Source organism: Tsukamurella sp. 8F, from assembly GCF_029167375.1.
GTDB lineage: Bacteria > Actinomycetota > Actinomycetes > Mycobacteriales > Mycobacteriaceae > Tsukamurella.
This window is the reverse complement of sequence record NZ_JARFTP010000015.1, coordinates 1-56,852: the sequence shown is the minus strand read 5'-3', so window position 1 is coordinate 56,852 and position 56,852 is coordinate 1. Positions and strand designations below refer to the sequence as shown.

The 56,852-nt window shown below is 68.8% G+C and carries 53 protein-coding genes, 4 tRNA genes, 1 other RNA gene and 1 pseudogene (1 of these 59 running past the window's edge); 26 read left to right on the top strand and 33 right to left on the bottom strand.

Annotation, left to right across the window (positions count from 1 at the left end):
- From P0W64_RS13240 to P0W64_RS13205, 8 genes are all read right to left on the bottom strand, one after another.
- Positions 1-576 carry the 5' end (the start) of a phosphoribosyltransferase family protein gene (locus tag P0W64_RS13240; RefSeq protein WP_275480590.1) on the bottom strand. It extends 603 nt beyond the left edge of the window, so the window shows 576 of its 1,179 coding nt (coding positions 1-576); it begins with the start codon at positions 574-576; its stop codon lies beyond the left edge, outside the window.
- Positions 577-644: 68 nt separating this feature from the next.
- Entirely contained in the window at positions 645-1,793 is a 1,149-nt protein-coding gene (locus tag P0W64_RS13235) for an HpcH/HpaI aldolase/citrate lyase family protein (protein ID WP_275480648.1), read from the bottom strand.
- 11 nt (positions 1,794-1,804) lie between these two features.
- Positions 1,805-3,001, bottom strand: coding sequence for a hypothetical protein (locus P0W64_RS13230; RefSeq protein WP_275480589.1), 1,197 nt, complete (start codon positions 2,999-3,001; stop codon positions 1,805-1,807).
- Between the two features lie 78 nt (positions 3,002-3,079).
- The gene (locus P0W64_RS13225; RefSeq protein WP_275480588.1) at positions 3,080-4,156 is read right to left on the bottom strand and encodes a DUF475 domain-containing protein; all 1,077 of its coding nucleotides are present in this window, start codon (positions 4,154-4,156) and stop codon (positions 3,080-3,082) included.
- A gap of 98 nt (positions 4,157-4,254) precedes the next feature.
- Positions 4,255-4,830: a TerD family protein gene (locus tag P0W64_RS13220; RefSeq protein WP_275480587.1), complete on the bottom strand. Its 576-nt coding sequence runs from the start codon at positions 4,828-4,830 to the stop codon at positions 4,255-4,257.
- Positions 4,831-5,067: 237 nt separating this feature from the next.
- Positions 5,068-6,621 (bottom strand): FAD-dependent oxidoreductase, encoded by a 1,554-nt coding sequence (locus P0W64_RS13215; protein WP_275480586.1) that lies wholly within the window; start codon positions 6,619-6,621, stop codon positions 5,068-5,070.
- Positions 6,618-7,475, bottom strand: coding sequence for an FAD:protein FMN transferase (locus P0W64_RS13210; RefSeq protein WP_275480585.1), 858 nt, complete (start codon positions 7,473-7,475; stop codon positions 6,618-6,620). Before P0W64_RS13210 ends, P0W64_RS13215 begins: the two co-directional genes overlap by 4 nt.
- Positions 7,476-7,477: 2 nt before the next feature.
- Positions 7,478-7,948: a calcium-binding protein gene (locus tag P0W64_RS13205; protein WP_275480584.1), complete on the bottom strand. Its 471-nt coding sequence runs from the start codon at positions 7,946-7,948 to the stop codon at positions 7,478-7,480.
- Positions 7,949-8,144: 196 nt separating this feature from the next.
- On the opposite strand from P0W64_RS13205, the gene P0W64_RS13200 reads away from it, so the two are divergent.
- Positions 8,145-8,855: a hypothetical protein gene (locus tag P0W64_RS13200; protein ID WP_275480583.1), complete on the top strand. Its 711-nt coding sequence runs from the start codon at positions 8,145-8,147 to the stop codon at positions 8,853-8,855.
- A 103-nt stretch (positions 8,856-8,958) separates the two neighbouring features.
- Here the strand turns inward: P0W64_RS13200 and P0W64_RS13195 are convergent, their stop codons facing one another.
- Positions 8,959-10,245 carry an MFS transporter gene (locus P0W64_RS13195; RefSeq protein ID WP_275480582.1) on the bottom strand — a complete coding sequence of 429 codons (1,287 nt, stop codon included), beginning with the start codon at positions 10,243-10,245 and terminating at the stop codon, positions 8,959-8,961.
- A 71-nt stretch (positions 10,246-10,316) separates the two neighbouring features.
- On the opposite strand from P0W64_RS13195, the gene P0W64_RS13190 reads away from it, so the two are divergent.
- From P0W64_RS13190 to P0W64_RS13175, 4 genes are read left to right on the top strand one after another with little or no spacing between them, the layout of a single operon-like run.
- On the top strand, positions 10,317-11,324 hold the full coding sequence (locus P0W64_RS13190) for a helix-turn-helix domain-containing protein (protein ID WP_275480581.1): 1,008 nt from the start codon (positions 10,317-10,319) through the stop codon (positions 11,322-11,324).
- Positions 11,325-11,362: 38 nt separating this feature from the next.
- A complete protein-coding gene (locus tag P0W64_RS13185; protein ID WP_275480580.1) occupies positions 11,363-11,884 on the top strand; it encodes a DUF779 domain-containing protein in 522 nt (173 codons plus the stop codon).
- A gap of 30 nt (positions 11,885-11,914) precedes the next feature.
- Positions 11,915-13,162 (top strand): acyltransferase, encoded by a 1,248-nt coding sequence (locus P0W64_RS13180; RefSeq protein ID WP_275480579.1) that lies wholly within the window; start codon positions 11,915-11,917, stop codon positions 13,160-13,162.
- Between the two features lie 10 nt (positions 13,163-13,172).
- Complete coding sequence (locus P0W64_RS13175; protein ID WP_275480578.1) at positions 13,173-14,279, top strand: hypothetical protein; 1,107 nt, start codon at positions 13,173-13,175, stop codon at positions 14,277-14,279.
- Here the strand turns inward: P0W64_RS13175 and P0W64_RS13170 are convergent.
- The 8 genes from P0W64_RS13170 to P0W64_RS13135 form a co-directional block, all read right to left on the bottom strand.
- On the bottom strand, positions 14,252-14,686 hold the full coding sequence (locus tag P0W64_RS13170) for a thioesterase family protein (protein ID WP_275480577.1): 435 nt from the start codon (positions 14,684-14,686) through the stop codon (positions 14,252-14,254). The genes P0W64_RS13175 and P0W64_RS13170 overlap by 28 nt on opposite strands.
- A complete protein-coding gene (gene hisC / locus P0W64_RS13165; protein ID WP_275480576.1) occupies positions 14,683-15,747 on the bottom strand; it encodes a histidinol-phosphate transaminase in 1,065 nt (354 codons plus the stop codon). The genes P0W64_RS13170 and hisC overlap by 4 nt, the downstream gene beginning before the upstream one ends.
- A 119-nt stretch (positions 15,748-15,866) precedes the next feature.
- Positions 15,867-17,876 carry a TerD family protein gene (locus P0W64_RS13160; protein ID WP_275480575.1) on the bottom strand — a complete coding sequence of 670 codons (2,010 nt, stop codon included), beginning with the start codon at positions 17,874-17,876 and terminating at the stop codon, positions 15,867-15,869.
- Between the two features lie 177 nt (positions 17,877-18,053).
- Positions 18,054-18,126 (bottom strand) — tRNA-Arg (locus P0W64_RS13155).
- 31 nt (positions 18,127-18,157) lie between these two features.
- A tRNA-Ser gene (locus P0W64_RS13150) sits at positions 18,158-18,249 on the bottom strand.
- 168 nt (positions 18,250-18,417) lie between these two features.
- Positions 18,418-18,735, bottom strand: coding sequence for a YchJ family metal-binding protein (locus P0W64_RS13145; protein WP_275480574.1), 318 nt, complete (start codon positions 18,733-18,735; stop codon positions 18,418-18,420).
- A 40-nt stretch (positions 18,736-18,775) separates the two neighbouring features.
- Entirely contained in the window at positions 18,776-20,299 is a 1,524-nt protein-coding gene (locus tag P0W64_RS13140; protein ID WP_275480573.1) for an aldehyde dehydrogenase family protein, read from the bottom strand.
- A 95-nt stretch (positions 20,300-20,394) separates the two neighbouring features.
- Positions 20,395-21,684: a GAF domain-containing protein gene (locus P0W64_RS13135; protein WP_275480572.1), complete on the bottom strand. Its 1,290-nt coding sequence runs from the start codon at positions 21,682-21,684 to the stop codon at positions 20,395-20,397.
- 73 nt (positions 21,685-21,757) lie between these two features.
- Here P0W64_RS13135 and P0W64_RS13130 point away from each other — a divergent pair, with 73 nt between their 5' ends.
- Positions 21,758-22,558, top strand: a complete 801-nt coding sequence (locus tag P0W64_RS13130; protein ID WP_275480571.1) for an ion transporter — start codon at positions 21,758-21,760, stop codon at positions 22,556-22,558.
- A 12-nt stretch (positions 22,559-22,570) separates the two neighbouring features.
- Here P0W64_RS13130 and P0W64_RS13125 read toward each other — a convergent pair whose 3' ends face one another.
- From P0W64_RS13125 to P0W64_RS13115, 3 genes are all read right to left on the bottom strand, one after another.
- On the bottom strand, positions 22,571-23,314 hold the full coding sequence (locus P0W64_RS13125; protein WP_275480570.1) for a DJ-1/PfpI family protein: 744 nt from the start codon (positions 23,312-23,314) through the stop codon (positions 22,571-22,573).
- Positions 23,315-23,335: 21 nt separating this feature from the next.
- Complete coding sequence (locus P0W64_RS13120) at positions 23,336-24,304, bottom strand: GlxA family transcriptional regulator (protein WP_275480569.1); 969 nt, start codon at positions 24,302-24,304, stop codon at positions 23,336-23,338.
- 67 nt (positions 24,305-24,371) lie between these two features.
- On the bottom strand, positions 24,372-26,378 hold the full coding sequence (locus P0W64_RS13115) for a CocE/NonD family hydrolase (RefSeq protein WP_275480568.1): 2,007 nt from the start codon (positions 26,376-26,378) through the stop codon (positions 24,372-24,374).
- Positions 26,379-26,685: 307 nt separating this feature from the next.
- Between P0W64_RS13115 and P0W64_RS13110 the strand changes: the two genes are divergently transcribed.
- The 3 genes from P0W64_RS13110 (at position 26,686) to P0W64_RS13100 (ending at position 28,295) form a co-directional block, all read left to right on the top strand.
- Positions 26,686-27,132, top strand: a complete 447-nt coding sequence (locus P0W64_RS13110) for a hypothetical protein (RefSeq protein WP_275480567.1) — start codon at positions 26,686-26,688, stop codon at positions 27,130-27,132.
- A 1-nt stretch (position 27,133) separates the two neighbouring features.
- A complete protein-coding gene (locus tag P0W64_RS13105) occupies positions 27,134-27,550 on the top strand; it encodes a RidA family protein (protein ID WP_275480566.1) in 417 nt (138 codons plus the stop codon).
- Between the two features lie 124 nt (positions 27,551-27,674).
- A complete protein-coding gene (locus P0W64_RS13100) occupies positions 27,675-28,295 on the top strand; it encodes a putative glycolipid-binding domain-containing protein (protein WP_343232857.1) in 621 nt (206 codons plus the stop codon).
- A gap of 10 nt (positions 28,296-28,305) precedes the next feature.
- On the opposite strand, the gene P0W64_RS13095 is transcribed toward P0W64_RS13100, so the two are convergent.
- The gene (locus tag P0W64_RS13095; RefSeq protein ID WP_275480565.1) at positions 28,306-29,256 is read right to left on the bottom strand and encodes a prephenate dehydrogenase; all 951 of its coding nucleotides are present in this window, start codon (positions 29,254-29,256) and stop codon (positions 28,306-28,308) included.
- A 54-nt stretch (positions 29,257-29,310) separates the two neighbouring features.
- Between P0W64_RS13095 and P0W64_RS13090 the strand changes: the two genes are divergently transcribed.
- The 3 genes from P0W64_RS13090 (at position 29,311) to P0W64_RS13080 (ending at position 30,434) form a co-directional block, all read left to right on the top strand.
- Positions 29,311-29,838 (top strand): tRNA adenosine deaminase-associated protein, encoded by a 528-nt coding sequence (locus tag P0W64_RS13090; protein ID WP_275480564.1) that lies wholly within the window; start codon positions 29,311-29,313, stop codon positions 29,836-29,838.
- A 26-nt stretch (positions 29,839-29,864) separates the two neighbouring features.
- A complete protein-coding gene (locus tag P0W64_RS13085; RefSeq protein ID WP_275480646.1) occupies positions 29,865-30,299 on the top strand; it encodes a nucleoside deaminase in 435 nt (144 codons plus the stop codon).
- A gap of 47 nt (positions 30,300-30,346) precedes the next feature.
- Positions 30,347-30,434, top strand: a tRNA-Ser gene (locus tag P0W64_RS13080).
- Here the strand turns inward: P0W64_RS13080 and P0W64_RS13075 are convergent.
- Positions 30,416-31,126 carry a DUF2306 domain-containing protein gene (locus P0W64_RS13075; RefSeq protein WP_275480563.1) on the bottom strand — a complete coding sequence of 237 codons (711 nt, stop codon included), beginning with the start codon at positions 31,124-31,126 and terminating at the stop codon, positions 30,416-30,418. The two genes, P0W64_RS13080 and P0W64_RS13075, sit on opposite strands and share 19 nt — an antisense overlap.
- A 114-nt stretch (positions 31,127-31,240) precedes the next feature.
- The gene (locus P0W64_RS13070; protein WP_275480562.1) at positions 31,241-31,675 is read right to left on the bottom strand and encodes a hypothetical protein; all 435 of its coding nucleotides are present in this window, start codon (positions 31,673-31,675) and stop codon (positions 31,241-31,243) included.
- Positions 31,676-31,911: 236 nt separating this feature from the next.
- On the opposite strand from P0W64_RS13070, the pseudogene P0W64_RS13065 reads away from it, so the two are divergent.
- Both P0W64_RS13065 and tgt read left to right on the top strand, forming a co-directional pair.
- Positions 31,912-34,230 (top strand): annotated as a pseudogene (locus P0W64_RS13065) (MMPL family transporter); the annotation flags it as partial.
- A gap of 492 nt (positions 34,231-34,722) precedes the next feature.
- Positions 34,723-35,982, top strand: coding sequence for a tRNA guanosine(34) transglycosylase Tgt (gene tgt / locus P0W64_RS13060; protein ID WP_275480645.1), 1,260 nt, complete (start codon positions 34,723-34,725; stop codon positions 35,980-35,982).
- Here the strand turns inward: tgt and gluQRS are convergent.
- A complete protein-coding gene (gene gluQRS / locus P0W64_RS13055) occupies positions 35,979-36,830 on the bottom strand; it encodes a tRNA glutamyl-Q(34) synthetase GluQRS (protein ID WP_275480644.1) in 852 nt (283 codons plus the stop codon). The genes tgt and gluQRS overlap by 4 nt on opposite strands.
- Before the next feature lie 74 nt (positions 36,831-36,904).
- Between gluQRS and P0W64_RS13050 the strand changes: the two genes are divergently transcribed.
- From P0W64_RS13050 to P0W64_RS13040, 3 genes are all read left to right on the top strand, one after another.
- On the top strand, positions 36,905-37,930 hold the full coding sequence (locus P0W64_RS13050; RefSeq protein WP_275480561.1) for an ATP-dependent DNA ligase: 1,026 nt from the start codon (positions 36,905-36,907) through the stop codon (positions 37,928-37,930).
- The gene (locus P0W64_RS13045) at positions 37,930-39,024 is read left to right on the top strand and encodes a DNA polymerase domain-containing protein (protein ID WP_275480560.1); all 1,095 of its coding nucleotides are present in this window, start codon (positions 37,930-37,932) and stop codon (positions 39,022-39,024) included. The genes P0W64_RS13050 and P0W64_RS13045 overlap by 1 nt, the downstream gene beginning before the upstream one ends.
- 121 nt (positions 39,025-39,145) lie before the next feature.
- Positions 39,146-39,694, top strand: a complete 549-nt coding sequence (locus P0W64_RS13040; RefSeq protein ID WP_275480559.1) for a hypothetical protein — start codon at positions 39,146-39,148, stop codon at positions 39,692-39,694.
- Positions 39,695-39,726: 32 nt separating this feature from the next.
- Here P0W64_RS13040 and P0W64_RS13035 read toward each other — a convergent pair whose 3' ends face one another.
- A complete protein-coding gene (locus P0W64_RS13035; RefSeq protein WP_275480558.1) occupies positions 39,727-41,325 on the bottom strand; it encodes a PE-PPE domain-containing protein in 1,599 nt (532 codons plus the stop codon).
- Positions 41,326-41,453: 128 nt separating this feature from the next.
- Between P0W64_RS13035 and P0W64_RS13030 the strand changes: the two genes are divergently transcribed.
- Positions 41,454-43,022, top strand: coding sequence for an esterase-like activity of phytase family protein (locus P0W64_RS13030; protein WP_275480557.1), 1,569 nt, complete (start codon positions 41,454-41,456; stop codon positions 43,020-43,022).
- 13 nt (positions 43,023-43,035) lie between these two features.
- Here P0W64_RS13030 and P0W64_RS13025 read toward each other — a convergent pair whose 3' ends face one another.
- A complete protein-coding gene (locus P0W64_RS13025) occupies positions 43,036-43,689 on the bottom strand; it encodes a M15 family metallopeptidase (protein ID WP_275480556.1) in 654 nt (217 codons plus the stop codon).
- 72 nt (positions 43,690-43,761) lie between these two features.
- Here P0W64_RS13025 and P0W64_RS13020 point away from each other — a divergent pair, with 72 nt between their 5' ends.
- Both P0W64_RS13020 and P0W64_RS13015 read left to right on the top strand, forming a co-directional pair.
- The gene (locus tag P0W64_RS13020) at positions 43,762-44,637 is read left to right on the top strand and encodes a hypothetical protein (RefSeq protein WP_275480555.1); all 876 of its coding nucleotides are present in this window, start codon (positions 43,762-43,764) and stop codon (positions 44,635-44,637) included.
- Positions 44,638-44,744: 107 nt separating this feature from the next.
- A complete protein-coding gene (locus P0W64_RS13015; RefSeq protein WP_275480554.1) occupies positions 44,745-45,470 on the top strand; it encodes a hypothetical protein in 726 nt (241 codons plus the stop codon).
- A gap of 216 nt (positions 45,471-45,686) precedes the next feature.
- Here P0W64_RS13015 and P0W64_RS13010 read toward each other — a convergent pair whose 3' ends face one another.
- The 3 genes from P0W64_RS13010 to P0W64_RS13000 all read right to left on the bottom strand — a co-directional run bounded on the left by P0W64_RS13010 (position 45,687) and on the right by P0W64_RS13000 (position 48,156).
- On the bottom strand, positions 45,687-46,967 hold the full coding sequence (locus P0W64_RS13010; RefSeq protein WP_275480553.1) for a glycosyltransferase 87 family protein: 1,281 nt from the start codon (positions 46,965-46,967) through the stop codon (positions 45,687-45,689).
- Positions 46,968-47,564: 597 nt separating this feature from the next.
- Positions 47,565-47,915, bottom strand: a complete 351-nt coding sequence (locus P0W64_RS13005; RefSeq protein WP_275480552.1) for a hypothetical protein — start codon at positions 47,913-47,915, stop codon at positions 47,565-47,567.
- Between the two features lie 4 nt (positions 47,916-47,919).
- Positions 47,920-48,156: a hypothetical protein gene (locus tag P0W64_RS13000; RefSeq protein WP_275480551.1), complete on the bottom strand. Its 237-nt coding sequence runs from the start codon at positions 48,154-48,156 to the stop codon at positions 47,920-47,922.
- A gap of 471 nt (positions 48,157-48,627) precedes the next feature.
- Between P0W64_RS13000 and P0W64_RS12995 the strand changes: the two genes are divergently transcribed.
- Both P0W64_RS12995 and P0W64_RS12990 read left to right on the top strand, forming a co-directional pair.
- Positions 48,628-49,518 (top strand): BTAD domain-containing putative transcriptional regulator, encoded by an 891-nt coding sequence (locus P0W64_RS12995; RefSeq protein ID WP_275480550.1) that lies wholly within the window; start codon positions 48,628-48,630, stop codon positions 49,516-49,518.
- Positions 49,519-49,952: 434 nt separating this feature from the next.
- The gene (locus P0W64_RS12990; RefSeq protein WP_275480549.1) at positions 49,953-50,129 is read left to right on the top strand and encodes a hypothetical protein; all 177 of its coding nucleotides are present in this window, start codon (positions 49,953-49,955) and stop codon (positions 50,127-50,129) included.
- A gap of 213 nt (positions 50,130-50,342) precedes the next feature.
- Here the strand turns inward: P0W64_RS12990 and P0W64_RS12985 are convergent.
- Positions 50,343-50,428, bottom strand: a tRNA-Ser gene (locus tag P0W64_RS12985).
- 84 nt (positions 50,429-50,512) lie between these two features.
- Between P0W64_RS12985 and ffs the strand changes: the two genes are divergently transcribed.
- From ffs to P0W64_RS12970, 3 genes are all read left to right on the top strand, one after another.
- Positions 50,513-50,607: signal recognition particle sRNA small type (gene ffs / locus P0W64_RS12980), an RNA gene on the top strand.
- A 52-nt stretch (positions 50,608-50,659) separates the two neighbouring features.
- Positions 50,660-51,922 carry an aminotransferase class I/II-fold pyridoxal phosphate-dependent enzyme gene (locus P0W64_RS12975; protein WP_275480643.1) on the top strand — a complete coding sequence of 421 codons (1,263 nt, stop codon included), beginning with the start codon at positions 50,660-50,662 and terminating at the stop codon, positions 51,920-51,922.
- 20 nt (positions 51,923-51,942) lie between these two features.
- A complete protein-coding gene (locus P0W64_RS12970; RefSeq protein ID WP_275480548.1) occupies positions 51,943-53,238 on the top strand; it encodes a glycosyltransferase 87 family protein in 1,296 nt (431 codons plus the stop codon).
- Between the two features lie 4 nt (positions 53,239-53,242).
- On the opposite strand, the gene P0W64_RS12965 is transcribed toward P0W64_RS12970, so the two are convergent.
- From P0W64_RS12965 to P0W64_RS12955, 3 genes are all read right to left on the bottom strand, one after another.
- Positions 53,243-54,286, bottom strand: a complete 1,044-nt coding sequence (locus P0W64_RS12965) for an oxygenase MpaB family protein (protein WP_275480547.1) — start codon at positions 54,284-54,286, stop codon at positions 53,243-53,245.
- The gene (locus P0W64_RS12960) at positions 54,283-54,825 is read right to left on the bottom strand and encodes a nitroreductase family deazaflavin-dependent oxidoreductase (protein ID WP_275480546.1); all 543 of its coding nucleotides are present in this window, start codon (positions 54,823-54,825) and stop codon (positions 54,283-54,285) included. Before P0W64_RS12960 ends, P0W64_RS12965 begins: the two co-directional genes overlap by 4 nt.
- A gap of 80 nt (positions 54,826-54,905) precedes the next feature.
- The gene (locus P0W64_RS12955) at positions 54,906-55,511 is read right to left on the bottom strand and encodes a TetR/AcrR family transcriptional regulator (RefSeq protein ID WP_275480545.1); all 606 of its coding nucleotides are present in this window, start codon (positions 55,509-55,511) and stop codon (positions 54,906-54,908) included.
- A gap of 75 nt (positions 55,512-55,586) precedes the next feature.
- Between P0W64_RS12955 and P0W64_RS12950 the strand changes: the two genes are divergently transcribed.
- Positions 55,587-56,852: DNA polymerase III subunit gamma and tau (locus P0W64_RS12950; RefSeq protein ID WP_275480544.1), on the top strand; the 1,266-nt coding region annotated here is incomplete at its 3' end.

The window sequence follows — 56,852 nt, the reverse complement described above, 5'->3', positions numbered from 1 at the left end:
ATCTGCGACCAGCTCCGGTAGGCCGGTCGGGACGTCTACCGATCCCGTTGCCAGCGATACGAACTCGATCGATGGTGCGGCCGAGTGCTGCACGTTGTTACGCACGTCGACCAGCGACGCGACGATGTATCGGTCGTGCGGGGTGATCGCGTGCAGCGCCCGGATCGAGTCGAGTGCGGTCGTACCGGTGGAGATCTCGTCGTCCACCAGGACCAGGACCCGGCCGGAATCGAGGAGCTCGGGCGAACTCGGCTGCAGGAGATGTTCCGTCGCATGCGAATGGCCCTCGGTGAATGTCCCATGTGTGTGGGCGCCCCTACGGCGCGTCGAGTGCAGGTACACCTCCGAGCCGAGCCGTGCAGCGACGCAGTGGCCGAGTCCCGTCGCGGTCTCGGCGAAACCGAACACTGTCGCGGGAGCGCCGCGCAGGAGGACGGCGACCTGATCGGCGAGCGCGTCTGCCGAATCGCGCACCGTCGCCGGCGGAGTGGGGAGGTGTTTGCCCAATACAGTCGACACCAGTAGGTGGGCGCGTCGGGGGTTCTGGCGCAGCCCGGGTCGGATCAGATGACTCACGGGTGTTCCGTCGGGCGAGTCATGCACGCGCAAGCCGAGTTCCGACACGGACCAGGGCGCGGCGGCGGTCATCGTTCCGCCAACGCGCGGAGTAGGTCGGCATGTGTCACTCCGGCGCGGATCACGCCGAATGCCGATGCGCGCAGCAGTGTCTGTTCGGCCCAGAGCCGGTGCGGCTTCACCTCGTTCATCTTGTTCCGGTATGCCGACGGGGTGATGCCCGAGCCGGCTCGGCCGATGTCCAGTGCGTCCTGGTACTCCTCGTGCGATACGGCTGCCAGCGCGTGCACCACGGGCACGTGCGACGGATGGATGACGGTCTTGCCGTACAGTCCGTTCGCTCGGTCGAGTGCGACCTCGCGCAGCAGGCCGCCGATATCCGGGGACACGGGGAACGGGCCGCCCGGACGCGCTCCGAAAGCCTTTGCGTGCGAACGTGCATCGCTGTCGAAGTACTCCCAAACAGGGCCCGTGACGACGAAGCCCGTCCCGTCGCTGCGGCCGAACCGGTTGACGATCGCCGCTATCGCATCCGCCACCACGCGTACGTCGTACACGGTGAGATCGCGGTCGCGGCGGATGCCGAACAGACTGCACATATCCGTGGCGCCGACGCGAACCGCGAGAATGCGCTCGCGGTGCGCTGCGAGGAGAGCGGCGATCCCATCCAGCTCGGCGTCCCGGCTCTCGCGGTATACGAGCTCAGGTCCTTCTAGAACCGGCATCGCATAGAGCCACTTACCCGCTCGCTCGGAGGCATCCGCGACGGCAGCCAGGGACGAGGTGCCGTCGGCGGCAGCGAACTTGGGCAGGACGAAGCCGGTGAGGGCCTCGACCTCCGGGCCGAGGGCTTCGGTGATCCGCGTGATCGCCCCTGCGCTGCGCGGCCGGACGAACAGCAGCATCGCCGCCGCTGGAGTGCCCGCTAGCTCCCGCAGGGCCGAGATCGCCTGCAGGGTAGCCTTTTCGACGTCGTCGTCGGCTACCGCGTCCTCGAGGTCGACCACCATGGACGCGACCCCGTCCGCGTACCGCCGGGCTACGAGCTCCGCGAGACCGGGTCGGGTCGCGGGGACGTAGAGCGTGGCGCCGAGCGCGTGCGCGAGCAGGTCCCGCGGGGCGTCGTCGGTGAAAGGCTGCGGGGCGCAAAGGAACAGGGCGTCAACGTCGGACTGCGGCAGTCGATGGAAGTGCCGAAGTGCGGACGGCGCGGGCAGCGGCGCGGCAGTCACGGGTTCGCCGTCCCACGCATGCGCGAGACCACCTGCGCGATATCGCGTTCGACGGCCTCCAATTCCTGGAGGTAGCGCCAGTAGTCCGGGTGCACGCGTTCGAGGGCCTGCGACGCCCGCTCGATCCGGTCGTGCTGCGCGTCGAGGACCGAACCCCACTCGCCTACAAGCCGCTTCTGGACCGCGAGGTGCTGAGCGTCGCGGAGTTTGAAGCGGGCCTTATCGGCGGGCACGTTCGTGTCGGCGCGGACTTCGCGCAGGAGCCGGAGCCTCTCGGTGACGGCGTCGACCGCGCGGCCCGCCCGCTCGAGGTGGTCGCGCGCCGTCGAAACGGCATCGAGGGCACCGTCGGGCGATTCGGTGGCGAGGCACCGTTGGGCGTCTTGGAGCGCAGCCTCTGCGGCGCGGGCTTCGTCTGCGGCGACCCGGTCGTTGTCGACGAGGTCGGCCGAACACTCCGAGCTGAACTCTCGCAGGATCGCGGAGCGGGTCGGGCCGAGGCCCTCGGCACGCGTGCGGACCGCGCTGAGGCGGGTGGTGGCCGAGGCGATCGCGCGCCGCGCCGCATCGGGGAGGCCGGGGGCCGCGTCGAGCGCGGCGTGTACCTGCGCGGCGGCGGCGTCCACCTCGTCGGCAGCGGTGTCCCGGGTCGGAACATCGGGTGCGCCGTCGAGTCGCCCCATCGCTGCGATGAGCGCGTCGGTGGCGGCCCCGACGGTGGTGAGCTGTAGGTAGGGGGCCGCCTCGGGCGACTCGAGCCTGGTCGTGACTCCGTTCGCGGCGGTCCGTGCCGCCAGCAGCTTACGTTCGGAGACCGCGCGGGCGCCCCGGGCGCTGGCGATGCGGCTCTCGTTGCGGGACCGGAAGCGATCCATTGCTGCCGCGATCTCGTTCAGCTCGCGACCGCACGCGTCTTGATCGGCCGCGGTGGGTGGTCGCGTTCCCTGTTCCGAACCGCTCGCCCACATGTAGCGCTCCGTTGCGGCGCCGAAGCGGTCGACGAGCGGCGCCCACGCCGAGGCGAGGTCGCCGTCGCCGGCGACCTCCTGTGCGTCGCGCACGGCGGTATCGAGCTCCGAGAAGCGTCGGTCCACCTCGAGAAACGCGGACGTCAGAGCAGTGAGGGTGGGCGGGACGGCGGGTGAAGGCTCGTCGTTCCCGCCGAACAGCCGGCGCATCCTGTTGCCTCCCACTCCCCGATGGTATCGGCGGGTGCCCCGCTGGGCCGGTGTGTGGACGACGTGCATGAACTCTCCCCCCGGGGCGCTCCGCTACACGGTCGTTTCGACGGGTTCGCCCGCGTCGCGATGGTTGCGGTTGAAGACGATGCTCGACACCAGCGATGCCACGATGAGCACCACTCCGACCAGGCCGGTGACCACCTCAGGGACCTCCTGGTGGATCGAGTAGAACAGGATGAGCGCCAGGGCGCCGATAGCCCAGTGCGCGCCGTGCTCGAGGAAGATGTACTCGTTCAGCGTGCCCTGCCGAACCAGGTAGACCGTGATCGAGCGCACGAACATCGCACCGATGAAGCCCAGGCCGAGGGCGATGATGATCGGGTCGGCGGTGATCGCGAACGCGCCGATCACGCCGTCGAAGGAGAACGAGGCGTCGAGCACCTCGAGGTACAGGAACAGGAAGAACGCCGCCTTGCCGGTCGCCTTGATCAGCTCGTTGCGGCCGCTGGCGGGCGAGCCCTCGTCGCCCTCCTCCTCGACGTGGAACAGCTCGCCCAGCCCGTTGACCACGATGTAGACCACCATCCCCAGTAGGCCGGCGATGAGGACCGTGGACTTCTCGTGCTCGGGTGTGAGCCACGTGGCAGTCACCAGCAGCAGGGCGATGGCCACGACGACCGACAGCTGATCGAGCTTGCCGACCTTCTGCAGAGGCCGCTCGATCCAGCTCAGCCAGGTGTGTTCCTTCTCGTCGAAGAGGAAATCGAGGAACAGCATGAGCAGGAACATGCCGCCGAACGCCGCGATCTGCGGGTGCGCGGCGGTGACCAGAGACTCGTACGTCTCGCCGTGCGACGGCGGGTTCAGGGCCAGATCGAGCGCGCGGATCGGGTTCAGCCCGGCCGTGATCCACACGATCGCAAGTGGGAACACCAGGCGCATGCCGACGACCGCGATCAGCACGCCCACCGTCAGGAACATGCGCTGCCAGAACTCGCTCATCCGTTGCAGCACCGTGGCGTTGATGATGGCGTTGTCGAACGACAGGCTGACCTCGAGGACGCCCAGGATCGCGGCGAGGAAGAGGGCCTGCGGGCCGCCGTAGAGGAAGGCGACGATCAAGGATACGACTGTGACCAGGATCGACAGTCGGAAGATGCGGAACACCGGCGCGGTGACCTTTCGTGGATGAGGCGCCCTGCGTCAGGTGCGCCGAGAACGGCCGCGGCGTGACCGCCGTGGCCGTCCGTGAGCGTTAGGGACGGTCAGACGTTGACGCCGAAGTCGCGGGCGATGCCGGCGAGGCCCGAGGCGTACCCCTGGCCGATGGCGCGGAACTTCCACTCGGCACCGTTGCGGTACAGCTCGCCGAACACCATCGCGGTCTCGGTGGACGCGTCCTCTGTGAGGTCGTAACGGGCGAGCTCACGCCCGTCGGCCTGGTTGACGACGCGGATGTAGGCGTTGCGCACCTGGCCGAAGGACTGGCCGCGCGAGTCGGCCTCGTAGATCGAAACCGGGAAGTTGATGGAGTCGACGTTCGGCGGCACGGCAGCGAGGTTGACCTTGATGGACTCGTCGTCGCCCTCGCCCTCGCCTGTCAAGTTGTCACCGGTGTGCTCGATGGAACCGTCCGGCGACTTGAGGTTGTTGAAGAAGACGAAGTACTGGTCGTTCACGACGCGCTTGTCGGTACCCAGACCCAGCGCGCTCGCGTCCAGATCGAAATCCGAGCCGGTGGTCGTCCGGGCGTCCCATCCGAGCCCGACGGTGACGGCCGTGAGCCCGGGGGCCTCCTTGGTCAGCGAGACGTTGCCGCCCTTGGTGAGACTGACTCCCATTGCTGTTTCCTCCCTGTCGAAGCCCCGCGAGGGGGTGTGTCGGCGCCCACTATACGTACATTTGCGCGCATCGGCCGGGCCTTCCCGCCGGCGCCTGCGGTCTCGTGAGTCCTGTTCTGCCACAGTGCAACAGAGCCCTTACCGACGGATCGATTCCTGGCCGTCGAGCGGAGGCAGGCGGTTTCCGTGCCCGGTGTGGCGCGCCCGGGTCCACATCGGAAGGCGCTTCCGGCCGGGTCAGTAGCCGCTGAAGTAGTCGGTGCGCGTGCGCGCCACATGCGGAGCCAGGCCGCGGCGGACGGCGTGCACCATCGAGGGTGGGCCAGATACGTACGCGACGCGCTCACGGAGACCGGGGACCGTCGTCGGCAGGTCCTCCGGACGGATGAACGGGGCGGCCACGTGCGACCAACCTTCGGGTAGTTCGGCAGGAGCGGTGGGAGAGACGAGCACCACCGGCACGTCCGTCGCGATGAGTTCCTCTCGGAAAGCGACCGCATCACCGTCGGACACCCCGTATACGAGTACCGCGTCGCGAGGGCCGTGCCGCAGATGGCTGAGGAACGGCGTTATGCCGATTCCCCCGGCTACGAGTACCACGGGCGTCGTGGGATCCGTCGGCAGCAGGAAGTCGCCGCCGACCCCCGTGGCGGACACGACGGTGCCCGGTTCGAGTGCCAGCATCGCCTGCTTGTAGCTCGACGCCGGTTCCGGCACCCGCAGTGCGATACAGACGTGCGAATCGGACGGTGCGGAGGCGATGCTGAAGACGCGGCGGACACCCCGGCGGTCGGCGTGGGCATGCGGCAGGTGCAGCTCGACGTACTGGCCGGGTGCGAACCGCACCGGGCGCAGCGGCTCGAATACGAACTCCCACACTCCGCCCGGTAGTTCGCGCTTATGCACCAGCTCCAGTCGGATGCCGCCGCGCTGGCCGAAACCGAATGCGATCAGGTTCGCGGCCAGGAGTGCGAGCTCGGCTGTGGAATCGAAGATCCACATGTGCGGGGGCGTCGACAGGAAGGACAGCGAGAAGACGGGCCATGCGACGACGAAGCCCGCCACGACGGCGATCACGAGCTGCTGCCATCGGCGCGGCGGCAGCGTGAGCGGCTCGCTGAGCATGAAGCCACCCAGGAACACCAGCGGGTAGGAGACGGCGGCGAGCTTCGCGGCCGCGCCGGCGCCGGTGCCCGTCGACGCGAGGCCGATCACGATGAGCGCTCCGGCCACCAGTACGAACGTCACGCCGAGGCCGATCCTCCGGGTGCGGCGGAGCACCAGCAGCGCCGCGACGATCACGAACGGGAGCAGGGGCTCGCTCGCCGCCCACCACGTGGTCAGGAGGCGATCGGAGACGGGTACGCCGGCGAGCTGTGCGGCGATCGTCGTGAGCACGGCCCCCGCTGCGGCGGGGTTGAACACGTGGCGGCGGCGGATCGCGAGGACGTATTTCGACGCGTTCGCGAGCGCGGCGGCCAGCGCGAGCCACGCGAGCATGCGCGCGCTCGACTGCGGCCAGTACAGGAACCACAGCAGTAGCGCCGTGATCACCGCCGATTCGGTGTGCGGACGAGTCCGCAGAGTTAGGCCGAGGGCGCGGCTCGAGGCGACGGACGCCGCGAGCAGAACGACCAGCGACCCTGCCATCGCGCCCGGGCGGAAGACCGCACCGTCGAGGACGCCGGTGCAGGCGTAGCCGAACGACAGCGCCACAAGTGCCGCGAGGCACAGCGTGACCAGCCGGTACATCGTGACCCGGCCGAGCAGGTCGTCGAGGCGGGAGATCACGTGAACAGCTCGGCGGGCAGATCGGCGTCGTGGTGCACCCGCTGGTCATCGGTCATCAGTGCGTAGCGGAAGTCGAACTCGGAGCGCAGGCGCTCGGCAGGTGCGAAGAACAACGCGGTCGCGAGGGCGTCGGCGGTGCGGGCGTCGGACGCCCACACCCAGGTGGCGAGGACACCGTGGACGGGGATCCCGGTGCGCGCGTCCAAGAGGTGGTGCAGCCCCTCACCCCAGGCGCGGCGGTTGATCGCGGACGCGCACAGCGCCCCGGTCAGCTCGGTGGTACCGATCGCGAGCGACGGGTCGAGCGGATGTTCCAGTGCGACGGTGACCGCGGGCCCCTTGCGGACGAGGTCGCCGCTGCCGTCGATGGTGAACTCGGCGTGGTCCCGTGCGACGATGTCGGCTATCTGATCGGCGAGGTAGCCCTTTCCTGCCGCGCCCACGTCGAGGACGAACGGCTCCTTCGTGGTGAGAAACGGTGGATCCCAGCGATTCTCGTCCCAGATCGGCGCAGGCCGGGCTGGACCCGACGGGACGAGGCTGTAGTGCGCGTCGTAGCCGAGCCGCTCGAGCCCGTCTCCGACGGCGGCGCTCATCGCCCCGTCGGTGAGCCGGTACAGGCGGTCGTAGACGTCTATCAGTGGGCCGGCGTCGGCGGGCATCCGGTGACGGCCCGGCCCGGCCCGCAACGCGTCGACGACGGTACCGGGACGGAACCTGGACCAGTCACCGTCGTAGCGCTCGACGAGTGCTGTGATCTGCGCGCGCATCTCGCCGCCGAGCGGCTCCGCGGTGTCGACCTGCCACTCCGTGCCGATGCCGTCGAACCGCCACTGAGCCCCGGCCGCGGGCATCGTCAGGCCTTGGCCTTGCCGATGATCTGTTTGACCGCGTCGTTGAAGCCGCCGCCGGTGAGGGACGAGCCCGCAACCTTGGAGACCGACAGCGAGTCGATCTTCTTGCCGACGACCACGGAGGAGATGCCGCCCGCGAACTGCGTCTGGAACTGGCGGGAATTGGGGTTGGTGGGCTCCGGCGTGACCTTGACCGACTCCACGGTCCCCGCCGAGTCGATGGTCAGCTGCACGTCGACCTTCGCGGGGCCCGCGGGGTTGGTGTAGTGGCCCTCGACGTCGTAGGTGCCGGCCTTGTAGTGGCCGTCGCCGGCTGCGGCGCTCGCCGCCGTGGTCGCACTGGCTCCGGTCGGTCCGGCGGCCTGGGTGGCCGTCGACGCGGTGTCGGACGAACCCCCGCCACACGCTGCGGCTATGAGGAGGGCTGCGGCGGCAGCCGATGCGGCGAGGATCCTGCGGATGGTGATCTTCATTGTCGGTCGTCTCTCTGCGAGGCCTCGCGGCCCGGGCGGGTGTGCTCACAAGTAAAGCGAAATCAGGGCAGCCTCGCCACGGGCTACAGCCCGGTACCCAGCGGGCTCTCAGCGACGAGGCGCACCGCCCGGTCCGGACTGCGATGTGCTGCACACGATTCGACGGGAGCATTGCGATCGCCGTAGAGTTTTCCGAGTGCCTCCCGACGAACACACGAACATCACCGCGTGGCGCGCAGACACCGAATTCCCCGTGGATTTCTCCGATGCCCTGAGTAGGTGGACCGCGGCGGCGCATGCGGTACTAGCCGAGACGGCCAAGCTCTACGGAGCCTTCATCACGCAGGCCGAACTCGCGGCGCGGGTCCAGGCCGACACCGGGATCAAGGCGGGCGGGCCGGTCCGGCTGTGGATCGACGACCTGCTCGGCGGCGTGACGCTGGCGTGCGCTGAGGCGGGTGAGCCCCCACTCGCGGCACTGTGCGTGCGCCTCGATCAGTCGGTCGGCGACGCGTACGTCCACGTGCTCGAGGTCGCGGGGCTGCCCAAGCCCGACGATCTCGACACGCATGCCGCCTTCGCGCGGTTCCAGTGCTACGAGCATTTCGGCGCTGCCATCCCCGCCGGCGCCGGTCCGGTGCTCACGCCGCGGGTCGCCGAGAAGCGGGCCTCGCAACGTCCGGGCCGCGCGCCTAAGCCGGCGAAGGCCGCGCCGAGCAGGCGCGTCGTCAAAGCGAAGGCGCCGGCGGTTCCGAAGACGGCCGAGTCCGTCGGATCCGCGCGTGCGAAGGCGGCGAGCGGATCCGCGCGTGCGAAGGCGGCGAGGCCGGAGGAGCCGAAGCCCAAGCTCTGCCCGAACTGCTTCACCGTTCTATCGACCACCGGGGTGTGTGGCTTCTGCTCATGACCTCGGGCCGACCGTCGATCGCTGAGGGACGATCACGCCCCGTGAGGGCTTGTCGACGACCATCCGTGGGAGCGGTGGGTGCGCACTGAAACGTCGTCAAGCGTCAGGCGACGGGAACGGCCTGCGGCTCCCCGGTGGACCGCCGCACGCGCGGCACGGCCCAGCACAGCCCGGCCGCGATGACGCACAATCCGGCAGCGGTGTAGAACGCCGGGTCGTAACCGCCCGAAGCGTCGCGGATGTACCCGGCGCCGACGGCGGCGACCGCCGCACCGACCTGATGCGATGCGAAGACCCAGCCGAACACCACGGACGTCTGCTCACCGAAGTGTTTACGGCACAGGGCGATGGTCGGAGGCACCGTCGCCACCCAGTCCAGCCCGTAGAACAGGATGAACACCCAGAGACTGGGGGTCGCGTGGCCCGTGAGCAGCGAGGGCAGGAGCGCCAGTGCGATCCCACGGCCCACGTAGTAGACGACCAGCAGCACTCGTGAGTCGAGGCGGTCGGTGAACCAACCGGACGCGATGGTGCCGACCACGTCGAACACGCCGATCAGTGCCAGAAGACTCGCAGCGGTCGTGGGCGGCATGCCGTGGTCCTGCGCCGCGGGGATGAAGTGCGTCTGCAGCAGCCCGTTGGTGGTCGCACCGCAGATCGCGAAGCTGCCTGCGAGGAGCCAGAACACGCGGTGGTGAGCTGCGTCGAACAGGGCTGCGACTGCACGCCTCGCGGTCCCACCCTGATATACGGGCCGGGGCACGAGCTCCGTCGCGCCGTACGGCGGGAGCCCCTTGTCGGCCGGGAACGAGCGGACGGCCACCGCCACGATCGGGGCGACCGCCAGAGCCACCGCGGTCACCAGGAGGGTGGCGACTCGCCAGCCGTAGCGATCGGTGAGCATCGCGACCACCGGCAGGAAGATCAGCTGCCCCGTCGCGCTCGCCGCGGTGAGCACGCCCGTGACGAGGCCACGTCGGGCCACGAACCAGCGGGTCGCCACTGTCGCCACGACGGCCATCGAGATCGATCCCGTGCCGAGTCCCACGAGCACGCCCCACAGCAGGATCAGCTGCCAGCTGGCGGTCATCAGCGTCGAGAGCCCGGTGCCGGCCGCGATCAGCACCAGAGCCCCGCACACCACCGGCCGGATCCCGAGGCGGTCCATGAGCGCGGCAGCGAACGGTGCCGTCAGGCCGTAAAGGGCCATGTTCACCGACATCGCCATGCCGATCGTGGCATGCGACCAGCCGAACTCCATGTGCAGCGGATCCATCATCACGCCCGGCACGGAACGGAATCCGGCTGCGCCGAGTATCGCCACGAATGTCACGGCGGCGACGATCCACGCGTAGTGGAGCAGCTTGCGGTCCCTCGTCAGGTCTGTCACACGATCTATGGTCGCGGGACGCTCGTCCGTGAACCAGTGGCAGGGTTGACAACTAATGAAAGAATCGTGCCATGCATACGGTTGCTGTGCTCCTGTTGGAGAAGATCGTCGGCTTCGATGCGTCGATTCCGCCGATGTGCTTCTCGGAGGCGGTCGATGACGACGGCCGACCTCTCTATCGCGTCGTCAGCTGCGGCCTGAGTACCGACCCGGTGCCTGCTACGCAGGGGTACGCGATCGTGCCAGAGGCGGGCCCGGAGGTTCTCGCCGAGGCGGACACGGTCATCGTGCCGGGGACCAAAGTGGATGGTCCGCGCCGACGCGCGGAGCTGTCCGGCGAGCTCGCCGCTGCGCTCGGCCGGATCCGGCCCGGCACGCGCATGGTGTCGATCTGCACCGGCGCGTTCGTGCTCGCGGCGGCGGGCCTGCTCGACGGCCGCGACGTGACCACGCACTGGAAGTACGGCGCCGACCTGCGCCGTCTCTACCCCGAGGTGCGGCTGGCGGAGCGTGTCCTCTACACCGACGACGGCGACGTGCTCACCTCCGCGGGCCTCGCCGCCGGGCTCGACCTGTGCCTGCACATCATCCGAAAGGACCACGGCGCCGCGGTCGCGAACCGGGTCGCCCGGCACTGTGTCATCCCGCCGGCGCGGGAGGGCACGCAGACCCAGTTCGTGGCTCGGCCGGTTCCGGACTCGGTCGGGTCGACCGCCGCGGTGCGGGCATGGGCCGCCGAGCACCTGGACGAACCTCTCACCGTCGCGGCCCTGGCGGCGCGCGCCGCGCTGAGTACCCGGACCTTCAACCGTCGGTTCCGGGAGGAGACGGGGCTCTCGCCCGGGGCGTGGCTGCTGCGGTGTCGTGTCGACCTCGCCCGGGAGCTACTCGAGACCACGGACCTGTCCGTCGACGACGTCGCGCGCCGCGCCGGACTGGGCACGGGGTCCGGTCTGCGGCAGCACCTGCGACGCGACGTCGGGATGGCACCACTGCGGTACCGGCAGGCATTCCGTGCCTCGGGCACGCCACCCGGTCGGGCAGTGGCGCAGGTCACAGAAGGGGCGCTACGGTCGTAGGTAGCAGGCAGCCCACACTCAGCCCGAGGAGTACGACCATGAACGCACCCGCGCGCGTCCTGGTGACGGCCAAGGCGCAGGTGATGCTGCGCAATCTGCTTCAGACGCACGGCGGCCTGATGTTCCACCAGAGCGGCGGCTGCTGCGACGGATCGTCGCCCATGTGCTATCCGCTGGGGGAGTATCTGATCGGTGACAGAGACGTGCTCCTCGGGATCCTCGACCTGCGCGTCGACGCGGGCGTGCCGTCGCCCGACCTCCCGACCGGCGCCGACGGCGTGCCCGTCTGGATCTCCGGCTCGCAGTTCGGCGCGTGGAAACACACTCAGCTGATCATCGACCTCGTTCCCGGTCGCGGCTCGGGCTTCTCTCTGGAGGGTCCGGAGGGATTCCGGTTCCTGTCGCGTGGCCGCGTGTTCTCGGATGACGAGGTCGTGGCTCTGCAGTCGGCACCCCCGGTACTCGGTGCCGCCTACGCGGAAGGGACGCTGCCGCCCCTGCCGGCCGAGCCCACCGTCGTCGCGGTCGCGGACGAAGCCTGTCCGGTCCCGGCCAGGTAGAGGGTCGCCCGGCGCAGGCAGAATGGCGGGATGCAGCAGCGCGTCGCCTCTCTGACCGGCTTGCGAGCGCTAGCCGCGGCCGCGGTGTGCGCTACGCATGCCGCGTTCTGGACCGGCAACTACACACCGGATACCGCGGGAAACGCCTTTGCGCGCCTCGAGGTCGGGGTCCCGGTGTTCTTTGCTCTGTCGGGTTTCCTGCTGTTCCGGCCATGGGTGCGCGTGCTGACCGACGGGGCGGGGCGCCAGCCGTCGCTGCGGCATTACGCCTGGCACCGATTCCGCAGGGTGCTGCCGGCGTATTGGATCGTCGTCATCGCGGTGTACCTCGTGTACCTGGTGCGGGACGATCCGAACCCATCCGGGCACGGCATTGGTGGGCTTGTCCGGAATCTGACGCTCACTCAGATCTACGGCCTCGGCCACCTGCGCAATGGCCTCACACAGACGTGGAGCATGTGCGTCGAGGTGGCGTTCTACCTGGTCCTACCCGTGACAGCGTGGGTGCTGACCGCCGTCGTCTGCCGATATCGATACCGCCTCGGGCGACTTCTCACGGCGCTCGCGGTGCTCGCCGCGGTCACGCCGGTGTGGATAGTCCTGACGCCGGACCCAGCCTTCCTCGACTTCACCGCCCGGCTGTGGCCGCCCGAATTCGGGTGGTGGTTCGTGGCGGGGATGGCGCTGGCCGCGGTCGCGCCCCGGATCCGGCGGTGGCCCGCGTGGGCTACTCCGGCGTGTCTCGCGGTTGCGGCCGCGGCGTTCGCGGTCGCGTGTCTGCCGCTTGCCGGGCCGCCGACGATCGTCCCGAACGACACCGGCCAGGCGATCACCAAATCGATGCTCTACCTGGTGTTCTCCGTCACGGTTATAGCGCCCCTCGCATTCGGCTCCTCCGGTTGGTTCACGCGGGCCTTGGGAACCCGCCCGGTGGTGTGGCTGGGTGACATCTCCTACGAGTTCTTCCTGGTCCACCTGATCGTGTTGGACATCCTCCTGGCGGACGTGTTCGGCTGGCGCGTGTTCACCGGACACTTCGTGATCGCGTTCCTCGGTACGGCGGTCGTATCGATCCCCCTGGCCTGGCTGCTGCGGTTCGTGACCCGGTTCGGTGACAATGGGGGCCGCACCCCGCGACGGAAGGAGGCGAACCATGGCGGAACCGGTGGACGCGGCAGATCAGCCGCGCGTGGACGCAGCGGAATCGGCCGGGCCGGGAGCCGCGGTGGATCCGTCGGGTCCAGCGCACATCGACGCACCGGTGCGCCGATGGTGTGAGGCGCGCGCCGTGCCGGGATTCCGCCCGGACCTGTCCGACGGTGCCGCGCTGCTCATCGCGGCGGGACGCCTCCCCCAGCAGACCCGCGAGGTGGTGCTGCGGCGCTTCGAGAGCGACGCGACCTTCCCGGACCTGGGCGGCTACGCACGTCTCCGACGCCTGACGCGGACCGCCGAGCGCGCGTCGTCCGAGCGCCGCAGGGAGCCATTGGCGCCCCTGGCCGGAGCGATCGACGCCGCTGAGTCCCTGCGTGCCGCCGAGGCTCGGCGCAAGCTCGGCTCGTACCGGCACGGCTTCACCGTGAACCGCCGCAGCTTCGGGGCCGGTGTGCGCGCCGTGCGCAGAGCGCGCCGGGACGCAGTGCACTTGGACCTCGACGAGCGGGACCTACTGTTCGACGCTCTCTGCCGCACGCCCGCGCCGATCGTGCCGGGGTCCGCGGCGCTCGCCGCGCGACGGTTCGTTCGGGCTGCGGCACCGGTCGTCCGGCTCGCGACGCTGCACGCGCCCGACGCCATCGCCGATTGGGTCGAGGGGCACCGTCCGCCGGACACGGAGTCGTCGGTGTTCGACGACCGGTACGAGGTGCTTCTCTACGTCGCGGGCGCCGTCTACGACAGGGTCGTGGACTCGCGTTCTGCGCACTCCGGCGAGCTCGACGAGCAGCTTCTACAGCTGGACCTCGCGACCGATCTGGTCCAGATATCGGCCGACGCCACCGCCCTCGGAGACGTTTGGGGAAACCTGCGCGGCGCCCCCGGTCTTGCAGACGGCGCTCGCAGCGGCGAGCTGGACCGCGTGTGGAACGAGCTGGTCGACCGCGTTGTCGCCCTGTCTGCGGTCGGCGACCTGGTCGACGCGGAGGACAAGCGCATCGGTGCGGACAAGCGATCGCGGTCGGAGGTCGCCGCTTCGGTCGATGAGCAGATCGACGAGCTCGTCCGCAGGTCGGGGGAGCGTGAGCTGTCCATCGCGGGTGCGCGGCGCGTCGCCGCGCAGCTGGAACAACGGGTCGTCGCACGGCTCCCCGGCAGGTCGGCGCAAGCGCTGCCTGCAGGCTCGGACCCGGAGGACGACGGTGACGGGCCTCAGCCCCTGGACCAGGCCGTCAGGTAGCCCTTCTCGGTATCGGTGAGGCGCCGCAGGGTGCGCTTCTCGACGTCGACGACAGCCATCTGCGTGGTGGCGATGACCGCGGGGCGCGAGTCGGGGGCGGCCTCCGCGCCCCGCACCTCGTAGCCGATGGTGAAGTCCACCGTGCGGTTACCGGCGATGTACATGCCGACCCGCACCGGCGAATCCTCGTGTCGCAGTTGGCCTTTGTACTTGATCGCCACGTCCGCGATGAAAGCGCTCTTGATCAGCGGCGCGTACTCCTCGCCCGCCGACAGCAGCCACGCGATGCGCGCCTCCTCGAGCAGGGTCACCATCCGCGCGTGATTGACGTGTCCCAGCGCGTCCATGTCCGACCAGCGGACCGGGACCCGTGCCTCGAATGCGAAGCCGCTCTTCCCCAGACTCATCGGCGCCACTTCGTCGCGAAGTCGAGGAACGCGTCGTCCTCCGCGCGGTCGGTGACGGTGACCCGCACGCCGTCGCCGGCGAACGCCCGGACGATGAGCCCCGCAGCGGCCGCATCGGCGGCGAACGGCGCGGCGTCGTCCCCTAGGGCGAGCCACACGAAGTTCGACTGCGACGGCGGCACGTCGTAGCCGGCCGCGAGCAGTGCCTCGCGGACGCGGCTGCGCTCGGCGACGACGGTCTCCGTGCGCGCCAGCAACTCGTCGCCGGCATCCAGCGACGCGATGGCGGCGGCCTGCGCGACCGAGTTCACGCTGAACGGGATGTGCACCTTGGAGAGAGCCGTGATGATCGCGGGGTCGCCGATCGCGTAGCCCACGCGTAGCCCCGCCAGCCCATAGGCTTTCGAGAAGGTCCGCAGCGCAATGACATTGGGAAACTCTCGGGTGATCTCGACGCCGTCGACCCGGTCGCCCGTAGCCTTGTTCGTGCGGTGGTATTCGAAGTACGCCTCGTCCAGGCCGACCACGATGTGCGGGGGCACCCGCTGCAGGAACGCCCTGAGGTCGTCACGCGAGATCGTCGTGCCCGTCGGGTTGTTGGGATTGCAGACGAAGATCAGGCGCGTGCGGTCGGTGATCGCGGCGAGCATCGCGTCCAGGTCATGGCGATGGTCGGCCGTGAGCGGCACCTGCACGGGCATAGCGCCGACGACCTGCGCCACGATCGGATACGACTCGAAGGAGCGCCACGGCATGAGGACCTCGTCGCCCGGTTCGCACGTGATCTGCGCGAGGCCGAGGCACAACGACGATGATCCGCAGCCGACCTGGATGTTCTCCGGCGTGACGCCGGTGAGCTTCGCGAGCTCGTCCCGGAGTTCGACGGCGCCGTTGTCCGGGTACCGGTTCGCGCCGGCCGCCGCCGCCGCGGCGCTCTCGAGGACGCCGGGCAGCGGGCCCTGTGCGATCTCATTGGAGGCGAGCTTGATCGCACCCGGGACGGTCTTTCCGGGGACATACGCGGGGACGTGCTCGAGGTCGGGTCGGATGTAAGGCGCCACCTCGCCAGAGTATCCGCCGGGCGCGGCCTTCTCGGCGCCGACGGTGTCGATCCCTTCGCTGTCCGCGCGGCCTTTCCCGCTCGCCGCCGGGACGAGACCGCCTGGCAGGCGCACCATCACTATCGATCTGGGCGAGGTGGTCGCAGCACCTGGGTGATCTCGGCGTAGAACGAGTCGACGAGCTCGACCATCGTGGTTACGAAACCGTTGTCGGTGGCGGCGCGCTTCGTCCCCATGGACGCTTCCGCGGTCACGGTGAATTCTCGGATGTCCTTATCGTTCGGCGGGAGCAGTGTGCTGGGATCGGCACGTGCCGTCTCTAGCAGTGCTGAGGTGACGTCGCTCCGGCTGCCTAGGTGGTGGGCGGTGATCCGCAACCGTGGAGGTGCGTCTGTGAGCTGACGCAGCAACCAGTTGACTTTTGTGCTCGTCCGCCCCGTACGTGGAGCGGCGACCTGTTGGGCGCAACTGATCCGTTGTCGCGCAAGATTGGCGTTGACGACGATCGGCGAGGTGGCGCCGGCCACGCGGAGTGATCCGAACAACTCGCCTGAGTCTGCCAGCTGCTTCGCGCGGCTCACCGCGTCGGCGGGGCTACCCGGGATCTGCGAGGTGACCGTTTGACCGGTGAGTGCGGTCAACTGGAGGGCCACATGTCGCGTGAGTTGATCGAACCGAGTACAGATCGCGGCGGTCGCTTGGTCGCCCGGTGCCAGTGTGCCGTCGCTGACCTCGCTGCGAACCTTGACCCAATGGCGACCCATATCCGAGAACGACCACATCCCGGAGTGAGGATCGGCACCGTAGCGAATGAATTCCTCCAGAAGCCGATCGTGCGTTCGATTCGGTGTCTCGCCCGCACGTGCGAGCGCGGCTTCGGTAACGATCTCCTCCCATGAGATGTGCTGCACCGTGACCGATTTCGGAGGTCGAGCGGCAACAACGAACGGGAGGTCTGCCGCACACGGCATGAGATCGCAGCTGATGGTAATCACCGCATCGAAGTTCTTCACACGGGCCAGCTTGATGTAGGAATCGACCTGATCGAAGGTGAGTGTTCCCTTGCCCGTCTTCACTTCGACGAGTGCTGTCCAACTCGTCGCGCCTCGAGTGACACGAACAAGTCCGTCGGGACGAAGATCCTGGCCCGCGTGCGAGAACCGAACCTCGGTGAAGGTCTCAACTCTTCCGCGGGGACCGCCCATCAGTGTGACGATCCGCTTACCGAGGTCGGGGACGATCTCCATCATCGCCAAGAAGGTCGACGTGGTACGTCCCTCCTGTTCTGCGCTCGATTTCATCCCGACCGTCGGGAACAGACGGGCCGATCGCCATGTGTCTGGGGAGCGCACGAAGGCGAGCCCGGGCGAGATTCGCTCCCTCCAGTCCTGCGGGAGCTTTGCCACCGTCCGACGCCTTCGTCCGAGCGCGACTTTCGGTTCGGGGAGCTGCTCAGCCTCGCCCGACGACGTCGATGTCGCAGCGTCTGCCAGGTCCGGCGCGGCGGCGTCCGGGGATCGGGTATCTGGAGGCTCTACCTCCTGTGTGTGATCGACCTCGATGCCGTAATCGGTGACGAGGGCCGACAGGCCGTCGCGGTATCCCTGTCCGACGGCGCGGATCTTCCATTGGGTGTCGCGCCGGTATATTTCGCCGAAGATCAGTGCCCGCTCGTCCGTGAGCCCTACCAGGGAGCTGACGAGGGCGGGTGGACCGCCGACTGTAGATGCCGACATGTGTACGGCATCGACGCTGCCGAATGTGATCTGCTCGGGTACGTCCGGGTCGATGCTCGCTGCAACGACGACGAGTTCTACCGAATCAGGGAGCTCGCTGAGGTCGACTGTGACAGTCGCCGCCCTGTCGCCGTCGGTGCCGACCTCGGCGGCCGGAAGTAACCGCACGGCTCCGTTGGCTCCGGTGGGCTGGTTGTAGAACACCAGGTCCTTATTCGAGCGGACTCTGCCGTCCTGGCCGACGACCACGGCACTGACATCCGTGGGCACTCGAGGATGACCGTCCTGGAAGACTGTCTCGATGCTGATCGCAATGTGTGCGGCTGGATCACCGAATGCATCCTCGACGGTGAGATTGGCACCCTTGCTGAGAGCGCGCGGCGATGATGACATCGACCAAACCTAGCGCTATGCGTGAAGGTTGGTCGGCTTCTCATGGAGGCGCACTGATCGAGCGCCGCCGTTGGCCGACAACCGAAATGCCGCGCGAAGAACGGTGGGTAAACGGTGGGCGAATCAAATCAGGGCCCGTTCCCTGGGATGGAAACCGGCCCTGACCTGGTGTGATTGTGCGCCCGAAGGGATTCGAACCCCTGACCTTCTGATCCGTAGTCAGATGCTCTATCCACTGAGCTACGGGCGCTTGTATTCAGTTGTGCCGACGGAGGTCGACGTGGCGGAGGCGAGAGGATTTGAACCTCCGGTCCGGTTGTAGCCGGACAACTCATTAGCAGTGAGTCCCATTCGGCCGCTCTGGCACGCCTCCTCAAGGCGCGATCCGCGAGCGCTCCGAACCCGGGGCACGTCGCCAACCGCCGGATCGAAACACTACACAACGCGGATGATGATATGCAAAACAGCTGGTAGACGTGATGCGGTCCAGAGTGGGCATGAGACGGTCCGACGGCCTGGGCAGCTGCCGCCAGCGAGTGACTCAGGGTTCGAGCTGATCCCCATCGACGTAGTACCAGCGCCGGCCCTCGCGGACGAAGCGGGAGCGCTCATGGAGCACGCCGTGTTGCCCGCCCGAGAGGTACGTTGCGCGGAACTCGACGATGCCGTCGATGTCGTCGGGCCCGCCCGCCACGGTGTCGACGATCTGAAGACCCCGCCACGTCGGGTTCCCCGACAGGTCCACGGCGGCGGGCCGTGTCGAGACATGCCAGGACGCCGACAGCCAATCGGCGTCGGCGTCCCGGAAAGCGGCGAAGCGGGAGCGCATCAGAGCCTCAGCGGTATCGGGCCACTCCATGGCCGCGATCCTGCCAGCCGAGGCCGGAGGCGCCAAGGGATCAGAAGAAGCCCTGGGCCTTGGGTGCGTACGACACCAACAGGTTCTTCGTCTGCTGGTAGTGGTCGAGCATCATCTTGTGGTTCTCGCGCCCGATCCCGGACTGCTTGTATCCGCCGAACGCCGCGTGCGCCGGGTACTGGTGGTACGTGTTGGTCCACACACGGCCGGCCTGGATGTCGCGCCCCGCCCGGTATGCGACGGTGCCGTTGCGTGACCACACGCCCGCGCCCAGCCCGTACAGGGTGTCGTTGGCGATGGAGATCGCGTCGTCGTAGTCCTTGAACGACGTGACCGACACGACCGGGCCGAAGATCTCCTCCTGGAAGATCCGCATGCCGTTGTGCCCGGTGAATATGGTCGGCTGCATGTAGTAGCCACCGGACAGGTCACCGCCCAGGTCGGCGCGCTCGCCGCCGGTCACGACCTGGGCGCCCTCGCCCTTGCCGATCTCGACGTAGGAGAGGATCTTCTCCAGCTGGTCGTTGGACGCCTGCGCGCCGATCATGGTGTCGGTGTCGAGCGGGTCGCCCTGCCGGATCGCCTTGGTGCGGATCGCCGCGAGCGAGAGGAAGTCGTCGTAGATCGGCTCCTCCAGTAGTGCGCGGGACGGGCACGTGCAGACCTCGCCCTGGTTGAGGGCGAACATGGTGAAGCCTTCGAGCGCCTTGTCCTGGAAGTCGTCGTTATCCAGCATGACGTCCTTGAAGAACACGTTCGGCGACTTGCCACCCAGCTCGAGCGTGACCGGGATCAGGTTCTGCGACGCATACTGCATGATCAGGCGGCCGGTCGTGGTCTCGCCGGTGAATGCGATCTTGGCGATACGCGGGTTGGAGGCCAGTGGCTTGCCGGCCTCGGCGCCGAAGCCGTTCACGATGTTCACCACGCCCGGGGGCAGCAGGTCCTCGATCAGCGAGTACAGGTACATCACGGAGACCGGCGTCTGCTCGGCGGGCTTGAGTACCACCGCGTTCCCCGCGGCGAGTGCCGGAGCGAGCTTCCAGATCGCCATCAGGATCGGGAAGTTCCACGGGATGATCTGTCCGACCACGCCAAGCGGCTCGTGGAAGTGGTACGCGACGGTGTTCTCGTCGATCTCCGAGATGCCGCCCTCCTGTGCGCGCAGGACGCCGGCGAAGTAGCGCAGATGGTCGACGGCGAGCGGGATGTCCGCGTTGAGCGTCTCGCGGATGGGCTTGCCGTTCTCCCAGGACTCGGCGAGAGCGATCGACTCGAGGTTCTCCTCGACGCGGTCTGCGATCCGGTTCAGGACCAGCGCGCGGGCGGCGGGCGCGGTCTTGCCCCACGCGGGTGCCGCGGCGTGGGCGGCGTCGAGTGCGAGCTCGACGTCCTCTGCGGTCGAGCGCGCGACCTCGCAGAAGGCCTGGCCGGTGACGGGTGTGGGGTTCTCGAAGTACTGGCCCTTGACCGGAGGTACCTCCTTGCCTCCGATGATGTTGTCGTAGCGCGACTTGAACGCCATCTTGGCGCCCTCGGTGCCCGGGCGTGCGTAAACGGTCATGTGGCTCTCCTCCATCGGTGGCCGACTGCAGTGAATGCGCCTCCAACGCTATGCCGGTGAGAGTTGCATCACAGTTGCACGGATGCGGGAGGGTGTCACCCCAGGTCGAGGGCCAATCCGGCGAGGTGTCCACCCGCCTCTGCGCGGCCGGCGGTGCCGCCGTGACGGTGCAGGATGTGCCAGCCCTCGCGGTCGTCGCGGCCGTCGGGCAGATCGAGCCAGCGGCGCAGGAGGCCGAGGTCGCGGGTCGCGGCGACGGCGGCCCGGACGCTCTCGGACAACTCGGTGCGCAGTCGGGCGACGCCGGGGGAGACCGACTGCGGGAGCAGCGGCCCGGGGTATCGGTCGAGTGCGGTGGCGCCGTCGCCGGCGCGGACGGCTGCGACGACGGCGTCGGCGTCGATCTCGACCGGCCTCGAGAGTCGGTAGGGCCGCGAGCCCAGGAATTCGGCGCCGACGGCCTTGCGCAGCCGGGACATCTCCGCGCGCACGGTCACGACGTCGAGGTCGCCGTCGTCGAGCAGCAGCGCGAGGTGGTCGGCCGACAGCCCCTCGGGGTGGCGCGCAAGCAGGACCAGGATGTCGGCATGCCGCCCGGTGAGCGGCAGGGTGCGCGTGGTGCCGTCGGCGGCGCGGGCGGACCACTCGGGCCGCCGGGCGCCTAGGACGCGTAATGCCGCCTCCGGCGCGGGGGCGGGTGGCGTGACCGAGTTCAGGCGTAGCACCGCCAGCTGCCCCTCGACGGCGAGAGCCGTCGCGCGCAGCAGCGCGAGCGTCTGCGGCGTCGTGATGTCCTCGCCGCCCGTGACGTCCAGCACTCCGAGCGCGGCGTGCGTGGCGGGGTCGTGGATCGGTACGGCGGTGCAGCTCCAGCGATGCGCGGCGCGCGCGAAGTGCTCGGACTCGCGGATCTGCACCTCGCGGTCCAGCGTCAGGGCGGTGCCCGGCGCGTTGGTGCCGGCCGCGCGCTCGCTCCAGACGGTGCCCGGCATGAAGTTCATCGCCTCTGCGCGGCGCAGCACGGCCCGGTCGCCCTCGACCCACAGCAGGGTTCCGTCGACCGCACCCACGGCCACCATCACACCCGACGATTCCGTCGCATCGTCGACCAGCAGCCGCCGGATCGTCGGCATCACGGGCGCGAGGGGATGGGTGGCGCGCAGCGACGCGAGGGTGTTGCCGGTCTCGGGCGCCTCGCCGTCGGGGTCCACCCCCGTCTCGAGGCTGCGCTGCCAGCTCTCCGCCACAAGGCGTCGCAGCGCGCTCTCGCGGAGTGAGAGCGCGTCGATCTCACCCGCGATGAATCGCTCGTGGAGCGCGCGGACCGGGCCGCCGGGCTGCACGGTCGCATCCGGCACGCCGAGACCGCGTGAGACTGACGTCACATACCCACGGTAGCGCGGATCGACGGAAGCGCCTGTGGGTACCTCGAAGATGCTCCCTGGGAGAGTGGTGGCCATGACCGTCGAGCAGAAACGTGAGCACCAGCGTCGTTCCACGCTCGCCGACTACCCCTCCAAGCCCCCGGTGGGCGTCGCCGATTGGACGATGCTGGTCATCGCTCTGGTGTCCGTCGTCCTGCTGTGCTGGGTGACTTTCGGCAACGTCTCTCCCGAGGTGGAACGGCGGGTGATCATCGCCGACTACGTGATCTGCGGCGTGTTCGCGATCGAGTTCGTGTGGCGGTGGCGGCGCAGTGGCGAGGGCTGGCGATTCCCCGTCCGGTACTGGTACGAGGTGCTAGGGATGATCCCGGTTTCGGATCCCCTGTTCCGCTCCTTCCGGCTGCTGCGGATCGTGTTGGTCCTCGCGCGCCTCGGCCGGGCTGCCGACCGGGCTTTCGGTGACCGGGTGACCGCGACGGTCCTGCAGCGCTCCACCGACGCGCTGGTCGAGACGATCAAGCGTCCGATCACGATCGCCGTCATGGACGAGGTCGCCGCCGTGCTGCGCACGGGTCGATACACCCAGAACATCGCCTCCGCGCTCGAGGAGAACCGGGGTGAGATCGACGAGATGATCGTGGAGCTGGTCAAGCAGGACAGCCGGATCGGTCGCCTGCGCTGGCTCCCCTTCCACGACGATGTGGTCCGGCTCGTCAGCGACACCGTCTTCCGGCTGGTGTTCGAGGTGCTCCGCGACCCGCGGACGGACGAACTGGTCGCCGACGCCCTCCGCGAGAACATCGACCAGATGCGGGCGGCGGTGCGCGAACGCGATCGCGAGGCCGAGGCCGACAGGGAGGCGGCAGCGCGCTGACCGGCGTAGGGGTCAGATCGCGCGCCGTAGTCGCGTCGTGAGCCCCGGACGGAGGCCGCGTATCGCCGCGATCGCCCGGTCCCATGCGAAGAGCGCGCCGTCACGTAGCGACTCGACGTCGGCCAGGTCCCGACTCAGCAGCGCCGTCGCACGCGCTTTCGTCGCCGCGGAGGCCTTGGACATGTGGCCGGTGTCGAACGGCGGCTGCGGGTCGTACTCGAGGACCAGCTGGATCGCCTGCGCGAACTCGTCGCCCCCGATGCGCGCCGCGAGCCACAGGCCGAGATCGATACCTGCCGACACGCCGGCGGCGGTGACCACATCGCCCTCATGCACGATCCGCCGGTCCGGCACCGGTGCTACCCCGAACGTGCGCAGCGCTGGCAGCCCGGACCAATGCGACGTCGCCGACCGGCCTTCCAGTAGCCCCGCCGCGGCCAGGATCACCGAGCCCGTGCAGACCGATGTCGTCCACGTGGCATGCGTATGTGCGGCGCGGAGCCAGGCCAGCAGTTCCTCGTCGCGGGTGGCTGCTACGCAGCCGGGCCCGCCCGGGACGAGGACGATATCGGGTTCGGGCGTCTCGTCGAAGCCGTGCGTCGCGCCGACCAGGAGGCCGCCGGCGTCGTTCGCGACGGGACCGGGCGCGTGCGCGACGAAGCGCACCTGGGCGTCCGGCAGGGCGCGCAGCACCTCGTACGGACCGATGAAGTCGAGGGCGGTGAAGCGGGGGTAGAGGACGATCGCGATCTGCATGGTTGCTCCTCGGTGAGGGTTCTAGGCGAAGTTCTTGCGGTAGCGGTCGGGCGGGACGCCGAGCCGGCGGACGAACACGCGTCGCAGGGTCTCTGCGCTGCCGAAGCCGCAACGGTCGGCGACGACGGCGACGGTGTCGTCAGACTCCTCCAGCAGTCGCCGCGCCGCCTCCACGCGGCTGCGTTCGAGGTATGCGCCCGGCGATTCGCCGACCTCGGCGGTGAACACTCGCGTGAAATGACGCGGACTCATGGAGGCGTGCTGCGCGAGCGTGGCGACGGTGTGAGGTCGGCCCGGCGCGGACTCGATCGCCTCCTGCACGGCGCGGATGGGCGTGCGCGCGGCGCGCGGCATCCAGACGGGCGCGGCGAACTGGGTCTGGCCGCCTGTGCGGCGCAGCGGCAGGATCATCCAGCGGGCGACGGTCTGAGCGACCTCGGTGCCGTGGTCGTCCTCCACCAGCCGCAGCGCCAGGTCGATGCCCGCCGTCACCCCGGCCGCGGTCCACACCTGGTCCGAGCTGCGTACGAAGATGGGGTCGGGGTCGACGTTGACCGCGGGGTACTCCGCTGCGAGACGCTCGGCTGCGGCCCAGTGCGTGGTGGCGGTACACCCGTCGAGCAGCCCGGCCTCCGCGACCAGGAGAGCGCCGCTGCACACGCTCACGACTCGCCGGGCGCGACCCGCGACGACGGCGATCCAGCCGGTCAACGCGGTGTCGGTGCGGGCATCGTCGGCGCCGAACCCACCCGGCACGACGACGGTGTCGATCGGTTCGTCCGGAGTCGGTAGCGGGCGGGCGCCGAGCTCGAGCCCGTTGAACGCCGTGACGGGGCGACCGTCGATCGAGACCACGCGCACCGAGTAGCCGGGCTCGCGGACGCCCAACGCCGCCAGGCACCCCGTGGCGCCGCTGAAGACGTCGAACGGCCCCACCACGTCGAGTGCCTGCACGCCCGCGTACCCGAGGATGACCACCGTTCGCGTCACGTGTCCAGTGTGTTCAGCGAGGGCGCGTGGCGTCCAGGTCACGCACCCCACAGATCAGGACACGCGCTCACCAACCCGGGTCGCCGATGAGGCGCAGCGTCAGGTACGACGGCGCGTCCGGATCCAGCACGAGCGATTGGCGCCCCAGACGTGTGCGGATCAGGTCCGGCACGGTGGCGAGATAGCGGGGGAAGCTGCCCGCATACACGTCGACGCGGATGCGGTGCCCCTCGTCGATCAACGCATCCGTGTCGACCAGATCGATGTCGAGCTCGTACACCACGTCGGGCTCGACGGGCAGCTTGGCGGCCTCGGTGAGCGGATGGAACGCGCTCAGCAGTTCCCCGGCATCGTCGTAATCGCTGCGTGCGGAGTCGACGGCCCGGTTGGTCGCGGTGAGGGCGCCGCCCGTGAGCACAGTCGAGGTGCCGTCGGGCGCCACATCGTTGACGGTTGCGGTCCAGATCGCCTCATGCCCCTGGCCGCTCGCCGCGATCCGCAGATTGAGCGCGCCGCTGATCTGTACGGGCTCGGCTGCGGGCGGGGTGGTGAACGACAGGGCGCCGCGCTCCTGGGTCCCCGCCTCGTCGAACGCCGCAAACCCCTTGGTGAGGCCGGCGGTCACCTGGGTCATGTCGCGCGAGACCGCGCCGCGCAGGTCGGGACGCGTGTCCAAGCGGGCATGCCGACGCCCGGGGAGGCCGTCGAGGCGGCCGTCGAAGCGCGCGTGCGGGGCGGTATCCGACGGTGCGGACGTCAGGTAGAGGCGCCGCGTGCGCGCCCCGGCGCGCGGGAACTCGGAGCCCGACGTCCACTGCCCGCCCTGCTGCATGAGCGTCACCGGACCGTACCCGTCGACGCCGTTGTCGACGCCCTTGAGCCATCGGTCGTACCAGGCACGCTGGAGCACGTCGATGCGTGGCGGGCTCTGCCGCCCGCCGAACCCGGTGCCCATGTCGAAGTGATAGCCGTCCGTGACCAGCATCTGCTTCTGGCCGGCCGGCAGGTTGAGGCGGCGGTAGATGCGCGGCGTGGACCTGCCGAACAGATCGTGCCAGCCGCCGAACAGGAACGTCGGTGCCGTGATCGCGTCGATCTGCGGGTCCCGTACGTCGAAGTACGGGTTGTCGTGGATGCGCGGGTCCCTCCCGGTGAGAACGCCCGCCACCACGGCCGTGAGCTCGGTCGCGGGTGACGCGATGCGGCTGAGCAGCCAGCCGAGGGTGTTCCCGTGCAGGGCGTCGTGCAGCACGGTGCGCGGATTGGGGACCCACTTGAGCGCGTTGACAACGCTCAACCACATAGGGATGAACGCCGACGGTAGGCCGCCGGTGATGTAGATGTCGCGGACTATGTCCTCGCTGCCCTCGATCGCGAAGACGGCCTTCAGGCCGGGCGGGTTGTGCCCGGCCGCCTGGAGCGAGTTGATCGCGGAGTAGGACCAGCCGCCCATACCGAGGTTGCCGTCGCACCACTCCTGCTCGCGCGCCCAGCCCAGGATCTCGACGGAGTCCTGCTGCTCGCGGCTGCCGAGTATCTGCCACACGCCATGTGACGCGCCGGTGCCGCGGACATCGACGATGACCTGCACATAACCGCTGCGGACCAGGCGCCGGTTGATGCCGAATCCGTCCAGCAGCCCGCCCGTGAGGTCCATGGCGCCGCCGGTCATCGCCTTCGACGCGCGGGTGACGGCGGGCCCGATCACGGGCGTGTGGGTCGCGGTGTCGATCGCGTCGACGACCGCGCGGTTGTACGGGTTGATGTTGATGATCGCGGGGTAGGGCGTCGAGACGGGGCGTCCCGTGCGGTCCGCGGGGCGGACGACGGTGGCGCGCATGATCACGCCGTCGCTCATCCTCAGGTCGACGTTGCGGTCGATGTGCACGCGCGGATGGGCGAGGTGGCCGTCGACGCTCTCGCGCCACAGGAGCGCGTCGGCGCCGCCGGTGGGGTCGCCGAGCGGCAGGGTCGGCTCGGGGGTGACGTAGCGACGTGCACCCGGGCGGGTCGTCCACAGCGGGGCGGCCTGGGCGCTGCGCCGTGCCGAGCCGCCGATCGGGCTGGTGGTCATCGCTCACCTCGTCTCGGGTGCGCGCGGCCACTCGTCCTGCGCGCTGATTCTCAATCGCACGGGACTCGAAGGCTGAGCACGACACCCCGTCGTGTCGCGGTCCGTGGAATGCAGACCCTTGACGCCAAGATAGGTGATCTGGAACACGGTGCAACGTCGGGGGCGGGTTTGTTGCCGAACAGTTACTCGCGTGTCACTCGATCACCGGCACGTACGGAGCCGGTAGGACAGCGACGCGACGTACGTGTCGGTGCCGCCGGATAGGCTGGGCCGGACCGTTCATCGATAAGCGAAAGGCCGATCCACATTGACCACTCCCCTGACGACGTCGCTGCTCGACGAGGCTCGCCGCCCGGCCGTCGTGGCCGACTTCGCGTCGGTCGTCGACGCCGAGGTCAAGGACAAGGGCGGCCTCTCGGGCGCCACGATCAAGACGGCGTACGCGGCGGTCAAGAAGGTGTCGCCATCCGTCATCGAGTCGGCGCTCGGCAAGCTGCTGCCGGACTTCGCGGCCTCTCTGGACCCGTTCTGGTCCGACTTCACGGCGCAGGGTGGGGGAGACTTCGGTGACTACCTGTCGGGCCGGGGCGACGAGGTGGGCGACGCACTCCTGGCCGTGACCGATCGGAAGGCCGAGTCGACCACCCAGCCCGCGCTGCGCAAGGCCTATCAGAGCCTGCGCGGCAAGGCCAAGGACAACGTCGTCGCCGCGCTGCCGCGCGTCGGTGCCGCCGTCCAGAAGCACGCGGGCTGAGATGGGCGCCGTACGTCTCGCGGGGTCCGACCGGCTCACTTCGGCCGTCACCCACGCGTACAGCGCAGTAGTCGCCCCGGGCGCGACCCTCTTCACCGCCGGAGTCGCCCCGCTCGACGAGGGCGGTACGACCGTCGCGCCGGGCGACGTCGTCGGCCAGGTGCGGCAGACACTTGCGAACCTCGCCGTGTTGCTCGAGGAACAGGGCGCCGGGCCCGGCGACGTCGCGAAGTTGACCGTGTATGTGGCCGAGCGGTTGCAGGTCGACCTCCAGGTCGCCGCCGATGCTGTCAGCGAGCACTTCGATACAGCGCCCCCGCTCGCGGTGGTCGGTGTGACACGCCTGCGGTACGACGACCAGGTCATCGAGATAGAGGCGGTCGCGGCAGTGCCCGGCGTGGCCACGCCGGACGCGTAAACCGTTCGCGGAGTTCACGTCCCGCCGTGCCCCGGAGAGTCGCACGGACGTTCCCGAAGGCCGAGCGGGGCGGGTTCACCCGCCCCGCTCCGTGGCCGGGGCGGGACGGGCTACCGTATAGGGCGTGACTACCGAAGGCACCAGCTCACCGGTTTCGGCGGACGCAGCGCCCACGGGCGGCGCTTGGCCGCGCATGCTCACCTGGCGTTCCGAGGACGGGTCGCTCATGGAGTCGGTCAGGGTCCAGAAGACGGGTGACCGGATCAAGGCGTACGGCCGGATCATCGGCGCCGCAACGGAGGAGAACGCAGCCTTCAACGCCTCGTACGACCTGGTGACCGACGACGCGGGCGTGACGAAGCGCCTATCGGTCCACGTGCTCACCGCGACGGGCGACACGCAGGTGTCGATCGCGCGCGACGGTGAGGACCACTGGCTTGTGCATGGTGTCTCGGGTTCGACCCGCGGTGAGTACTCGGGCGCCAAGGACGTCGACGTACTCAAGTCCGCGTTCTTCAACACGCTCACCATCCGCAGACACGACCTGCAGACGCACCCGGAACAGGTGGACGTCCCTGTCGTGTACGTGGACCTGCCCGGCCTCGAGGTGCACGAGACCACGATCAACTACGACGCCGCAGCCGACGGAATCACCGTCATCTCGCCGGTCTCGAGCTCCAAGATCTCCGTCGACCCGGACGGCTTCGTGGTCGACTACCCGGGGCTCAGCCGCCGCGTCGACTGACATTTCGAGGTCACGGCAACTCCGTGACCACCCCGCCCGCGTGCCCGGCCTCGCGCAGCGCACGCTGCCACCCGGCGCCGTCGAGCGCGGGTGTGAAGGGCGTGCGTGTCACCGCGTCGTAGTCCCGCCGCGCAGAGTGCCCCCGCTCGACGAGCCCGGCCACGGTGCCGTGCTCCGCGAGCTCTCCGCGCACCGCGGACAACTCGGCGATGGTGTCGTCGAGCGCGTGCAGCAGTGCGTCCCGGTTGCTCTCGCACATCGCGCGGACCAGCGACGGCGGCGTGCCCGCTACCCGGGTGACGTCGCGGAACGAGCTTGCGGCCAGGCTCAGCGCCAGGCGGCTCGCTGCAGGGTCTGCCTCGGCGGTGACGGCTGCGGCCTCGGCGACCATGTGTACCGAATGGGATATCCGCGCGACTGCCGCGTCGTGCTCCGCTGAACCCGCGGGGACGACCGCAGCACCGCAGTCCAGGCCCACCGAGGCGGCTTCCAGCCATGCCCGCGCGGGTGTCGCATCGTCGGCTACGACCACCCACGTCGCGCCGTCGAACAGTTCCGCATCGGTCGCGGACCAGCCGGACTGCGCGGTCCCGGCCATGGGATGGCCCCCGGCGTAGCGGGAGGTGAGACCTGCGGCCGCGACCCGCTTCGCGACGTGCGCCTTCACGCTCACGGCGTCGGTCAGCCATGCGTGCGGTGCGTGGTCGGCGACGGAGGCGAGCACGGAATCGAGTGCCGGGACCGGCACCGCGACCAGCACGACATGCCCTTCGTCGGCCCGCGCGAGGGTTGCTGCCAGGTCGGACGAGGTGTCGAAGCCGTCTGCCGCAGCGGCGTCTACGCCGGCCTGAGAACGATTCCATCCGTACGTCGCGCGCCCGGCACGGGTCAGCGCGCGCAGCACGGATCCGCCGATCAGGCCGAGGCCGAGGACGCAGACGGGGGTGTCGGAGGTGGGCACGTCGTCCAGGTTTCCACAGTTCAATTCCACGGTCCGAACCGCTACGGTTCTCCCATGGCCGCACAGACCCAGCAGCAGGACGACGACCTCGGCGGCTACGCCGTCGCCGTGGTCCGTGGTGAGACCTCGTGGACGGTGACCTCCCTGGACTCCCGCGCTCTGACCAGCCTGCCCGCCGCCGAGGAGGCTTTGCGGGAACTCCGCGCGGCAGGTGCGTCGTTCGGGATCCTCGACGTGGACGATGCGTTCTTCGTGATCGTCCGCCCGGGTCCTGCCGGGACCCGACTGCTGCTGTCCGACGCGACGGCCGCCGTCGTCTACGAGGTCGCCGAGGAGGTACTGGACGAGCTCAGCGTCGACGTGCCCGACATCGACGCCGACGAGCTCGAGGAGGTCGACCCCTGGGAGGAGGGCGACCTCACGATCCTCGCCGACCTGGGCCTGGGCGAGCAGGAGCTGAGCGCCATCCTCGCCGATCAGGAACTGTTTCCCGAGGAGCAGATCGCGCGCATCGCGGAACGGCTCGAGTTCGACGGTCCGCTCGACGCAGCCCTGGAGAAGGCCGGGTACACGCGGCCGTGAGGCACCCGGACGCGGCGCGCGCGGCGATGGCGCACGCCCTCGACGCCGCGTACCTGTCCGGACCGGACGACGTCCCCGTCGGCGCCGTCGTCCTGGGGCCGGGCGGTGCGGTGCTCGGTGCCGCCGGCAACCGGCGCGAGGCGACGGGCGACCCGACGGCACATGCCGAGATACTCGCGATCCGCGAGGCCGTGAAGAGGCACGGCGACGGCTGGCGGCTGACCGGCTGCACGCTGGCCGTGACGCTCGAGCCGTGCGCGATGTGCGCGGGCGCGGTCGTCGCGGCTCGGATCTCGGAGCTGATATTCGGTGCGTGGGAGCCGAAGACCGGCGCTGTCGGCTCTGTGTGGGACGTCGTGCGCGACCCCCGGGTGACGCATCGCGTGGCCGTGCGTGGCGGCGTCGCCGAGGATCGGTGTGCAGCGCTGCTTACGGGATTTTTCGCCGGGCACCGGGAATGACCTGCCGATTCTCCGATCCGCAGCCGTGTCCGGTAGAGTCTCTCGGCGGTGGCGTGTCCGAGCGGCCGAAGGTGCAACACTCGAAATGTTGTGTGCGGTAACCCCGTACCGAGGGTTCAAATCCCTCCGCCACCGCTGAGGAAGACCCCCTCCCGAACTCGGGAGGGGGTCTTCTCGTTCTCCCGGGCCGCGTGGTCGGAGTGGCGGCGCGCGGGGCGCACCGTCGGGCGCAGTTCCAGCCAGAGTTCCACGGCCAGCAGCGGCAGGATCCAGCTCAGCCAGCTGGTGATAGGCGGGATCGACGCCTCATCCGGTGAGCCTGCGAGCACGATCGCGACGATCGGGCCGATGATCCGGTTCAGCATGATCGAGTAGCACAGCGCCGCGCTGCGCAGCATCCAGCGGCGGTGCCCGGCTACGTTGCCGCGCCGGATCGCCACCACGCCTGCGATGGTGCAACCGGCGGTGGTCAGCGCGAACGTCACGTGACTCGCGGCCGTCGCGGGGCCGAACGGTGTGACGGCCGCGAGCATGATCGCCATGACCGGAACCGTGATCATGCATATCGCATACGCCCGGCCCGCGATCCGATGCCACCGCGCGAGCCACCTGCGGCCCAGCTGGATGAGGCCCGCGACCATGGCGACTGACCCGGCGGCGATGTGTGCCACCAGCAGCGGGTGGTACCAGGTGGGTAGCGCGTCCTCAGGGATCCGTGTGCCGCCGGACAGGTACGGCGGCCAGGAGTATGCGAGGAAGCCGATGACCACCAGCGCGGCGGTGAGCAGGCCGAGCGCGGGGGAGCTGCGGAATCGGTTGTGGGCCATGCCCGTAAAGCTACGAGCGCCCGGCGCGACGCAGGATCACCCGCGCGGGTGAAGGGAGCCCCTACTCGAGCGGTAGGGGCATCGGGGACGTATGGGTCGCTCGCTCGTCGCCCGCTACTGTTTTATGAAGAGCCCGAATTCCCTACCGTCCTTGGTGCACGTGCCGAGCATGCCGGGCACCTTGCCCATGCCGCACTTCCAGCCGTCGATCGTCGCCGGCTTGGCCGACGCGATCTTCGGGCCGAATGCGGTGGCGATGGGCATCACCTCGGTGCACTCGACGGGCTTGGAACCCTGCAGGACATTGACGTCGAGTGGGCCCTCGGGGCCGCGCGCGGTCCCGCACAGTCGGGCGGGCTTGCCGGGTGCCGCCGACGGTGCGGCGGATGCCGTGGACGTCGCCTGTGGGGCGGACGTCGCGGGAGAAGAGGTCTGCGATCCGGATCCACACGCGGTGAGCGCCGCACCGAGCCCGGCCGCGGCGATCCCGACGGTGACGAGGGTGACGGATCGCGGGCGACGGGCGGCGGTCGTTCGAGGGGCACGCATGACTCCCACGGTAACGGGCGGGCGCTCGTGACCGAAGTCACGAATCGAGGGCGGCGCGTCGGTGGGCGACGATCGCCCCTGGTAGGACCTGCGTAGACGGCCGCGTTCGTATCACGAAGCGCAGCGGCGGAACAAGGAAGTGGAGCTTGTATCTCCGGTTCGTGCTACCGTCGGACGGGTAGACATGGAGTCCGACTCGTTGCCGCGGACGCACGACACGACATGGAGCTTCGACAATGGCCTTGCTGCTGTACCGCCTCGGGCGGTTCGCGTACCTGAACCGTCTCAAGGTCATCGGCGTGTGGTTGCTCGTCCTGGTCGGCATCTCGGTCGCGGGGATCACACTCAGTAAGCCCACGGTCGACAGCTTCTCCCTGCCTGGCATGCCCTCGCAGAAGGCGACCGACATCATGAACTCGAAGCTGTCCGGACAGGGCAGTAGCGATCCGTTCACCGCGGCGTCGGCCAACTTCGTCTTCAAGGCCGAGCACGGGAAGCTGACGGACGCCGACAACGAGGCGGCGATCGAGGCGACGATCGCAGCCATCAAGAAGCTTCCGGATCTGACGTCTCCGAATCTCGTCTCCAATCCGACCAGCAAGCCGAAGATCGATCCGGCCCAGCTCACCGAGCAGCAGCGGACGCAGCTGATGAACCAGCAGCGCACGCAGCAGGCGATCGCGTCGACCAAGACCACCGAGCAGCAGGAGGCGGACGCGCGGGCGATCGCGACGCTCAGCCCGGACGGGACCGTCGCCCGCCTGTCGGTGAACTTCGACAAGAAGGTCACCGACCTGCCCACCGACTTCCCGGACCAGGTCGACAGGGCCGCGCAGGCAGGCCGCGACAAGGGCATCCAGGTCGAGACCATGGGCTCGGCCGCGCAGGAGCGCGGCGACCCGGGCGGCAGCTCCGAGGCGATCGGCATGATCGTCGCCGCGATCGTCCTCATCATCACGTTCGCCTCGATGGTGGCGTGGGGCCTGCCGCTGATCAACGCGATCATCGGTGTGCCCGTGTCGCTCATGGGCGTGCAGCTTGCCACCCACTTCACGCAGTTGGGCACGTTCCCTTCGGTGCTGACCTCCATGATCGGCCTTGCGGTCACCATCGACTACGCGCTGTTCATAGTGTCCCGATATCGACACGAGTTGCGCAGACTCGGGGCGACCACGCGCGAGCAGCGCGCCGAAGCCGCGGGTATCGCGATCGGTACCGCCGGGTCTGCCGTCATCTTCGCCGGCCTCACCGTCATGATCGCGCTCGGCGCGCTCGCGTTCATCGGCATCTCGTTCCTGGGGCAGATGGGTGTCGCGGCGGCGTGGGGTGTGTTGATCGCGGTGCTCATCGCCATCACGCTGCTGCCGGCGTTGCTCGGGTTGTTCGGCGGCAAGGTGTTCGCCGGGCGCGTGCGGGGGCTGCACCCGCAGGACACGGATCAGGGTGAGGGCCGCACGGCCAACGGCCTGCGTTGGGCCCATCTGGTCCGCAAGGTCCCGCTCGTCACCTTCGTCGCGGGCATCATCGTGCTCGGCGTCCTCGCGATCCCTATGAAGGACATGCAGACCGCGCTGCCCGGCGCCGGTCAGTCGGAGAAGTCGACGAGCATGCGCAAGGCCTACGACACCATCGGGCAGGGCTTCGGCGATGGCGCCAACGGCCCACTCATCGTCGCCGTCGACGGGTCGAATGTGCCGCAGGACCTCCGGCTCAAGACGTACGGGAACATCGTGCGCGGTTGGTCGGAGCAGCTGCCGGACATCGCCAACGCGCAGATCACGCAGCTGGGCCCGAGCGACGGTGCCGCTCTCATCACGGTGACGCCCAAGTCCGGGCCTAACGACCAGGCGACGCACGACCTGGTGAAGTCCCTGCGCAGTGGGATCGTCATCAACGTCGGCGGGCAGGACATCACCGTCGAACACGGCGTCGCGGGACAGGCCGCCATCGAGATGGACGTGTCCGACAAGCTCACGAGTGTCCTGCCGATCTACCTCGCGATCGTCGTGGGTCTGGCATTCGTGTTGCTGCTCATCGCGTTCCGCTCGATCCTCGTTCCACTCACGGCCGCGTTGGGCTTCCTGCTGTCGGTCGTCGCGACGTTCGGCGCGACCGTGGCGGTGTTCCAGAAGGGCGCGCTCGGGCTCATCGACAACACGCAGCCGCTGGTGTCGTTCCTGCCGATCTTCCTGATCGGCATCGTGTTCGGCTTGGCGATGGATTACCAGGTCTTCCTGGTGTCGCGAATGCGGGAGGAGTTCGTGCACACCGGCGATGCGCGCGGCTCCGTGGTGACCGGCGTCCGGTACGGCGCCCGCGTCGTCACCGCAGCCGCGATCATCATGATCTCGGTGTTCGCATCGTTCATCCTCAACGATCAGAGCTTCGTGAAGGAGATCGGCTTCGGCCTCGCCGTCGCCGTACTGTTCGATGCCTTCATCGTCCGCCTGGTGGTGATCCCGTCGATCATGATGCTGCTCGGCAAGTACGCGTGGTGGCTGCCGAAGTGGCTCGACCGCATCCTGCCCAACGTGGACATCGAGGGCGAAGGGCTCATGCACAAGCTGGGCCGTTCCACCTCCGACGGTGACGACGCGCCGACCGCCGTTCTGGCGGGGGTCGGCGCTGCGGCCGTGGGCGCCGGGGCGGGTGCAGCTGTGGCCGCGTCCGCCGTCGACGGTGTCGCGCCCGCTACCGCCGAGGTCGGCCTGCGCACGCCTCGGACGCAGGAGATTCCGCACCCGGCCGCCGTCGGGTCGTTGCCATCGGACGTGCCGACCGGCGAGTTCGAGCCACCCGCGAACACCGCTGAGATTCCGGTCAACGGGCATCGCGCGGCCGCGGTTCCGGCGGACGATGCGGACCAGCCGACCACCGAGGTGCCGGTTGCGCCGCGGCCTGCGGCCGAGTCCGCTCCCACGCAGTCCGTGCGGAATTCGGAGCTGGACGAGCTGCGTGAGAGCAATCGGCATCTCGCAGCCGAGCTCGCGGCGCTGCGCACCGACTACCGGTCTACGTCGGCGCGGACGAAGCTGTCGCAGACCGGGATCGGCGATCCCACGCGCTTCCGGATCGAGGGCAGGCTCGACGGCCCGGGTGCGCCGCTCGGGCGCGCCGGCCGGCTGGAGACGCCCCACGGCGAGATCCTCACACCCGCCTTCATTCCCGTCGGGACCAAGGCGACGGTGAAGACCGTTCTGCCTGAAGCGGTTCGGGATCTGGGCGCGCAGGCGGTGCTGGCCAACGCGTACCACCTGTACCTGCAGCCGGGCCCGGAGATCGTAGAGCAGGCGGGCGGGCTCGCGCGGTTCATGAACTGGGACGGCCCCACGTTCACGGATTCCGGTGGCTTCCAGGTGATGTCGCTCGGTTCCGGCTTCAAGAAGGTCATCGACATGGCCGGCGTCGGCGAGACCGACGACGATTCCGTCGCCGAGGGTAAGGAGCGCCTCTCGCGTGTCGACGATGACGGCGTGACGTTCCGCAGCCACCTGGACGACTCCGAGCACCGGTTCACGCCCGAGGTGTCGATGGAGATCCAGCACCGGTTGGGCGCCGACATCATCTTCGCATTCGATGAGCTCACCACGCTCATGAACACCCGTGGTTACCAGGAGGATTCGCTCGAGCGGACCCGTCTGTGGGCCCGTCGCTGCCTCGCCGAGCACAACTGGCTCACCGCGCAGCGCGGCGACCGCCAGTCGCTGTGGGGCGTCGTGCAGGGCGCCCAGTACGAGGACTTGCGCCGCAAGGCGGCCCGTGACCTGCGTGCGCTGCACGACGAGGACGTCCTGGCCGGCGGCCTGGGATTCGGCGGCTACGGCATCGGCGGCGCACTCGAGAAGGAGAATCTCGCGACCATCGTGCGCTGGGTGAACCAGGAGCTCGACGAGTCGAAGCCCAAGCACCTGCTGGGCATCTCGGAGCCGGACGACGTCTTCGCGGCGATCGAGCAGGGCGTCGACACGTTCGATTGCGTGTCACCGTCACGGGTCGCACGCAACGGAGCGATCTACTCGCTCGACGGCCGGTACAACATCACGAACTCCAAGTACCGCACCGACTTCCGGACGCTCGATCCGGGTACGGAGAACTACACGTCGCAGTACACGCGCGCGTACATCCACTATCTGTTCAAGGCGAAGGAGCCGCTCGCGGCAACGCTCGCGACGATCCACAACGAGCAGTTCATCGTGAGCCTGGTGGCGCGGATCCGGCAGTCGATCCTGGACGGCGACTACTGGGACTTCAAGACGGAGTTCCTGGGTCGCTACTACGGCGGGCGCAAGGAGCTCGCGCGCTCCTAGGCGATCAGGGTCCATGGCTCGCGGGGCAGGGCGGCGGGGTCGAACCCCGGCAGCATCTCCGACGGGGTGTTTCCGAGTAACCCCAAACTCGCGGCGATCTCCGGTACGACGATCCCGGGACCCCCGCGCTGCCGGAGGGTCACCGCGCCGTCGCGCTTGGCGAGGCGCGCGCCGGTCGGGCCCGCCACCATCGGGACGTGGGCGTAGACCGGCGGCGGATAGCCCAATAGTGTCGCGAGGTACGCCTGGCGCGGCGCGCTGGACAGCAGGTCGTCGCCGCGTACCACTTGATCGATGCCCTGGTTGCCGTCGTCTACCACCACCGCCAGGTTGTACGCCCACGTGCCGTCGTTGCGCCGCAGCACGAGATCGTCGACGGTGCCGGTGTATTCGCCGTGCAGCACGTCGTGGACGGTGAACTCGGATACTTGCGAGCGCAGGCGCAGCGCCGCCGGCCGCATCGCGCGGCGCGCTGCACGCTGCGCCTCGGTGAGGTCCCGGCAGGTGCCCGGGTAGGCACCGTCGGGGGCGTGCGGGGCCGACGGTGCCGACAGGATCTCGCGGCGCGTGCAGAAGCACTCGTACGTGTCGAGCCCGGCGGCGGCGACCTCGTAGAGCTCGGTGCGCTCGGATTGCCGCACCACGGGTGGATCCCAGTCGAGCCCGATGGCGGAGAGGTCTGCGAGCTGCCGCTGCTCGGCCCCGGGTGCCACACGATCCAGGTCCTCGATCCGCATCAGGAAGCGGCGCCCTGTCGACCGGGCGAACAGCCATGCGAGCAGCGCCGTACGCAGGTTGCCCACGTGCAGGTCGCCCGACGGGCTCGGTGCGTACCGACCTGCTCCGATGTGCTTCACGTGCGCAACTGTAGTCCCTATGCGTCCCAATGACTTAACGGCCGTATCGGCGCTATGGTGGCAGCGTGGACCTGCCCGTCTCGCCGCCCGTCGAACCGATGCTCGCCAAGCCTGCGAAGGCCGTGCCAGCGGGCTACTCGCACGAACCGAAGTGGGACGGCTTCCGCGCCTTGATATTCCGCGACGGGGACGAGGTCTATATCGGCTCACGTAGCGGCAAGGAGCTCGGCCGCTACTTCCCCGAGGTCGTGGCTGCGGCGCTGGAGGAGCTTCCTGTGCGGTGCGTGCTCGACGGTGAGATCGCCGTACCCGTGCGGCGGGAGGGGCGCAAGCGGCTGGACTGGGAGAGCCTGTCACAGCGTATCCACCCCGCAGAGTCGCGGATCCGGAGGCTGTCCGAGGAGACACCGGCCATGTTCATCGGCTTCGACGCGCTCGCGATGGGCGACGTCGACCTGATGGTGCAGCCGTTCCGCCGCCGCCGGGAGGTGCTGACGACCGCGTACGCCGGCACGGGTACGTGCCGGATCAGTCGCGTCACCGAGGATCCGCAGCTCGCGGAGGACTGGTTCTCTCGGTTCGAGGGTGCGGGCCTCGACGGTGTCGTCTCGAAGCCGCTCGACGGCGCCTATCTGCCCGGAAAACGAGAGATGGTGAAGGTCAAGCATGCTCGGACCGCCGAGGGTGTCGTGCTCGGGTACCGCCCGCACAAGTCGCAGCCCCGAGCCATAGGGTCCATGTTGCTCGGCCTCTACCGTGACGAACAGCTGTTACCCATCGGCGGGATCGGTGCGTTCACCGCTGCCAAGCGCGCCGAGTACTTCGAGCTGCTCGAACCCATGCGGACCGCGGAATCCATGGCGGGGGAACCGAATCGTTGGAGCTCACCTGAGAAGACCGGGGAGTGGGTACCGGTGCGTCCGGAGCTGGTGGTGGAGTTCGACTACGACCAGATGGAGGGAATGCGGCTGCGGCATACCGCGAAATTCCGCCGCTGGCGTCCTGAGCGCGACCCCGCTAGCTGTGGCTACGAGCAGCTCGAGGTGCCCGTCACGTACGATCTCGACGACGTGCTCACGGAGGGGATCTGATGGCCAAGGCTCCGGCGGCAGAGGTGGTCGTCCCAGGCCCCGAGGGGGAGCGTGCCGTCCGGGTGTCCAGCCCCGACCGCGTGATCTATCCCGCGACCGATACCACGCCCGCGGTGACCAAGCTGATGGTCGCCGAATACGTTGCGTCGCTGGGGCAGCCGATGTTGCGCGTGCTACGGGACCGGCCTACGGCGCTGGAGCGCTGGCCAGGCGGGGTACATCCGGGGATGCGGCTCGCGCAGGGGCCTTTCGACAAGGACGCGGACGGCTTCTACCAGAAGCGGGTGATGAAGGGTGCCCCCGACTACGCGCGAACGGCGCGGATCACGTTCCCCTCCGGCCGCACCGCCGACGAGCTGTGCCCCTCCGAGGTCGCGGTGCTGGTCTGGTGCGCGCAGATGGGCACCATCGTCTTCCACCCCTGGCCTGTCCGGATTCCCGACGTCGACCGCCCGGATGAGCTGCGCATCGATCTGGATCCCCAACCCGGAACGGGATTCTCGGATGTCGTGCGGGTCGCGGGCGTCGCGCGCGAGCTGCTGTCCGATCTCGGAATGCGAGGCTACTGCAAGACCTCCGGCAACCGCGGCGTCCACATCTACGTGCGGATCGAGCCGCGGTGGGAGTTCCTGGACGTGCGGCACGCGGCGATCGCGTTCGGGCGGGAGCTCGAGAAGCGCGACGACGGCGTCACCACGGCGTGGTGGAAGGAGGAGCGCGGCGAGCGGATCTTCGTGGACTACAACCAGAACTGCCGCGATCGCACCATCGCGGCCGCCTGGTCGCTACGCGCGGTGGCGGGTGCCCCGGTGTCGACGCCGATGTCGTGGGACGAGCTGTCCGGCGTGCGGGATCCGCACGCGCTCAACCTGTTCACCGTGCCCGAGCGGCTCGCCGACGGCGACCCCTGGGAGGGAATAGACGACCGATCCTTCTCGCTTGAGCCGCTTCTGGCCCTGTGGCACGAGCATCCCGTCGAGTTGAACTTCCCGCCCGACCATCCGAAGATGCCTGGCGAGCCGCCGCGTGTACAGCCGAGCCGCAAGGTCGCCGAGCACTGGGACGAAGAAGGCAATCCGATAGCCCCGGACTGATGTCCGAAAAACCCGATGTTCTCCCGCGTTCGGGCGTTGGACCGCCCCGCAAGGTCCTGCCGCGCATCCGATCGCGTGGATATGCGCCGACCGCCCGCCGGTCGTTCACTACGCTAGCCGCATGACCAGGACCCACCTGCTCCGCGCTGCGCTCGCAGTCGGCGCCGCCGTGACCCTTGCCGCATGCAGCAATGGGGGCGACGGCGGATCGTCGATCTCCTCCCTCACGGTGACCCCGCCGCAGGTTTCATCGGCATCGTTGCCGTCTACGCCGTCCGTCTCGAAGGCGCCGCGCAGCAGCGCTGTGCCTACCACGACGGTGGCGGAGGGTACCGAGGCCGAGACCACCGAATCCGGGGACACGGGCGGGGCCGAGACCACCACCCAGGAGCAGGCGCCCCAGCCCGAGGCCACTACCACGACGCCGTGGACCAGCCCGCAGGCCACGGGGGCGATGACCACGACCACGTCGCGGACCACCGCGACGCAGAGTGACTGTATCGACGCGAACGGGAACGGGCCGGTCACGGCGCACACCCCCTGCCCGGGCGTCCCGACATCGGGTGCGCCCACGTCTGCTGCGCCATCGGGCGGACAGCAGGGCCAGGGCTTCACGCCGCGGCCTGGTGGCGCCCAGGCGCCCGCGATGTCGTCTGCGCGGCCCCGCTGAGTCGGGCCGGTGCCGCGGGCCGCGGAGTCTCGTCAGTGCGCGGTCGCGTCCGTTCGTGTGGATCCGCCTTCCGCACCCGAGGCCCCGTCCGACCCGGACGGTGAGTGCGAACCCGACGTGTCCGATCCCGCTGTATTCGAGCCCGTCGTCGTCTCGCCATGGCCCGTGGTCGCGCCCACCGCGTCGTTGACGGCGTTGCGAACCGCGGACCCGATGGAGCCCGCAGTCCCGGCAGCGGAGCCGACCGCATCCTTAGCGGCTTGTGCGCCCGCGTCCTTGGCCGTGCCGGACTCCTCGGACGCGCCCGCACTCACCGCCGCCGCAGTCCTCGCCGCCGCAGTGCCCGACGCCTTGGTGGTCGACGCCTCGGTGGTCGCGTTCGAGGTACCCGCGCTCGCGGCGGACGTCCCCGCCGTGGGGCCCGCGGACCCGGCCTGCTGCGCACCCCGCGCGGTGGCCGCACCGGCAGCCGTGACGGACTGGGCGGGGCCACCGTCGGCGGCGGGCGTGGTGGATCCGGCCGAGCGCGGGCCCACACCCAGGTCCGATGCAGCGTCCGTTACGCCCTGGACGGTGGCGCCGGCGAGGCCCACGCCGAGGGCGATCGGGTCGACCGCCGGGAGTGCCTGCGCGGGAGTGGGAGTCGAGTAGGACGAGCGGTCGTAGCCGGTCTCGATGAGAACGCGCGCGACCGGCGAGAGCAGGTCGACGATGGGCACGATGGCGGCAGACGTCCCGGTGGAGGTGCCGAGGTCGAGGAGAGGCTGCATGATCGGCAGGGTGCGTGCGGGCAACGTGATGTAGCGGGTATCGCCCTCGACGCGGCAGTACGTCGCGGCTGTACACGACGCCGATGCGGCCTCGACCGCTGCCGAGACCTCGGCGGGTGTGTAACCGTAGGGCGTCTGGTCGGGAGTGTCTGTTCCCCGCGGCGCGAGGTACTCACCGTGGATGTACCAGAAGCCCGCGATGGCGTTGGCGGTCGCGAGGAGGTTACCCGGGTAGGTCGGGAAGTCGGCGACGCCGTCGTACTGGAAAGCGACGTCCGTGGTGTTCACGGTGCCCGATGTGTCGGTGGGTGTCGACCTGCCGAACGTCGCGTCGAGGATCGGGACCGTACCGAGCGCCGCGAGGCGTTCGAACAGCCCGCCGTTGGGTCGGTTCGGGTTCGCGATGAGTACGAAGGATGTGCCGTCAGGGACACCGCCGTCTGCGGCGAGCTGCTCCTTGTAATACGACGCGACGGTCGCACCCTGCGAGTACCCGAAGATCACGAGCGGGTCGCCGGCGACGTGGGTGGCGGAATAGACGGAGTCGAGGCTCGAGACACCGTCGGCGACGGAGTCGTTCCACTTCGCGCCCTCGAGCCCGCCCCAGCCGGCGAACGGGAACGGGAAGAATTCGGCTGTATACGGCACCGGTATCGCCGTGCAATCGGTGCATGCGTCGCTGGGCTCGACGTAGTAGTCGATCGCGTTCTGCTCGTAATTCGGAGAGGAGCTCGGATCCTTGGTTCCCGTCCCGGGGACGACGAGCACGGGCGTTGCGGCCCATGCGGGCGAGGCGAGCAGCACAAGCACTCCGACCATCGCGAGCAGGGTGACTGTGGCGTTGCGGAGTCCTGTGCGCATGTGTGCTCTCCCGTTGCTGGACGCAGACTCCTCACCTTGGCACAGTGGCGGGGGTGCAAGACGCGAATCGCCAGGAACTTCACCTTCCCGACGGCGCGGGGACACTTGATTCTGCTATGCACGTGGGCGTGAAGACGTTGATCCGAGCCCTGCCCGCCGTCGTCGCCGGCACCCTCCTGCTGGCCGCCTGCGGAAACTCCTCCGGCCCCAAGGACGAGCCGCTGAAGTTGAAGACCGGCAAGGACACGTTGCTGAACATCTCGGCCGCGCAACTCTTCGATGCGGGTAAGGGCGGCGCCGTCACGCAGATCGCGAAGCCGGAACACGGCACAGTCGAGTCCGTTGCCGGAGGCGGCGTGCGCTACATGCCCGACCGGGGTTTCACGGGGACGGAGAAGCTGAAGCTGACGACGGCGCCTGGCGTCGCCCTGTTCTCGACCGACATCGCGCCGCTCGCCGAGGCGGGCAACGCCACGATCCAGGCGAGCGCGCACGGATCCGCACTCACGCCTGTGCCCGGCGCGCCCGGCGAATTCTACGGTCTCACGGACCGCGGGCCCAACGTAGACGGCCGCTCGGACGACGAGAAGGTCGAGCCCGTACCGGATTTCACCCCGGAGATCGGGCGGTTTCGGCTCGGCGGGGGAACCGCAACGCTCGAGCGGGTGATCAAGCTGACCGCCCCGGACGGTGCTCCGCTCAACGGACTGGTCGATCCGGGCGCTGCGACCGGTGAGACCATCGTCGACCTCGACGGGCGCCCGCAGCCCACCTCGGTCCGTGGGCTGGATCCCGAGGGACTCGTCGCGATGAAGGACGGCACATTCTGGGTGTCCGACGAGTACGGGCCGTATCTCGTGCACTTCGACGCGAACGGCAAAGAGCTGGAAAGGCTCTCGCCGGGTAAAGGGCTTCCCGCCGAACTGGCACTGCGCACCCCGAACCAGGGCATGGAGGGCCTGACGGTCACACCCGACGGTGGCACCCTCGTCGGGATCATGCAGTCGGCGTTGAAGACGCCCGGTCTCGGCGGCAGTGCGAAGAGCGTGCCGCTGACGCGTATCGTCACGGTGGACCTGAAGACCAAGGCGGTCAGGGAATTCGGCTACCTGTTGGACGATCCGCAGAAGACCGGGAAGGCGGTCTCCGAGATAACGGCGGTGTCACCGACGGAGTTCCTCGTCGACGAGCGGGACGGCAAGCTCGCGCCTGGTGCGAACAAGGTGATCTACCGCGTCGACATCGCGGGAGCCACCGACATCGGGCCCTCCACCAAGGTCGGGCAGTATTCGCCGAACGCCGGGATCGAGGTCGGCGGTCAGGCGCTGGAGACGATGGTCGGTGTCACGGATCCTGCTGCGGCGCAGGCGAAACTGAAGCAGGCGGGCATCACTGTGGTGAAGAAGACCGTCGCCCTGGACCTCGGGAAGCTGCTGGACCGCCTGAGTCCCAGGGGCATGTTCTACGCCCACGACAAGATCGAGGGCGTCGCGACCCTGGACGGCGGCAGGACACTGTATATCTCGAACGACAGTGACTTCGGCCTCGCGGGCCTCGACTCCGAGAAGCCGCCGTTCACGCTTAAGGAGAAGACACTCCCGAACGGGATGCAGGATACGGGCGAGATCCTCGAGGTCGACACCTCGAAGGTGACGGAGCCGACTGTCGAGCGCTCGATCGAGGTCAGCGTCCGATAGGCACCCGGTACGCCTACGTCACGGGTACGTCCACGATCGGGCGGTCGACGCCTGCCCCCGGTCCGTCGAAGTGCCACCACTCGCCGGAGTAGGGGCTCAGGCCGCCCGCGGACATCGCCGAGCGAAGCGCGGAGCGGTTCGCCTGCTGCGTGGCGGACACGTCTGACGTCGCGAAAGCGCCTGCACGCGCGGAGAAGTCGTCGAATCCGGTTCCCATATCGATGAGCTTTCCGTTCGAGTCGGCGAGGGTCGCGTCTACGGAGCGGCCGGTCTCGTGGCTACGCGAGTAGTCGCCGGGCTTCGCGACGAACGTCGGGTTCGGCACCTTCTGGAACATGCGCACCTGCACCGAGTGCGGGCGGTAGCAGTCCCAGAACACGAGCTTGCGTCCCTGCTTCCGCAGGCCGTCTGCCGCGGTCTTCAGCCCCGACGCCATGGATCGGTTCACGAGGCAGCGGGCGCCTGTCGGGTACAGCTGCACGCCCACGAAGTTCTGCGCCGTCGCATAGCGCATGTCGATGATCGCGTCGGGCACCGCGGTCCGCACGTCCACCAACCCGGCCGCAGCCTGAGCCGCCGAGACGCCCGGCGCCGCAGAGGCGGGCGCCAGCGGGGCCGCCACCAGCGCGGCAAGGGCGACCGTGGCTGCCATCCTCGCTACTCTCATGCACGAGAGGGTACTTCGTATGCTCTCCGAAGGGGGATGCATCGATGTCCAGCGGAGGGGGAGTGAGTGCGCATGGTTCGGAGGATCGGTAAGTACGTGCTGATAGCGGTATGCGCAGTCGTGCTGCTGCTCGCCGCCGCGCTGGCTTGGGCATGGGTCGTCGGGCCGCCCGCGGTGAATCGAGGCGAGGTCGTCGCGGCGCCGGTGGAATGCGCGGACAACGCCGCGCCGGTCGTCGTGCTCCCCGGCGGCGACGGCACCGTCGGCGAGACCGCGGGGCAGTGGAAGGCCGTGACCGATGCGCTTCGGGGCGCGGGCTTCTGCGCGCTCGTCTTCCAGGCGGGTGTGGTCGACGGCAACCGTTGGGCGGGCGATGTGCCGGCCGCGGCGGCGGACCTCGGCGCGTACATCGCTGACGTGCGGAAACAGACGGGTGCGGCGAAGGTCGCGTTCGTCGCGCACTCCGCCGGCAGCGTGGTGGCGGACTACTATCTGAAGGTTCTGCACGGTGCGCCCGACGTGGACCGCGCGGTGTTCATCGCGCCGGAGACCGCGCGCTGTGACGGTGCCGGGTTCGCGCGGGCGATGGGCCTGCCGGCGAAGCCGTTCCCGGTGTTCCGCGCCGTGCCCGCGATCCCGGCGCTCCTCGGCCGCGCCGTGCCCGCCGCGGCCGGATCGCTCCAGATCGCGCCCGGCTCAAAAGTTTTCGCGCGGATCTTCGAGTCCGGTCGCCTCAGCCAGCCCGGTGTCGCCTATTCGGTGATCGCGACCAGCCACGACCAGTTCGCGACGCCGGCCCCCACCTGTTCGTTCATCGAAGAGCCGGGAGTCACCAACGTGCTCTACGACGGGGCATTCCCCGGCGCGGCGCCTGTCGACCACTCGACCATCCGGTCGAGCCCGGACACCGCGCGCTGGGTGGTCGCCCGGCTCGGCGCGGAGGACTAGTCGCGCTACCGGCTACAGTCGGAAGCCGACCGCGTGACGTGAGTCACGAACATCGTCGACCGACCGCCGTTCCGCTGGCATGAACGCCCGGAGCGAGAAGGAGCTTCATGAGGATCACCGCACATCGTCGTACCGCTGCCGTCGCCTCGGGTCTGGTCGCGGTGTCGCTCTTCGCCACCGCCTGTGGCGGCGATTCCGGTGGGGGATCCACGTCTTCGCCTGCCGCGACATCGGTCGGGACGGCGTCGGGCGCCGCCGCGCCGTCCAGCGCAGCCACGACCACCTCGGTCACCGCGTCCGCCTCCGGTGGTGCGTCCGCCTCCGGTGGTGCGTCTGCCTCCAGCGGTGCGGCGGCCTCCGGGCGCGCGGCAGCCGGCAAGGTGACGCTCAAGGGGGTCAACGGCACACAGGTGACGCTCCAGGGCTCGATCGCCGCCAGGTACCGCGCCTCGACTGCGGCCGAGAAGAAGGCCCTCGGCGCGCCGCTGGATGGGGACCGCAATGCGGGCACGCGCGAGAGCGGCGTGATCTTCCAGCAGTTCAAGGGAGGTGTGATCACGGCGAAGAACAGCGATCCCGCCACGACCGCCCACATCACCTGGGGCAGGATCCGCGACGCATGGAACGTCGAGCGCGACGCCGCCGGGAACCCGGTGAAGAACGCTGAGGGCAAGAACGGGTCAGCCGGTCCGCTGGGAGTGCCTACGAGCGACGAGGCGGTCGACGGCAGTCGCCGGGTGACCACCTTCGAGCACGGCAAGATCACCTTCGACACCAAGACCGGGGCGCTGACGGTCGTCGTGAACGGCAAGACGGTCCCGGCGGGGCTATGACTCCGTGGGCCGGGACATCGACGCGATAGAAACAGCCTGCGACCGTACGTCCAGCTCACAAGCTGTTTCAATGGCGGAGGACAGGGGATTCCGACTCATAGGCATGTCTCGGCATCGCGTTACTGTGCTCGACGTCAGCAGCACATCGGCCTGCGGCGGTGGCGGTGTCAGTGGACCGGTGCAGCACCGAAGGTGCGCCATGCGCTCCAGCGCGGGTTAGCGTTCAGGTGGCGCTGCGCTGTCTGCCGGCTGCTGCCGCGCATGCTCTGTCTTGCGGGCGATCAGCAGTGCCGCTGAGCAGATGAAGATCAGGACGACGACGGGAACGCCGCACGTCAGTGCCCGCGCCCAGCTCGGGATCTGTTCGATGGCGGCGTCCATCGCCGGGGCGGCGCCGGCCGCGCCGACCTGCCCGATCGACTTCACGATCTCGTAGATGAGAACGGTCAGCCACATCGATGCCGCGACTGCCAGACCGACTGTTGCGATCCCCCATCGCCACCTAGCAGGTCCGGGCGACGTATGGGCGCGGATGAACAGTAGGACGATCACGGGTGCGAACCACACCCAGTGGTGGCTCCACGCCAGCGGCGTGGCGGCGCATGCTGCGAGTCCGACCAGGACGATGCTGAACGTCTCGCGGCTGGTGTTTCTGTACCGCGCCGCGGCAGCGAGTGCTAGCGCGACAACGACCGTCGCGCACACAAGCCACAACGCCAAAGGCACTGCCCTCGGCGCCGATAGGTTCGCTAGGACGCCATTCACCGATTGATTCGCTGGATGAGTGACATCACCGATACGACTGACCATCCCGACATCGTGTAGCCAATAGTCTCTGGAGTCGGCCGGCAGCAGTGCAGCGCCGATGCCGACCGTCAGGATCGCGGATATCGCGGCTGTTGCAGCGGCACGCCATTGCCGGGTAACGACGAGGTAGGGCAGGAAGAGTAGCGCGGTGAGCTTGATACCGGCCGCGATTCCCACAGACCATCCACGCAAACGCGCTCCGGACGGTCTTGTCAAGTCCCACACGATGATCGCCATGATGAGGATGTTGATCTGGCCCTGCCAGATCGTGCCGCGGATCGCCTCCAGGTCGAAGAATGCCAGCGTGATGCCGAAGGATGCGACGGCGAGCTTCCAGTCGCGGGAGTAGCCGCACACGCGGAAGCAGCGCCACACGACCGAACCGAGCGCTGCGACACTGAGCAGGAACCAGATCAGTGAGGTCGTGGCGGGTGCCCCGAACGTCAAAGGGACGAAAAGTATTGCAGCCATGGGCGGATACGTGAAGGAGACCCCAGGCGGAATGAGCGAGTACAGGGAGTCGCCCTTCAACACCTGCTCGGCGCCGAGGCGATACACCCAGAAGTCACCGCCATTGGCGAACAGCCCGAATCCGGGGGGTGCGTAGAAGGGAATGATCGCGTACTGGATGAGTAAGGCGACTACCCCGGCGAGGAGGCAGCAGAGCATGAGGCGTCGAGAAACTCGCATGTAGCGTCCTCTTTCGCGGAGTGAGTGTTCGGTGACGGCGGGCGGCGGTCCAGCGTCCCAGTGGAGGTGGCCGGGCCGCGGTGGCCGGGCACCAGTACGCCGCCGATCGCATCGGGCCGGGTGTGGCGGGCAGATCGACCGGGTGTGTCGGACACCGCGACGAGGCGGGAAGAGTCGGCAGCCCGCTGACGTGTCGCCCGAAGCCGATAGAAGCGACCGTCGGAGAAGGGTCTCAGTGTGGGCACGAACAGTTACGGTATGGCTAGTGCGTTGATCCGCAGTCACGGAGTTGCGCCACTCGCTGAGATCTCAGAAATTTCTCAGCTCAAATCTACTGCCCTGATCCTCTGGTCACGACTCGCACGATGACGCCGTGTCGTGACTAGAGGGTCGCCGAGGCGTGGCCCGCCGGCCTCGCGTCGGAACCGTCCACCGTCGCCGAATACCGCCGACTAGCGCGCAATCGCATTGTGCCTGAGTTCGGGCGGTGGGTACGCGGCGCGGCGTGTGTGCCTGCTGCCGGGAGCCGTCGAACCGGCTGGGCCGGCAGCGCCGCGCGTCCGTACGTGCTCGGTCGGGCTCGGTCCCTTGTCGCAGCTATATCCGGTCGCGTCGGAATCGACCGGCCTCATCGACCCAGAGATAGCAGTGCTTGTCGGTGCGGAGAGATTGCCGCACCATCCATCCAACGAGCCCGAAGAACCCGAGCAGGGCGTACACCGCGCGATCTGCGAGCGACCGCCTGTCCAGCTCAACCAGGTGCGGGGTGATCCACCCGACGGTCGCGCCGTGTGCGCTCTCCCAGGCCACGGCGGCGGCCAAGCGGTGCGCGCGCTCGGCATCGGACAGCGGCGGGCGTGTAGTAGTGCTCCAGCGGTGGCCGTCCCGGTACCGCGGCCCTCCACCGGTTTCCGGGGCGGGTAACCAGCCTGTGGCGGTGGCGGTCATGTCGCTAGTAGGAGCTGCTGTCACACGACACGGTCCGTGCGCCAGTGTCGGCGTGGAAGCGTTTGGCGGCTTCGAAGTTCGAGTAGGCCTGCCCGTACGCGATGAACTCGCTGCGCATGTGGCCACTCGGGCTGTACCCCGAGCAGAACCAGCCGCTGGGAGCGGCCGAAGCCGTGGGAGCGACGGCGACTGCACCGCCGATCGCAAGGACGGACGCAACACAGAGCAGAGACTTACGCATATCTGTCGAACACCTTTCGATCCATGTACCCGGCGTATTCCGGGTGCTGCTTCACTGTTGCGGCACCCGCTTAGCACCCGCCTGCCCCTCCCTTGTGCCGCAGCCCCGGCCAGGCCGCAATTCCAGGGCAAGGCGCGGTCCCTTGCGCCCGGACGTAGTGCGCCCGGCCGATGCCGCAACAGACATCTGCTCACCGCGTCACAGCACGCCACAGGTCAGTCGACACTGCCCTTCCGGGACGGACCTACCGCGCGTCTCGGTACCGCCGTCACACGGCCGTCCGATCCTGGCCATCCCGACCCCTAGCGATGCTGCTCGGCCCGCCAGTTGTTCCGCTGCTCGTATGCCTGCGCTGAACAGGATCAGCCAATCGATGGATTGCGGCTTGTCGGCAGAATCTTGAGGTTAGGATCACGAAGTTGACACAGATGGGGGCTGTGTGGAATGGCGCGTCACACGACGGGGGGCTCAATGGAGTTGAACTTCAAAGTACTGACGCGAGTGGGAGTCGATATCGGCGATGGCGCGCTGCAGCTGGGCTCGGGTCACGCATCGACCATTCTCGCGTTATTCATCTCGCGCCCCGGGTACACATTCGCCGTGCACTCGATCGCCGACGCCGTGTGGGGTCCCGGCCGGCACCCGACGTCCGCCGACGGATCGTTGCAGGTGTATATCAGCAAGCTACGGCGAACACTCGCCGAAGCCGGTGACGGAGCACCCGAGATCTCCGGAGGCACAGGGTGGTACCGATTCGATTTCGACCCCAACCAATCCGATATCGGTCGGTTCCGGTCCTACATCACACAAGCCGAGGGGGCATACCGTCGCAGCATCCCCGGGGCCGCCGACCTGTACCGACACGCACTCTCCGAGATCACCGGCGACATTCTTGCCGGCCTTCCCGCAACACCCTTCACGACCTCTTTCCGAGCAGGCGTCCACGAACTCGCCCTCGACGCAGAACTCAAGATGCTCGACATCGGCTGGAACGACGTCACGGCAGCAGACGCCACCACCAGGCTGACCGAACTGGCCCTTGCGCAGCCGTACAACGAACGCATCTGGTCCTCACTGATCGACACACTCATCCGGTCCGGACGGCGTGCAGAAGCACTCCTCGCAGCACAGCGACTGCATCACATCCTCAGCTCCACGCTCGGCCTCGACGTCCATCCGCACATCACCGACCTCCTCCGCGACATCACCCCACCCGACCACAACGACAACCTGCAACCCAGACACAGCGCTCGACCCCTGATCATCAAGGCGAGCGCACAGCTCTACGACACCACTCCACTCGATCACCGCAGCCTCGAACGCCGACCACCACCCACCACAGCAGTACCCCTCCGATCATGACGACCATCGCGATCACACCGCAGGCTCAGCCTGGGGGCGTGGCGATCGTTGTTCTGCAGGGCTGGACCGTCACGTCACGAAACAGCGGGCCACCTGAGCTCGCCCGCTACCGTGGCCAAGACCACAGCACACGCTCGACACAGACCACACTTCCGGCACTCGCAGCGAGATCGCTTGTTTTGGAACGTGACTCGGAATCCCGATCCGTAACACCGCTGTGGCGACACCATGTGGCTTCGCGCGGAGGCGGCAGATCAAGGCCGTCAGTCAGCTTCGAGGTATGCCTCTCGCTCGGCACGGCCGGATCGCGACGGCAATCGGAACGTCGCTTCACCACGGGGATGGCCGCGAGCGAATAGCGCCGAGCAGCTCGACCTCCCACGGCGTGTAGGCACGCACCTGCATCGATCCGATGCCGACCGTTGGACGGCGGTGTGGTCAGACCTGCTCCGCAGGGCGTCATCCTGCGTCACGTGGTGAGCCTGCTCGAGCCGCTGCGCAAGCACCACGCCACCCCGGAACTCAAACTGGACGACGTGCTGACCGCCGACCAGGTGGAAAGGGTTCTCACCGCGCACGGGGACCTTGGTCTACACCAAAGGCGACCTTGACGGCGATGAACCTACGATCGCCGTCGTCGCGACCAGCGTGGTGGTGAACGGTGCGGCGGCGATGTTCACCCCGTCCACGACGCCCGCAAGAGTTGATCTCGACCCCAGGTTCGCGCAGGTCGAGCCATATTATTGCCTTGGGTGATGGGGAAGTGGGGGAACACAATGACTCAGGGGCGGCTCCCGACCTGCTCGGAAACCGCCCCTGATCTGCGGAGGATAGGGGATTCGAACCCCTGAGGGCTATTAACCCAACCCGCGTTCCAGGCGAGCGCCATAGGCCACTAGGCGAATCCTCCGTGGGCGATACTAGCCAATGGAGTGCTGGTCCCCAAAACGGAGACCGCGCCCGCGCCGGGCGGGCGATGGCAGGTATAGTCGGCCACGGACTCCGCGCGGCGTCCATCCTGTGAACTCCCCTAGGGCGGGAACGCAGCAAGGGTCAACGGGCTCTGGCGGGTGCGCGGAGTCCCCTTTTGTTTGTGCACACCCCGACCCAGAAGGCATGCGCCGTGAGCACCTACGTCTCCCTGAGCCCGTCCGAACTAGCCGAGGTCCACGCCGACCTCACCACCCGGTACGAGAAGCTCAAGCAGGCGGGGTTGAAGCTCGATCTGACTCGTGGCAAGCCGTCACCCGAGCAGTTGGACCTGTCCAACGAGCTTCTGAGCCTGCCGGGCAGGGACGACTACCGCGCCGCGGACGGCACCGACACCCGCAACTACGGCGGCGTGGCCGGCCTCCCCGATCTGCGGCAGATCTTCGGTGAGTTGCTCGGCATCCCTACGGAGAACATCTGGGCGCAGAACAACGCGAGCCTCGAGATCATGTACCGCCTGATCAGCTTCGGGTTGCTACACGGCACGGTCGACGGCGTCCGCCCCTGGACGCAGGAGGAGAAGGTCACGTTCCTGTGCCCCGCTCCGGGCTATGACCGGCACTTCGCGGTCTGCGAGCACCTCGGCATCGAGATGGTCACGGTCCCCATGCGTCCCGACGGCCCCGATATGGAGGTCGTCAAACACCTGGTCGCCGACGACCCGACGGTCAAGGGGCTGTGGGCCGTGCCCAAATTCTCGAATCCGACGGGCGCGGTGTTCTCGGAGGAGGTCGCGCGTGAGCTCGCGTCGATGCCGACCGCTGCACCCGATTTCCGGCTGTTCTGGGACGACGCGTATGCGGTGCACCCGATCGAGGGCGACGCACCGCCCAGCCACGACATCCTGGGCATGGCGCGTGAGGCGGGCAACCCGAACCGACCGTATGTGCTCGCGTCCACGTCGAAGATCACCTTCGCGGGTGCGGGGGTCTCGTTCCTGGCATCGTCGTCGGACAACCTCGACTGGTACGGCAGGCATGTGGGCTTCACGTCGATCGGCCCCGACAAGGTGAACCAGCTGCGGCATGCCCGCTTCTTCGGCGACGCCGACGGGGTTCGCGCACACATGCGCCGGCATCGCGACCTGATCGCGCCGAAGTTCGCGCGAGTCCTCGAGATCCTCGAGGACCGGCTCGGCGGGCCGAAGGTCGCCTCCTGGACCGAGCCCAAGGGTGGCTACTTCATCAGCGTCGACGTGTTGGACGGGACGGCAGCGCGCAGCGTCGACCTCGCTAAGGACGCCGGCATCGCCTTGACCGGTGCCGGAGCGGCCTTCCCGCTCGGCCAGGATCCTCACGACCGCAACATCCGCCTCGCGCCGACGCTTCCGTCGCTGCCGGAGCTGGAGACCGCGATGGACGGCTTCGCGACCTGTGTACTGTTGGCTTCTGCCGAGAAGCTTCTGCGGCAGTAGCTCTCATATAGGAGGTCGGGGTGGCGGGTGGCCCCAGTCGGAGTTTCCCCCGTCACTGGGGAGTACTCGCCCTCTTCACGGCCGCGGCCGCGGTAGCCGTCTGGCAACAGATCGTCCGGATCCCGTGGTCCGCGCCGATGTGGGGCCTCATGCACAATCAGGTCGACGCGCAGGTCTACCGGCTCGGCGGCTACATCGTGACGCACCATACCCAGGGCTTGTACGCGGGTCCGCTGATGAACGACTCGCTTCCGTTCACGTACACGCCGTTCTCAGCGGTGATGTTCGTGCCGCTGTCGTGGATGTCACCGGGCGTGATGCGCTGGGTGTGGAGCTCGCTGGTGCTCTTGGCCCTGCTCGCCTGCATCCTGATCGCTTTCCGGCTCATGGGCTTTCGGCGCGACTGGCGCGTGTGGTGGGTGTCTGTGTGCCTGGTCCTCGTGGTCACGTGCCTCGAACCCGTCCGCACGACGCTCTGGTACGGGCAGATCAACGTCTTCCTGATGCTGCTGTTGCTGTGGGACCTGAGCCGGCCCGACGGCGCCCGTTGGAAGGGCTTCAGTGTGGGCGTCACGGCCGGGATCAAGTTGACGCCACTGTTCTTCATCGCCTACCTGATGGTCACGCGCCAGTGGCGGGCGGTACGCAACGCGCTGGCCGCGCTGGCCGGCACCGTCGCCGTCGGGTTCGTCGTGATCGGCAGGGACTCGTGGACCTACTGGACCGGGACGTTCCTCGACGCCAACCGTGTGGGGCAGCCAAACGAGGTCTCCAACCAGTCCATCAACGGGCTCACCGCCTACCTCGGCGGCTCGGCGCACACGTCGACCACCCTGTGGCTCGCCCTCGCCGTCCCGGCGGCGGCCCTCGGGCTGGGCGTCGCGGCGTGGGCGCACGCCCGCGGGCAGGTCCTGCTGAGTATCTGCCTGGCCGGCCTGACGATGACGGCTGTGTCGCCGTTCTCGTGGGGGCATCACTGGGTGTGGTTCGTGCCGCTGCTGGTCATGCTGCTCACGCCGGCCCTGACGACCCGGAACCCGGCCCGCCGGGTTCTGTTCATCGTCCCGCCCCTCGTGCTGGTGGCGGCGTCGTACATCTGGGTGACGTACTACCCGGGTATCTCGCCGCGCGACGTCGACTGGGTGCACGAGGTCTACGGCATCGGTATCTTCCTGCGGTACGAGCCGCCGGGGGTGCTGCGCGTGCTCTACTCCGGCGTGTACGTATGGATCTTCGTCGCCACCACGGTGTTCAGCGGTCTGTGGCTCGCGCTCTCGGACTCCGGCCGGGCGCGCGGGACGAGAGTGCGGGGCTGATCCTCTAGAGGAGGAGTCGGCGCCCGGAGCGGCCCGTGGCTCGCGCAACGGCGGGAATCCGCTGGGCCGCACCGTAACCCTTCATCGCCGAAGCGAGGCACCGGACGCCGATCACCCCCCACCGGTGCGCAGGCAGGCCCATCTGGCGCGCGCGGTCGGGACCGAGCATGAACGCGGCGATCGTCTCGTGCACGCTGCGCGGGAGGCGGTCCGCGCCCGGCATGCCGAGCATCCCGTCCAGCGCGATCCGGGCCAGGCGCCGCGAGTTGTCATCGGGTGCGAACGTGAACGGCAGGATGCGCGCGTCGAGGGCCGCCTGCTCTTCCGCGGTCTCGCCGAGGAGCTCGTCGGGGACGCCCAGCAGCCAGGTCACGTAGCGCCACAGGAGGTAGAAGCCGTCGGCCTCGTCGGGTGTGATGCGCGCGCCGAGCCGGCGTAGCCGGTCCAGCATCATCGCCCCGAAGAACAGGGGTCCAGCCGATGTCTGCAACGCGCTCACGGGTTTTCCGGGAAACGGCCACTGCCCGTGCGCCGTCATGTGCAGCCGGACGGCGGAGTGGATGAGACGCACCCGCATGCACGCGGCCCAGGCGGTGCCGTGGGTCGCGAGCCCCGCGGCGTCCAGCACGCCGAAGAACAGTGCCGAACTCCGCTGCAGTCGGCGCGCGGCATCCTCCTCGAAACGTCCCGTACTGCTGAGGATGTACGCGGCATCGGGCGAGCTGAAGGTCGTCATCAACGCCCCGTACCCGACGGCGAGCGTGTACTGCGGGAAGTGGCGCAGCGCCATGTCCGCTCCGATGGCGATGCGGTCGAGATCGACCCAGGAGGGCGGGTTCTCGACGCTTGCGAGTAGCGACCGGCATGCGGGCTCGCCGGCGTCGGCCAAGCGCTCCACGCGGGCGAGCAGGTCCCCGTCGCCGCCCCGATCGCGCGCGACGGCTACCGCGGCCTCGGCGAGGGGATCGCCCACGTCCGCCCACGGTGACAACTGCATGTCCCGCAGGTGGTTGATGCGGGTGTCGAACCGGATGCTCGCCGCGGTCACGATGAGATGTCCACGACCAGTACGGTCCCGCCCTCGAGCCATGCGCGGTGCAACTCGGCGATCCTGCGGCGCGACGGGACCCCGGTGCGGTGGAAGAGGTTCTCGACGTAGTCGAAAGGCATTGTGCGGCCACAGAAGTAGCGTTCGGCGATGGCTCGCTCCGCATCGGTGACGTCTCGTGCACGGCCTTCCGTCTCGAAGTGACGCATCCGGAGAGCGGTCGCGGGGTCGGCGCGCAGGTTCCGCAGCCACAGCGCGTGCTCCCCGGTGATCGACACCAGGTAGACGGTCTGCCCGTGGCGGTAGGCGCGAACGAAGGTGCGGCGAGGGAGGCCGGATACCCTTCCGCGCGTCGTGATCTCGGCGACGCCGCGGGGCATCCATACAGCGAACCAGGGGCGGTGGATCGCACGCAGGGTACGGGTGAGGACTCGTCGGGACCGCAGTGTCGGGAGGGGTCTGCCGTTCGCGCGTTCCATCCGGTACCGGCCGTCGCGATAGCGCAGGGTCTCCGGGACGGTGATGGTGTCGGATGCCATGGCGCGCCCTTCAGCGGAGTGATCTTGTCGCCGACAAGATTAGGCGACCGTCGGCGATCTAGTCAATGGAAAGTTTCGGCTCAGTCCTCGGCGATCTGCCCGATCAGATACCCCAACCCCGTCATCCCTCTGCCGAGGTGCTCCATGATCTCCGCGGTCTCCGTCGGGAGTCGGTCGTCCAGATTCCCCGTGAGCAGCAGAGTCGCCACGCCGTGTGCTAGTGACCACCCTGCGAGGACGACTCCGTAGGCATCGTCGATGCCGGCCTCGGCGGCGGCCTGCGCGCCGCTGGCCTCGAGCACCGCGTACGCGGCGTCGCGGGCTTCGACGAGGTCGGGGTCGTCGGCGCGGTAGAGCGCCGGCCGGAACATCACCTCGAAGTGGCCTGGGTTGGCGAGGGCGAACTCGACGTAGGCAGCGCCGCCCGCGAGGAAACCGCGAGGGCCCTCGACGGCGGCCGCCGTCGCGTCACGGTTGCGCCGGAAGCCCTCGATCGCGATCGCGGTGAAAAGCCCTGCCTTGTCGCCGAAATGGTGCACGGGTGCCGCGTGCGAGACACCGGCGCGGCGCGCGATCTCCCGCATGCTGACCGCCGCCGCGCCGACGGCCTCCACCTCGGCCACGGCCGCGGCGATCACGTCGGCCCGCAGGGAGCCGTGGTGGTAGGGCCGGGCGCGCTCGGTCACTGCGTCACTGTATCGCCGGACGACGGCACCGCGGGTGCGACCTAAGGTGTCGTAGGGCACCGGTAGCCTTGGCGCGTGGCCCTATACCGCAAGTATCGGCCCGCGACCTTCGCCGAGGTCGTGGGGCAGGAGCACGTGACCGAGCCGCTGTCGACGGCGCTGGACTCGGGCCGGATCAACCACGCGTACCTGTTCAGCGGACCGCGCGGGTGCGGCAAGACGTCGTCGGCGCGAATCCTGGCGCGTTCGCTCAACTGCGAGCAGGGCCCTACGTCCACGCCGTGCGGGGCGTGCTCGTCGTGCGTGGCACTCGCACCGGGCGGTCCGGGCAACCTGGACGTCACCGAGATGGACGCGGCGTCGCACGGCGGCGTGGATGATGCTCGCGAGCTGCGTGACCGCGCGTTCTACGCGCCCGCGGAGTCGCGCTACCGCGTGTTCATCGTCGATGAGGCCCACATGGTCACGCCGCAGGGGTTCAACGCGCTGCTGAAGATCGTCGAGGAGCCGCCGGAGCACCTCATCTTCATCTTCGCGACCACCGAGCCCGAGAAGGTCCTCACGACCATTCGCTCCCGCACGCACCACTACCCGTTCCGGCTGCTCGCACCCAATGTGATGCGTCCCCTTCTGGAGCGGATCTGCGAGGCCGAGAGCGTAGCCGTCGAGCCGACGGTGTACCCCCTCGTCATCCGCGCGGGTGGTGGCTCGCCACGCGACTCGCTGTCGATCATGGACCAGCTGCTCGCGGGCGCCGGTTCGGACGGTGTGACGTATCGTCGGGCGCTCGGGCTGCTGGGCGTCACCGACGTCGCCCTCATCGATGCCGCGGTCGACGCCCTCGCCGTGGGCGACGGCGCCGCGCTGTTCGGCGCAGTCGAGTCCGTCATGGAGGCGGGGCACGATCCCCGCCGGTTCGCTACAGACCTGCTCGAGCGGCTGCGTGATCTGATCCTGCTGGGCACCGTGCCCGACGCGGCCGACCGCGGGCTGATCGACGTACCCGTCGACGTTCTGGATCAGATGCGCGGCGAGGCGTCCCGCCTCGGTCTTGCGACGCTCACGCGGTGTGCCGAGGTCACGCACGCGTCGCTTGCGGAGATGCGTGGCGCCACGTCGCCCCGGCTGCTGCTCGAGGTCATGTGCGCCCGGATGTTGTTGCCTGGCGCCGAGGATTCGCAGGGTGCCCTGCTGCAGCGGATCGAGGCGCTCGAGTCCGGTGGCAACATGCCGCGTGCGACCGGCGGAGCCGTCCGCACGGCGCCTGGTCCCGGCGGGGTCGTCGGTGGCGGCGGCGCGGGCGAGCCCGCGCCGAAGTTCGTGCGGCCCAGCCAGCGCGCG

Bases quoted from the DNA above. Each gene is read 5' to 3' on its own strand.
- P0W64_RS13005 (WP_275480552.1), bottom strand. From the start codon at position 47,915: ATGACCGCCACCGCCACAGGCTGGTTACCCGCCCCGGAAACCGGTGGA.
- P0W64_RS13015 (WP_275480554.1), top strand. From the start codon at position 44,745: ATGAGGATCACCGCACATCGTCGTACCGCTGCCGTCGCCTCGGGTCTG.
- P0W64_RS13220 (WP_275480587.1), bottom strand. From the start codon at position 4,830: ATGGGAGTCAGTCTCACCAAGGGCGGCAACGTCTCGCTGACCAAGGAG.
- P0W64_RS13010 (WP_275480553.1), bottom strand. From the start codon at position 46,967: ATGCGAGTTTCTCGACGCCTCATGCTCTGCTGCCTCCTCGCCGGGGTA.
- P0W64_RS13090 (WP_275480564.1), top strand. From the start codon at position 29,311: ATGGCCGCACAGACCCAGCAGCAGGACGACGACCTCGGCGGCTACGCC.
- P0W64_RS13185 (WP_275480580.1), top strand. From the start codon at position 11,363: ATGAACGCACCCGCGCGCGTCCTGGTGACGGCCAAGGCGCAGGTGATG.
- P0W64_RS13020 (WP_275480555.1), top strand. From the start codon at position 43,762: ATGGTTCGGAGGATCGGTAAGTACGTGCTGATAGCGGTATGCGCAGTC.
- P0W64_RS13160 (WP_275480575.1), bottom strand. From the start codon at position 17,876: ATGTCATCATCGCCGCGCGCTCTCAGCAAGGGTGCCAATCTCACCGTC.
- P0W64_RS13180 (WP_275480579.1), top strand. From the start codon at position 11,915: ATGCAGCAGCGCGTCGCCTCTCTGACCGGCTTGCGAGCGCTAGCCGCG.
- P0W64_RS13085 (WP_275480646.1), top strand. From the start codon at position 29,865: ATGGCGCACGCCCTCGACGCCGCGTACCTGTCCGGACCGGACGACGTC.
- P0W64_RS12995 (WP_275480550.1), top strand. From the start codon at position 48,628: ATGGAGTTGAACTTCAAAGTACTGACGCGAGTGGGAGTCGATATCGGC.
- P0W64_RS13040 (WP_275480559.1), top strand. From the start codon at position 39,146: ATGACCAGGACCCACCTGCTCCGCGCTGCGCTCGCAGTCGGCGCCGCC.
- P0W64_RS13125 (WP_275480570.1), bottom strand. From the start codon at position 23,314: ATGCAGATCGCGATCGTCCTCTACCCCCGCTTCACCGCCCTCGACTTC.
- P0W64_RS13025 (WP_275480556.1), bottom strand. From the start codon at position 43,689: ATGAGAGTAGCGAGGATGGCAGCCACGGTCGCCCTTGCCGCGCTGGTG.
- P0W64_RS13190 (WP_275480581.1), top strand. From the start codon at position 10,317: ATGCATACGGTTGCTGTGCTCCTGTTGGAGAAGATCGTCGGCTTCGAT.
- P0W64_RS13035 (WP_275480558.1), bottom strand. From the start codon at position 41,325: ATGCGCACAGGACTCCGCAACGCCACAGTCACCCTGCTCGCGATGGTC.
- P0W64_RS13130 (WP_275480571.1), top strand. From the start codon at position 21,758: ATGACCGTCGAGCAGAAACGTGAGCACCAGCGTCGTTCCACGCTCGCC.
- P0W64_RS13210 (WP_275480585.1), bottom strand. From the start codon at position 7,475: ATGCCCGCGGCCGGGGCTCAGTGGCGGTTCGACGGCATCGGCACGGAG.
- P0W64_RS13145 (WP_275480574.1), bottom strand. From the start codon at position 18,735: ATGGAGTGGCCCGATACCGCTGAGGCTCTGATGCGCTCCCGCTTCGCC.
- P0W64_RS13045 (WP_275480560.1), top strand. From the start codon at position 37,930: ATGGCCAAGGCTCCGGCGGCAGAGGTGGTCGTCCCAGGCCCCGAGGGG.
- P0W64_RS13205 (WP_275480584.1), bottom strand. From the start codon at position 7,948: ATGAAGATCACCATCCGCAGGATCCTCGCCGCATCGGCTGCCGCCGCA.
- P0W64_RS13075 (WP_275480563.1), bottom strand. From the start codon at position 31,126: ATGGCCCACAACCGATTCCGCAGCTCCCCCGCGCTCGGCCTGCTCACC.
- P0W64_RS13140 (WP_275480573.1), bottom strand. From the start codon at position 20,299: ATGACCGTTTACGCACGCCCGGGCACCGAGGGCGCCAAGATGGCGTTC.
- P0W64_RS13070 (WP_275480562.1), bottom strand. From the start codon at position 31,675: ATGCGTGCCCCTCGAACGACCGCCGCCCGTCGCCCGCGATCCGTCACC.
- P0W64_RS13000 (WP_275480551.1), bottom strand. From the start codon at position 48,156: ATGCGTAAGTCTCTGCTCTGTGTTGCGTCCGTCCTTGCGATCGGCGGT.
- P0W64_RS12960 (WP_275480546.1), bottom strand. From the start codon at position 54,825: ATGGCATCCGACACCATCACCGTCCCGGAGACCCTGCGCTATCGCGAC.
- P0W64_RS13115 (WP_275480568.1), bottom strand. From the start codon at position 26,378: ATGACCACCAGCCCGATCGGCGGCTCGGCACGGCGCAGCGCCCAGGCC.
- P0W64_RS13170 (WP_275480577.1), bottom strand. From the start codon at position 14,686: ATGAGTCTGGGGAAGAGCGGCTTCGCATTCGAGGCACGGGTCCCGGTC.
- P0W64_RS13105 (WP_275480566.1), top strand. From the start codon at position 27,134: ATGGGCGCCGTACGTCTCGCGGGGTCCGACCGGCTCACTTCGGCCGTC.